This is a genomic window from Paraburkholderia sp. J63 (assembly GCF_905220245.1).
In the GTDB taxonomy this organism is placed as follows: domain Bacteria; phylum Pseudomonadota; class Gammaproteobacteria; order Burkholderiales; family Burkholderiaceae; genus Paraburkholderia.
Window position 1 is genome coordinate 1 of the sequence record NZ_CAJMZF010000057.1, and the last position, 43,870, is coordinate 43,870.

Here is a 43,870-nt window from a genome sequence, read left to right on the forward strand (position 1 = left end):
CGATTTGAAAAAGCGCGCCGAAGCGCTCCAGCAGTAAATACGCACCGCAATGGAATACGAATAGCCGCCACAAAGAGCGGCTCGAACACAATTTTGGAGACTTTGAACATGACGTCACGAATCAATGCTGCTGGAGGAAGCCATGGCGGCGGCGCGACGAGCGGCAAGGCCACGATAGGCCTGTGCCTTGCGATCGCGCTGCTCGAAGGGCTGGATCTGCAATCGGCGGGCGTGGCCGGGCCGCGCATGGCGAAGGAGTTCTCGCTCGCCGTCGCGCAGATGGGCTGGGCGTTCAGCGCGGGCGCGATCGGCCTCCTGCCCGGTGCCGCGCTGGGTGGACGCCTCGCCGACCGGTTCGGCCGCAAGCGCGTGCTGATGGGCTCGGTGGCGCTGTTCGGCCTGTTCTCGCTCGCGACCACGCTGGTCTGGAGCTTCGAAAGCCTGCTGATCGCGCGTCTGCTGACGGGCCTGGGGCTGGGCGCGGCGATGCCGAATCTGATCGCGCTGTGCTCGGAAGCGGCGGGCCCACGGCAACGCAGCACGGCGGTGGGCGCTATGTACTGCGGCATGCCGTTCGGCGCGGCGATCGCGGCGGTGATCGGCATGCTGGGCGCGAGCCCGACGAGCTGGCGCGACGTGTTCTATGTCGGCGGTCTCGGGCCCATCGTGATGGTGCCGCTGCTCGGTTTTTTCCTGCGCGAGTCGCAGCAGTTCGTGGCGGCCCAGGCCTCGAAGGTGCGTGAGGGCGTGCCCGGCGTGACGGAAGCGCTGTGGCGCCACGGCCGCGCGCGCACGACGCTCGCGCTTTGGGTGAGCTACCTGGGCACGCTGATCGTGCTGTATTTCCTGATGAACTGGCTGCCTTCGATGGTGCTCGCGCGCGGCCTCACGCGCGTGCAATCGAACATCGTGCTGATGATGTTCAACATCGGCGGCGGTATCGGGGCGGTGGCGATCGCGACGCTCATGGACCGTATCGGCCGCCGCCGCACGGTGGTCGGCATGTATGCGGGCATCGCGCTGGCGCTCGCCGCACTCGCGCTCGCGAGCGGCGCGACTTCGATGGCGTGCGGCGGCTTGCTGTGCGGCCTGTTCCTCGTGGGCGGCCAGTCGGTGCTCTATGCGCTCGCCGGCCACGCGTATCCCACGGAGGTGCGCGGCACGGGCGTGGGCGCGGCGGTGGCGGTAGGGCGGCTCGGTTCGATCCTCGGGCCGCTCGTGGCGGGGCAGTTGTTCGCGCTGGGGCAGAGCGCTTCGATGCTGGTGGCGTCGAGCATTCCGCTGTGCGTGATCGCGGCGCTCGCCGCCTTGACGGTGGTGGGCGGCTTCGCACGGTCGGGCGCGCCCGGCGCGCAAGGCGCCTGAAGGTAACTAAGGATATCGAACGATTTTTGAGCGGAGAAGGCCACGCCCTCTCTTTTACGGATTAGCGGGTCATACCGCAAGGACATCATCATGACTGCAACGGCACAAGCGATTACGGAAGCCTCGACGAGCCGGTTCGCTCGCGTGAAGGACGGCGATCTCGAACTGCAGATTCACTACAACGATACGGGCGCGAACGCCGATAGCGCGAACGGCGAAACGGTGGTGATGCTGCACGGCTCGGGTCCGGGCGCGAGCGGCTGGGCCAACTTCAACCGCAACGTCGAGCCGCTCGTGGCGGCGGGCTATCGCGTGATCCTGATGGACTGCCCGGGCTGGAGCAAGAGCGATCCCATCGTCTGCACCGCGTCGCGCTCGGAATTGAACGGCCGCGTGCTCAAGGGCCTGCTCGACGTGCTCGACATCGAGCGCGTGCATATCCTCGGCAATTCGATGGGCGGTCACAGCGCGGTGGCATTCGCACTCGCGAATCCGCAGCGCGTGGGCAAGCTCGTGCTCATGGGCGGCGGCACGGGCGGCCCGAGCAACTTCGCGCCGACGCCCACCGAAGGCATCAAGCTGCTGCAGGGGCTCTATCGCGAGCCGACCATCGAGAACCTCAAGCGCATGATGAACGTGTTCGTCTACGACCCGAGCGCGCTGACTGAGGATCTCATGAAGGCGCGCCTCGAAAACATGCTCGCGCGTCGCGACCACCTCGACAATTTCGTGAAGAGCCTCGCGGCCAATCCGAAGCAATTCACCGACTACGGCCCGCGTCTTGGCGAAATTGCGGCGCCCACGCTGGTGATCTGGGGTCGCGACGACCGCTTCGTGCCGATGGATACCGGCCTGCGCCTGATCGCCGGCATGCAGAACGCGCAGTTGCATGTGTTCAACCGTTGCGGCCACTGGGCGCAATGGGAGCATGCGGACGCGTTCAACCGCATGGTGCTCGATTTTCTCCAGCATTGATGCATCGGTGAACTGATGAACCGCCGGTGAAGCGGGCGCACTGCGCGAGTGCCGCAATGCTGAAGCCCGGGACAGGGCGATTCAATGCGATTCGATACGCTCTGCGCAGTGCGATGACGAGCGGGGTACACTGAGCGAACCCGACGGCGCGCCATGCAGCTTGCATGGCGCGCCAAGGCGAGGCTGCCTGGCCGGGATGTTCAACCGCATTCATCAGGGCCGTCATGAAAAAGCTCGTCAATCACCCGTCCGACGTCGTGCGCGAAATGCTCGAAGGCATCGCGCTGCAGGCGCCGAATGTCGTCATCCTCGGCGAAGAAAACGTGCTCATTCGCCGGGACATTCCCGAGTCTTCAGCACGCCCGGTCGCGCTCATCTCGGGCGGCGGCAGCGGCCACGAACCCGCGCACGGCGGCTATGTGGGCGCGGGCATGCTGAGCGCGGCCGTGTGCGGCGAGGTGTTCACCTCGCCCCCCACCGACGCCGTGCTCGCGGCCATCCGCGCAACGGCGGGCCCGAGGGGCGCGCTGCTCATCGTCAAGAACTACACCGGCGACCGGCTCAACTTCGGCCTTGCCGCCGAACTGGCGCGCGCCGAGGGCATCCCCGTGGAAGTCGTGACGGTCGCCGACGACGTCGCATTGCGCGGCCACGCCGAGCGCCATCAGCGGCGCGGCATTGCCGGCACGGTGCTGATCCACAAGATCGCGGGCGCGGCGGCCGCGCGCGGCGCAACGCTCGAAGTGGTGGCCGCAACCGCACGCGACGCGGCCGCCAATCTCGGCACCATGGGCGTCGCGCTCGACGGCTGCACGCTGCCGGGCGTGGAGACGTCCAGCTTCAGCCTCGCCGACGACGAAATCGAAATCGGGCTCGGCATTCATGGCGAGAAAGGCGTGGAGCGCAGCGTGCCGCTGCCGGCCAACGAAATCACCGAAGCACTGCTTATCAATATCCTCGACGAACTGGCCATCACGCGCGGCGAACGCGTGGCGCTGGTGGTCAACGGCCTTGGCGCCACGCCGCAGATGGAACTCGATATCGTGCTGCGCGCGGCCATGGCGAGCCTGCGCCGCCGCGAGGTGCGCGTGGAGCGCGCGTGGGCAGGCACTTTCCTCTCGGCGCTGAACATGCCGGGCTGCTCGATCTCGCTGATGCGTGTGGACGACGGCAGGCTGGCTCTCCTCGATGCGCATACCGATGCGCGCGCATGGCCCGGCAAGGGCTGTGTGAACCCGACCATCCGGCTCGATACTGCGGGCGTCAATCATGAGGATTCCGTACCACATCAAGCGCTCGATGTGGCCCGCGCGGCGTGGGCCGCCAGGCTCAAGGCGGCGCTCGATGCGGTCGCGCTCGCGTTGACCGAGAACGAAGCGCGCCTGACCGAGCTCGATGCGCTCGCGGGCGACGGCGATCTGGGCGCGAGCATGCGCCGCGCCGCCGATGCGGTGGCCGCCATGCCGGTCCATGCGCTTGGCACGGCGCCGCAGGCGCTGGCGTCGCTGGGCGCGAGCCTGCGCCGGGCCATCGCGGGCAGTTCGGGGCCGTTCTATGCCACGGCGCTTTTGCGCGCGTCGCGTCATCTCGCGGATACGCCGGAGCCCGCGCCGCACGAATGGGCGCAAGCGTTTCGCGGCGCGATCGAGGCGATCAGCGAACTGGGCGGCGCGAAGGCCGGCGACCGCACGATGCTGGACGCGCTGATTCCGGCGCACGATGCCTTCGAAGACGCGTTGAAGCAAGGCCAGACGGCGCAGCGTGCCTGGGCGGCCGCCGTGGCCGCCGCTGAGCACGGTGCGCAGGCCACCGCGCATATGCATCCGCGCGTGGGGCGCGCGAGCTATCTGGGCAAGCGGGCGATCGGCTCGCCCGATGCGGGCGCGGTAGCCGTGGTGTGCTGGCTCGCGGCGTTGCGTCCGCATGTGGGCGGGACGGGTTGAAGGCCGCTTGAGAACCTCCTGAAAGCCGCTTAAATTCCGGTCTTCGTTCGCAACGGATTTTCACCTTGCCTTTGCGCGCAACGTCTCTCAGGCATGGTCTGAAGTGCGCTCGCGCCTCGCCGGGCGGCCACTGCTATAAAATCACGGCTCAAGTCATCGAGGACGGGCGATCGGGTCGCCCGATCGAGCGGCACGCCTGTCCGGGCGTTGCGCCAGCTTTGTTGTGTCATAGGGTTTGCCATCTGCGACGATGTCGGTACCGGTTACCTGCAAGGCAGGCGGTGCCGCTCTTGCGCAATGGCGTTGGCCACCGGGCTCCCGGATGGCCTCAGGACATCAATAATCGATTACCCTGTAACACTAGCTAGAAAGAAGTCAGAATTTATATGGATTCGGATCCACATCGCGTTTCTGCGCCCCCTGCCGGCGCTCGTGACACCACCCCTTCCCTGCACCGCAGCCTGAAAGCCCGCCACCTGACCATGATTGCGATCGGCGGATCGATCGGCACCGGCTTATTCGTCGCTTCAGGGGCGTCCATTTCCCAGGCCGGACCCGGCGGCGCCATGGCGGCGTACCTCGTGATCGGCTTGATGGTCTATTTCCTGATGACGAGCCTCGGCGAAATGGCGGCGTTCATGCCCGTGTCCGGCTCGTTCGCGACCTACGGCGCGAAATTCGTCGACGAAGGGTTTGGCTTCGCGCTCGGCTGGAACTACTGGTACAACTGGGCCGTGACCATCGCAGTCGAACTGGTGGCGTCGCAACTGGTGATGGGCTACTGGTTTCCCCACGTTCCCGGAGTCTGGTGGAGCGCCGCTTTCCTCAGCGTGATGTTCCTGCTCAACGCACTCTCCGTGCGGGGTTTCGGCGAAGCCGAATACTGGTTCTCGCTCATCAAGGTGATTACCGTCGTCGCGTTCATCGGCATCGGATTGCTCATGATCATCGGCATTCTGAAGGGCGGCGCGGATCACGTCTGGGGCAACTTCACGCTGGATGGCGGACCGTTCACGGGCGGCCTGCCGGCTTTGCTGGGCGTCACCATGATCGCGGGCTTCTCGTTTCAGGGTACCGAGCTTATCGGCGTCGCCGCAGGCGAATCGGAGAACCCGGGGAAAAACATTCCCCGCGCGGTACGACAGGTGTTCTGGCGAATTCTGCTGTTTTACGTGCTGGCCATTTTCGTCATCGGCTTGCTGATTCCGCATACCGATCCGAATCTCCTGAAATCCGATGTGACCGATATTGGCGTCAGCCCGTTCACGCTCGTATTCCGGCGCGCCGGCCTGGCTGTTTCGGCGGGCGTCATGAATGCGGTCATCCTGACGGCGGTGCTGTCGGCGGGCAATTCGGGCATGTATGCCTCCACGCGGATGCTCTATAACCTCGCTATCGAGGGGCGTGCGCCGCGGCTCTTCGGGAAGCTTTCGGCGAGCGGCGTGCCGAGAAACGCGCTCTATGCAACGACTGCGGTGGGGGCGCTGTGCTTCTTTTCGTCGATGTATGGCGACAAGACCGTCTATATGTGGCTGCTCAATACGTCGGGAATGACGGGGTTTATCGCATGGCTCGGCATTGCCGCCAGTCATTATCGTTTTCGCAAGGGCTTCGTCGCGCAAGGGTTCTCGCTCGAGCAACTGCCGTATCGATCGAAGTGGTTTCCCATTGGGCCGATATTCGCTTTCGCGGTCTGCCTTGTCGTCATGCTGGGACAGGACTACCAGGCATTCGTGGCCAATAAAATCGATTGGGTGGGCGTACTGGCCACCTATATCGGCATTCCCTTGTTTGTGGCGATGTGGCTCGGCTATCGAATCGTGAAGAAGAGCCGCTTTATTGGCTACGGGGAGATGGATATCGAGCCGTATATGGCGCAGGTCCGTGCGTCTGCGCAGGCGAGCGGGGCGGTGGCGGCTCGCAGTGAAGGTGTTGTTAAAGCGCGCGACGAAGTTTGAAGAAAGGCGGAGGGGAAACCCTCCGCCTTTTTAGCCATTCCCCTCAAACAATCCCGGTCGCGTAAAAAACCGCAATCACGAAAAACACGGCCATCGTCTTGATGATCGTGACCGCGAAAATGTCGCGATACGATTCGCGGTGCGTGAGCCCCGTCACCGCGAGCAGCGTAATCACGGCGCCGTTGTGCGGGAGCGTGTCCATGCCGCCGCTCGCCATCGCCACTACGCGATGCAGCACCTCGAGCGGAATATGCGCGGCCTGCGCGCTCTTGATGAACAGATCGGACATGGCGGCGAGCGCAATGCTCATGCCGCCCGAAGCCGAGCCGGTGATGCCGGCGAGCGCGCTCACCGAAACCGCCGCGTTCACGAGCGGATTCGGAATGCTCTTGAGCGCGTCGCTCACCACGAGGAAGCCCGGCAGCGCCGCGATCACACCGCCAAATCCGTACTCCGAAGCCGTATTGAGCGAAGCGAGCAGCGCGCCCGCCACCGCGGCCTTCGTGCCCGTGGCGAAGCGCTCCTTCACGCGCGGGAACGCCGTGACGATCACGAACGCGATGCCGAGCAGCAGCGCGCCCTCGACCGACCAGATGCCGACCAGTTGCTTGACCGTCGTGGTCACGGGCGCGTGGATGCCGGGCAGCACATCGGCGGTGACCGTGTAGGTGTCGCCGTACCAGTTCGGAATCCAGCGCGTCAGGAAGAAGTTCGCCACGCCCACGAGCACGAGCGGCGTGATGGCAAGGATCGGATTGGGCAGATGGTCGGTCTTCACGTGCTCGGGCTCGTTCACGAGCGAGGTGCCATAGCCTTCGCCCTTCGCCATCGCGCTGCGGCGGCGCCACTCGAGATACGTGAGGCCCACGACGATGATGAAGAGCGAGCCGATCACGCCGAGCGCGGGCGCGGCCCACGCCGTGGTCTTGAAGAACGTGGTGGGGATGATGTTCTGGATCTGCGGCGTGCCGGGCAGCGAATCCATCGTGAACGAGAACGCGCCGAGCGCGATTGCGCCGGGCATGAGGCGCTTGGGAATGTTGCTCTGGCGATAGAGCTCGGCGGCGAACGGGTAGACCGCGAACACCACGACGAAGAGCGATACGCCGCCGTAGGTGAGCAGCGCGCACACGGCCACGATCACGGCGTTTGCGCGCGAGCGGCCGATATAGCGGATGGCGGCGTGGACGATCGCCTCGGAGTAGCCCGATAGTTCGATCACCTTGCCAAATACGGCGCCGAGCAGGAACACGGGAAAGTAGAGCTTCACGAAGCCCACCATCTTCTCCATGAAGATGCCCGAGAAGACGGGGGCGACGGCGGCGGGGTCGGTGAGCAGGACGGCGCCGAGGGCGGCCACCGGCGCGAAAAGGATCACGCTGTAGCCGCGATAGGCGGCGAGCATGAGAAAAGCGAGGGCGGCTAGAACGATAACAAACGACATGGGGTCTCCTGTGTCGACCGCAGTTAGCGCTTTAGCGCTTACTGCGGTCCCATGCTTCGCGGTCGACCGCAGTTAGCGCTTTGGCGCTTGTTGCGGTCCCATGCTTCGCGATGCACTTCGTACGGCGTTTTTATTGCATTGGCTGGGAATGGTGCGTCGCAGCGATTGTACCGAAACGCTTATATATTGCGACGCAAGCTGCGCAGTCCTATCTTGACGTGAGCGGGTGCGCCGCGCGACGAGCGGCACGCCGGAGCAGGAAGGAGACAGCGATGCGGGAAATCGAGGCAATGCGGGAAGGGCGGCCCCATCAGCGCGCGCGAGGGATCGCGCGGCTGGCAACGAGGATGGCGGCCAGGTGTGCTGAGGCGTTCATGATGGTTTCAGTGGCGATCGCCGCTGCCCAATCCGCGAACGGAGCGACAACCGACACGACCAACGCGACCAACACGGCAAACCCCGCGAGCGCTTCGTCCGAAAACCCCGCCGAAGTCAGGAACTGGTACAACGATCCGTTCTTCGCGCTCTCGACGGCGCCGGGCGTGTGTCCGCAGCCGCTCGGTCCGCTCATGACGAAGGCCGAAGCCGATGACGACGCCCACTACCGCGTGGAGCGCGGCACCACCTGCTGGCTCGCGCACCAATGCACGAAGCCGAACTCCTACCTCTACGACGCCGATATCGCCAAGGCGATCCGCGAGGAGTTCAAGGGCGACGCGTCGCTCGCCGGCACGAGTCTGTGGATCACGGTCCAGCGGCGCTTCGTCTACGCCGAAGGCTGCGCTCCGGCGGCCTTCGACCGCGCGGCGCTGGAGCGCCGTCTCGCGGCGATTCCCGACGTCGACAAGGTATTCGTGCGCCTGCGCGCCGATCCGCGCGCGCCGCCGCCTTACAAGACCTTGCCCCCGGCTCGATGAAACTTCGGCCGGCTCTGCGCACGATCCGCGCGCGATACGGTTCGCACGCCGCGCAGGCGCTGTCCGGCATGGCACAATCGCAACGTCGAAAAACTAGAAGGCCCTCGGGGTACCCCATGATTCGTTCCGGTTCGTTGTTGTCCCGCTTTCGCAGGTTGTCGTCCACGGCGGGCGTCTGTGCGTTGCTCGCGGCGCTGTCCGCCTGCAGCAGCGGTCCGCCGCTGTTCCTCCCGGACGGCCGCCCGACGGTCCCCGTGCAGTGCTCCGCCGCGGGCGACCACGACTCGTGCGCCCAGCAGGCCGTTGCACGCTGCGCAGGCGCCGGCTACGACACCGTCGATACGTCCACTAGCGGCGACACGTACACCCTCGTATTCGCTTGCCGCTCGAAGTAACGGGCAATCGTCCCGCCTGGCCGCTCTGGTTTAAGGCGGGGCGGTTTCGGGCCGCGCCTTAAACCGGCGGCTATCGAGCAGCGGCCCCAGCCGACCTCAAGCGCAGCCATCCGCGCCGCCGCCGCTACGGCTGCGCGCGGGCAGGTTCATCAGCAGGCGCAGCAGATCGGGCTGGCGGCGCGTCGCGGTCTTCTGGAAGATCGACTGTAGTTGCTTGCGCACCGTGTCATATTGCACGCTCACCTGCGCGGCGATTTCCTTGGGCGTGAGCCCGTCCACCAGCAGATGCACGATCCGGCATTCGGCGGGCGAGAGCTCGAACGCCGTGGCTAGCACCTGCTCGTCCACCGCCGGCGCCGAGCGCGGGTGATAGAACGTGAGTGCCGCGATGGCGCGCAGCCCCGCGACTTCGCCGGACGCCACCACGTTGTAGAACGCATAGAGCACTTCCGGGCCGCCAGGCAGCGGCGCGGTTCGGCCGCGCTCGCCGTCGGCCGCTTCGGCGACGCCCACGATGCGCAGCGCGCGAATGCGGCCCGCCGCCGCGCGTGCGCCGCTTGCGCGGTTTTTCAGGCGCGCCTCGCAGATCGCCACGTCTTCCAGAAAACGCGTCTGATAAGGCGCGCCAAACGCCAGCCGCTTGCCCCGCACGCGCACGAGCGAGGTGGCGCGCAGGAGCCGCTGGGCGGCTTCGTTGCTGTGCAGGACTTCGCCGCTCGCGCTCACGAGCATGGCGGGCGGCCGCACGCGGCTCGTGAGCGCGTCGGCGTCAGGCAGCAGGCGGCGCACGCTCAGGCGCAGCGCGCGCATCAGGTGGGGCGCCAGCCGCTCGAGCAGCGCGCGCGCGGCGCCCGGCAGCGGACCGCCTTGCGCATTGCCGCGGCAGGCGAGCATGGCCGTGAGCGTGCCGCTGTCGATCAGCTTGCAGAGGGAGACGAAGCCGCCGCCCGCCACCATCAGGTTCGGCCCGAAGACCGGGTGACCTTCGGCGCTTGCGCGGTCGGCGCCGCAATGCAGCCATTTGCCGGGCGGAAAGGCGCGCAGCCATTCTAGGCGCGCATCGTCGCGATAGAGCGGGCGGATGAATTCGAGCGGCTCGGTTTCCCGGACGCTAAAACCGTCGGCCCAGGAAAACAGTTCGCGTTGTCGATCGAATACGCAGAGATGAACCGAGGCCGCCTCGAGCGATTTCCTGAATTGCGTGCAAAAATCCTTCCAGCCTGAAGGACGTTCGATGGTTGAGTAAATCGCGTGCAGCAGACTGTCGTGCTGCGTGTCGTTCGAATTCACACCGTTCTCATTATCAAAATCTGATGCGACTGGCAGTTTCGCCAAAATGCAGCCTGCATATTCCCTGCACAATTGAGGAATATACAGGTGCGATTGCCGCCGTTAATCTTCGGTTCGTTCGATGACTGATATGCCTCAGGGTGAACGAGGCGTCCGTTGCGTTCCGTGCGGTAGGCAACCGATGGCGAGCCGTGCCGATCTTATTCTGCGACGGCAAGACCCACTGAAATCGTTGCACCTGAAACCGGTAAATCCGAAATAAAGTGGTGAAAAGAGGTAAATGAGTCGGAAAAATTAACCAGATGACCGGCCGAACCTGCGGTCGCATAGAGGTAATGCGGCAGATTAATCGCCTTGCGTTATGGAATATTGAATGCGCAGACGCCATTGCAGCGGCGTTTTCTAGAAGACGGGTTATTCCCGGGGGTAGCAATGAATCATCATCAACTGGAAAAGGACATTGAGCATCTCGAGCAGGTCATTGCACGGTTATCAGGCAACGACCGCATTCCGCTTTCTTATTGGCGCAGCCGAATCGATTCGGTGTCGAGCGCAAATCTGGTCCCCTCGCAGGTGCAGCGCGTGAAGCGCCTGTCGGAAGCCCTCGGCGAGCTGGAGGTGCGCGCGAAAGAACGCGCGTGACACGAGGCGGTTCGCGGGGCTGTCAGCCGCCGACGGCTGCATGTGCAAAGAATCGCAATAAATGGGCTCGCCACGGCGAAAAAAGCGTGTAAGTTGGCCCTCCTGGACGCCGGAACGGTCACAATACGACCAGTGACCGGACTGGAGATCATTGTTTATGGCGAGCTACAAGCAACTGACCGCCCAACTCGAAAGGCTGCACAAGGAAGTCGCGGCGGCACGCGAAAAGGAAATTGAGCAGGCGATTGCCGACATCAAGGAAAAGATCGCGGAGTACGATATCACGCCCGAGGAACTCGGCTTCTCCAGTCAGCGTACGGCTGGCACGCGCAAGCGGCCGCTGCCGGCGCGGTACATGAACCCGAAAACCGGCGAAACCTGGAGCGGCCGTGGCCGTGCGCCGGGCTGGCTCGCCGGCGTGAAGAACCGCGACCGGTTCCTCATCAAGGAGTAAATGGGGCTCGGCGCCGGACCCGAAACGGGGTTCGAGCAGACGCTAAGCGCCACCCCATCCCGTAAAACCTCACCTTTGCGCGCCGCGCGCCCCATCTGGCGTGCGGGCGCCGCGACCTGCTCCCGTAAAAGCTCACCTCAGGCCCCTCGCTGGCCGGCGTCCGGCGAGCCCTTCTCCTTCGCGCGCGCCGCGAACTCGTGGTTAACTTTTAGTCGTGCGCGGTAATGCCGTGTATCATTCGTCCCCGGCGCCTTCTGCCGTGCGCACCGGCTTGCCACATCCGCAACGCCCGCCGCACGGCCGGCTGCCCGATTTCATCAGCGATACCCCTCCATCCATGTCAGTTGCCGAACTCAGACGCCGCCGCACGTTCGCGGTCATTTCTCACCCGGACGCGGGCAAAACCACGCTCACCGAAAAGCTGCTGCTGTTTTCGGGCGCGATCCAGATCGCGGGCACCGTGAAGGGCAAGAAAAGCGGCCGCTTCGCGACCTCCGACTGGATGGAGATCGAAAAGCAGCGCGGCATTTCGGTTGCGAGCTCGGTCATGCAGTTCGAGTACGGCGACGCCGTCATCAACCTGCTCGATACACCGGGCCACGAGGACTTCTCCGAAGATACCTACCGCGTGCTCACGGCCGTGGACGCGGCCGTGATGGTGATCGACGGCGCGAACGGCGTGGAAGCGCAGACGCTGAAGCTGCTCGAGGTCTGCCGCAGCCGCAAGACGCCGATTCTCACGTTCATCAACAAGCTCGACCGCGAAGTGCGCGAGCCGCTCGATCTGCTCGACGAAATCGAGCAGCACCTCGGCGTGGCGGCGGTGCCGTTCACCTGGCCGATCGGCATGGGCAAGGAATTCCAGGGCGTCTACGACATCCAGCGCGACCAGGTGCGCGTGTTCCGCGCCGGCGAGCAGTCGCTGGGCGGCGCGGTGGAAACGCTGCAAAACATCAGCGACGCAGAAGGCGAAGCGCGCTTCGGCTATCACTGGAAGCGCACCAAGGAAGAAGTCGAGCTGATCACGGGCGCGACGCCCGCGTTCGACCGCGACGCGTTCCTCGCGGGCGAGCAGTCGCCGGTGCTGTTCGGCTCGGCGATCAACAACTTCGGCGTGAAGGAAATTCTCGACGCGCTCGTCGATCTCGCGCCGCCGCCCTCGCCGCGCATGGCCGTGCAGCGCGCGGTCTCGCCTGACGAGGCCAAGTTCACGGGCGTCGTGTTCAAGGTGCAGGCCAACATGGACCTCGCGCACCGCGACCGCGTGGCGTTCATCCGCGTGTGCTCGGGCCATTTCGAGCGCGGCATGCAGCTGAAGGTCACGCGTAACAACAAGACCTTCCGCGCCAACAACGTGGTGAGCTTCCTCTCGCAGCGCCGCGAAACCGTGGCCGAGGCCTACCCTGGCGACATCATCGGTATTCCTAATCATGGCACGCTGAGTCTCGGCGATACGCTCACCGAAGGCGAAGACCTCCAGTTCACGGGCCTCCCGTTCTTCGCGCCGGAAATCTTCCAGACCATCGAAGTGGTCGACCCGATGCGCGCGAAGCAACTGGGCGAAGCGCTCAAGCAGCTCGGCGAAGAAGGCGCGATCCAGGTGTTCCGCCCGCTGCACGGCGGCGCGACGATCCTGGGCGCCGTGGGCCAGCTGCAGTTCGAAGTGGTTTCGCATCGCCTTTCGGCCGAATACAAGGTGGACGTGCGCATCATGCCAGCGCGCTATCGCCTTTCGCGCTGGGTCACCTGCGACGACGCCAACGAGCTGCGCCGTTTCACCGATTCGTACGAGGCCCGCATGGCCTACGACGCGTCGAATGCGCCGACCTATCTCGCCTCGCACGTCTCCGAGATCGAAGTCGCGCAGAAGGCCTGGCCGAAGATCGTGTTCAACGAGTTGCGCGAGCATTCGGGCGCGCCGTTCCGCAAGAACCTGTAAATCTTGCCGGTGCCTGGGTCATCGCCTCTTCATCGCATTGACCGCTGACGTACCCCGATCGGGCCGCCTCGCGCGGCCCGAACTTCATGCGTTCTCGGAACGCCTGGCGCGCTGCGCCAGCTCCAGCCGGTTGCCGCCGCGCGATTTCGCGCCGTAGAGCGCCGCGTCGGCGGCCTGGAGCAGGTCGGCGAGCGCGGCCGATGCGTTTTGCGATGGCGTTCGCGGTTGCGGTGCGGGCTGTGTTTCCGGCTGTGTTTCCGATTTCGCGCCCGCCTGTGGATCGATCTGCGCGAGCCCGATGCTGACCGTCGCGCGCACGCTCACACCGTCGACATGATGCGCGACCGTCTGCGCGAAACGCTCAGCGATCCTCTCGCCGATCACCCGGGCCCGGCCGCTGTCATGGCCCGCGAGCAGGGCCGCGAACTCCTCGCCGCCGATGCGCGCGAGCACCGCATCGGGACTCATCTCGCTGCGCGCGATGTCGGCGAAGGTCTGCAGCACGGCGTCGCCGGCCTGGTGGCCGTAGCGGTCGTTGATCGCCTTGAAGCGGTCGAGGTCGAACGCCAGCAGCGCCACGCGCTCGCGCGTCCCCGCGCGGCCCAGCACCCGCGCGCCTTCTTCGAAGAACCAGCGGCGGTTGCCGAGCCGCGTCAGATAATCCGTTTGGGATTCCTGCAAGAGCTGGCCATGCGTTTCGTCGCGTACGAGGCGCAGCAGCGTCATCGGTAGCACGACCGAATACAGCACGCCTTCGTACATCGTGATTTCGCTCACGAGCGGCAGCAGCGCTTGCCCGTAATGCGCCGCGAGCCAGGGCAGCACGCACGCGCGAAACGCGTAGAGCAGCGCGTGGACGCCCGTCACGATCACGGCGATGCGCCGCGCCTGCGCCCATTTGAGGACGTCGTTGCGCAGCAGCTCGCGCGTCGCCATGGCCGAGGCCACCGAAATGGGAATCGCGCTGAGATAGAGCCACATGACGTCCTGGCCGCGCGCGCCCGCGATGGCCCACGCGAGCGCGAGCAGGACGAGGATGGCCGCCGAGGCCACGCGATACTGCCGCCCGTTCATGACGGCGAGCCCGTGCGCGACCAGCAGATAACCGGTAACGATGACCCCATTGCTGACGGCGCCGCCCCACGCGCCGGGCAAGAGGTGCCGCCAGATGGCGAGCGCGACGCCGACGCCGAGCGTGCCATAGCCGCCGGCAAGGATCTTCAGCTCCTTGCTGCGCTTGGGATGCGTGCGGTGCTCCCAGAGCGTCATGCCAGCGCTGGCGAAAAGCGTTCCGATCGCGAGGAAATAAAGGGTGAGAAGATCGACGTGCATCGCGGACGTTAGGGCCTGTTGTCAGCGTGAACAGGCCCAGGTGCTACGCCGGTAAATCACGGCGACGTCGGGCATTCTACGCTGAAAACCGGCCATCACGATGGCGGGCTTTTTCCGGCCATGCACGCGGCAAGCCGCTGCGCCGAGGACGCATGCAGCGACGCCGTGCCGCCACGGCGCGCGCGCAAGCGCGTGCGGCGAAATGCGCGCAGCGCAGCAGCAGTTCGCCTATCCTGAGCGGATTCCCGACGTTTATCCGGCCATCTCCCACGATAGCCGGCGATCTCGGGCAGGCGGCCCGCGCACATGGCGCGGCGCCATTCGAACAGCGAGGAGGGGCAGTGACCGTACGCAATCTCGATGCGATATTCCAGCCGAAATCCGTAGCGGTGATCGGCGCCTCGCAGCGGCCCGGCAGCATCGGCCAGATGGTGTGGCAGCGCCTCATCGAAGGCGGCTTCGCGGGCCCGCTCTGGGCCGTCAATCCGCGTCATGCGGGCGAGTTCGCGAGCTTCGACGGCAAGCCCGTGCTCGCCGACGCCGGCGACCTGCCCGAAGCGCCCACCGTTGCGCTCATCTGCACGCGGCCCGCCACGTGGCCCGCGCTCGTGCATCGGCTTGGCGGCATGGGCACGCGCGCGGCGATCATCGTGGGCGAGGTGCGCAACGAGGAAGACCGCGCCGACTTGCGCCACGCGCTCGCGGCGGCGCGCCCGCATCTGCTGCGCGTGCTCGGTCCGGGCACGCTCGGCGCGCTCACGCCGGCGCTCAGCGCGCAACTGGGCGCGGCCGCCACGGTCGCGCGCACCGGCGGCGTGGCGTGGGTCTCGCAGTCCAACGCGCTCACCAACGCCGTGCTGCGCTGGGCCGGCCCGCGCGGGCTCGGCTTCTCGCACGTGGTGGCGCTCGGCGACGAAGCCGATGTCGATGCCGGCGACGTGCTCGACTACCTCGCGAGCGATCCCACCACGCGCGCGATCCTGCTTGAAGTGGACAGCATCCGCGCGGCGCGCAAGTTCATGTCGGCGGCGCGGGCGGCGGCGCGCAACAAGCCCGTGCTCGCGCTGCGCAGCGGCCGCGACGATCCGGGCGATGCGCTCTACACGGCGGCGTTCCGGCGCGCGGGCATGGTGCGCGTCGATACGCTCGACGACCTGCTCGACGAAATCGAAACCCTGGGCGTGGGCCGCGTGGCCGCGAGCGACACGGCCACGCTCATCACGAGCGACCGCGGCGTGGCCACGCTCGCGCGCGACGCCTTCATGAAGGCCGGCGACACGCTCGCGCGCTGGAGCGACGAAGCGCGCGTGGCGCTCGAAGCGGCGTTGCCGCATGCGCAGGCCGGCAATCCGCTCGTGCTCGGCGATACGGCGAAGCCCGAGCACTTTGGCCTCGCGCTGCAAACGCTCGCCTCGCAGCGCTCGACCGGCACCGCGTTCGTGGTGCACGCGCCCACCCATAGCGCGCCTGTGGCCGAGGTCGCGCGCACGCTCATCGAAAACCAGCGCTTCGCCTATCGCGGCATGCTCGCGTGCTTCTTCGGCGGCGTGGACGACACCACGCGCGACGCGCTGCACGCGCACGGCATTCCGGTGCACACGACGCCGCGGCGGCTCGCGCGCGCGTTCGCGCGTCTCGTCGATTACCGGCTCGGGCGCGAGCTCCTGATGCAGACGCCCGAGAGCATGCCCGCGCAAGGCGCGGCGGCGATCGAGGCCGCGCAGGGCATGGCGCGCGCGGCGCTGGCGGCGGGGCGCGACACGCTCGAAGGCGCGCAGGCGGCGCAACTGCTGGGCTCGTTCGGATTGAAGACGCTGGAAGGCGCGCAGGAGGCGACGGAGCACGCGATCGTCGATGTGATCGTGGAGTTTCGCGACGACGAGAACTTCGGCCCCGTGTTCCATTTCACGGCGCCGTCACTGGACGGCTTCTCGCCGCCGCTGCGCGTCTATAGCCTGCCGCCGCTGAACCCGGTGTTGTCGCGCGACATCATCGCGCACTCGCCGTACGCGCGCCGCGCCGCGCCCGAGCCCACGCTCGCGGCGCTCACCGAGCTTTCGCAGGTGGTGTGCGAAGTGCGCGAGATCGTCGGGATGCAGGTGACGCTGCGCGTGCTGCCGCACGCGGCGGTGCTGGTCGCGCCGCGGCTCACGCTCGCGGAGAAGCGCAGCCGTTTCGCGATCATGCCGTATCCGCGCAGGCTCGAAGAGACGCTCGACTGGCACGGCGAGCGCCTCACGATCCGGCCGATCCGCCCTGAGGACGAGGAGATGCATCGCGCGTTCATCGACACGATGACGCCCGACGACCTGCGCCTGCGCTTTTTCTCGGCGGTGCGCAGCTTCGACCACACGCAGCTCGCGCGCATGACGCAGATCGACTACGACCGCGAGATGGCGCTCGTCGCGACCGTCGAGGGCGAGGACGGCAAGCCGCGCACGCTGGGCGTGGGGCGGGCGGTGGCCGACCCGGACAACGAGACCGCCGAGTTCGCGGTCGCGATCCAGTCCAATCTGAAGGGGCGCGGCCTCGGCCGCCTGCTGATGGAGCGCATGATCGCCTACGTGCGCTCGCGCGGCACGCACTGGCTGCTCGGCGAGGCGCTGCGCGAGAATGCGCCGATGATCGGGCTCGCGCGCGCCTGCGGCTTCGAGGTGACGCCTACGGAGGATCCGGGCGTGGTGGGGTTCAGGATGCCGCTCGACTGACGCGGCGTTTCCCCGGTGGCGGCGCTGTCGGCAGCCGCCCGACCGTCAAACCGACCCTCAGGTTCAGGCGGCGATTTTCGCGAGCGCGTCGTCCACCTGGGCGCGCGTGACGGAAAGCTCTTCGAGCCAGGCCGGCGCGTATTGCGCGCCGGTTTCCTTTTCCAGCCGGGCGATGGTCGCGGCGCAGCGCGCGGCGTCCTTCGGCGTGGCGATGAACGCCTTGACCGACTGGCCCCCCTGGAACGCCTCGAACAGCGGCATGCGGATGTCGTCGGGCAGCGTGCGCGTCGTCCACTGGTGCGTCTTGCCGTTGAAGGTGAGCGACGGCGGCAGCACGCGCTCCTTGCGCGTGGCCGGGATCAGGCCGAAGTTGCGGGCGGCTTCGGCGATCTGCTCGGCCGAGAACAGCTCGTCGGGCGTGATCTCGAACTGCTCGATCGCGGTTTCGACGGTCTTCATCGCGCTCGCGCGGTCGTCGCGCTTTTGCTGCGCGCGCGCGACGATGTCGCGCAGCTCGTCGGCTTCGTCGCTCGAAATCGTGAAGCTGGCCTGTTTCTGCTGAAGCTCGGAAAAACGCTGGAATTCTTGATCGGTCAGAAGTTTCGCCATGAGGTATGCGTGCGCGCCCGGCGCGCCTTGCGCACACCGGACGGTATTTTGAGAGGGTCGCCATTCTAACCGTTTTGCGCACCCGGCTTCCAGTTGCGATGCCGGAGCCCAGGGTGCGCGCAAGGGAGCGGCGCGCACCGCTGCAAACCAGGAACGTTCTGATGTTCGCCCCCCATCGCGCTTCCTACGATGGCGTGATGAAAATTTCCACACCGACACCGTCTTCCCGTTCCGACGAGCTGCTCAAGCGCGGCATCGACCGTCTGAACGCCGAACAGCACACGCTCGCCGAAGCCCTTTTTCGCGAGATCCTGGCGCAGGATCCGCAGCATGCGGGCGCGTGGCATCAGCTCGGCGTGGCGCTCGCGCGCCAGAAGCGCTACGCGGAGGGCGAGCAGGCGATCCGCAAGGCGCTTTCGATGGGCGAGAGCGGCGCGCTGACTGGCGCACTGCAGCGCGACCTCGCATGGACGCTGCTCTGGCAGGGCCGCGACAACGAGGCGATCGCGGCTTACTTTGCGGCCATCAATCTGGGCGTGCGCGAGGCGCGCATGTTCAACAACGTGGGCAACCTCCTCAAGAAGCGCAACGATCTCGCGCACGCCGAAAACGCGTATCTCGCGGCCGTCGAAATCGATCCCGGCTATGCCGTCGCGCTCGGCAACCTCGCCGTGCTGCAGCAGGAGGCGGGCCAGTACGAGGCCGCCGAGGCGAACCTCAGGCGCGCGCTCGAACTCGAGCCGAAGTCGGCGCACTTCTGGCAGTGCTACGGCGGCTTGCTGGAGCGCCTGAATCGCCTCGACGAGGCCGACGAAGCGTATTGCCGGGGCGGCCGCTGGGAATCGGCGCAGTACGTGCGGCGGCGCGTGGCGCACTGGCGCGATCTTGACAAGATCGATGCGGCGGCGCTCGACATGGTCGCGGCGGGCACGGCCGAAAATCTCACGCCGTGGGGGCTGCTCGGCATCCCGACGCTCACGCCGGCGCTGCATCGCGATGCCGGGCGGCGCTTCGCGCAGTCGCGCTGGCGCGGCGAACTGGCCGCGCCGCCGCTCGTCGCGCGCGGCGCAGGGCTTGCCGAGGCGCTGGCGGCGTTCGAGGCGGGCGGGCGCCTGCGCATCGGTTATCTCTCCGCCGACTTCCACGATCACGCCACGCTGCGCCTGCTGGCGGGCGTGCTCGACATGCACGACGCCGCGCGCTTCGACATCCATCTGTACTCGTACGGCGAAGCCGCGCCCGATGTCGCGTGGCGCGAGCGGCTCGCGGCGCTGCCCGCCACGCTGCACGAGATCGGCGTGCTCACCGACGCGCAGGCGGCCGCGAAGATCGCGCGCGACGGCATCCACGTGCTCGTCGACCTGAAGGGCTATACGACCGGCACGCGGCTCGGCATCACGGCGCTGCGGCCCGCGCCCGCGATCGTGAGCTGGCTCGGCTATCCGGGCTCGCTCGGCGAGCCGCGCCTCGCCGACTATGTGATTGGCGACGCGGTGGTGACGCCGCCCGCCGCCGCGCCGTTCTACAGCGAGACGCTCGCGCTGATGCCGCATTGCTATCAGCCGAACGACCATCGGCGCGAGGGTGGGCCGCGGCCGTCGCGCGCCGAAGCGGGCTTGCCCGAGCGCGGCTTCGTGTTCTGCAGCTTCAATCAGACGTTCAAGCTCAATGCGCAGATGGCGTCGGTCTGGTGCCGCCTGCTCGCCGCGACGCCGGGCGGCGTGCTGTGGCTGCTAGACCCTGGCAGCGAACGGGCTCAGGCGAATCTGCGCAGCTTCTTCGAGGCGAAGGGCGTGGCGCGCGAGCGCTTGATCTTCGCGAAGCGCCTGCCGCAGGAGGCGCATCTCGCGCGTCTGCAGCTCGCGGATCTCGCGCTCGATACGCTGCCGACCGGCTCGCACACGACGGGCAGCGACGCGTTGTGGGCGGGCGTGCCGATGGTATCGGCGCTGGGCTCGCTGTTCGCGGGGCGCGTGGGCGCGAGCCTGCTGCACGCGGTGGGGCTCGACGCGCTGGTCGCGCGCGACCTCGACGCTTACTTCCAGACCGCGCTCGCGCTCGCGAGTGATCCGGCGTGGCACGCGCAGATCCGCGAACGGCTCGCACGGGCAAAGGCCGATGCGCCGCTGTTCGATACGGTGCGGTTTACGCGCGATCTCGAGCGGCTTTTTGTGGCGATGGTGGCGCGGGAGGTGGAGGGTGGGGACGGGGCGGTGGTTTTGGGGGCGTGAGGGGGCACGGCCCCACCTCAACCCCCTTCCCCCTCCCGCAACATCGACAACTCCCGCACGGTCTCGCGCAGCATCTGCGTGGCCTCGTCGAGCGATGGCGCGACGTATTCGTCGATGCGCTTGAGGAACGGGCAGGTGAGCGCCGCGATCGCCTGCCCCGAGGGTCCGAGCACCGGGAACGTCACGTCCGTCACCCCGAAGATCTGCTGGCTGTCCTTGCGCGAGAACCCGGCGTCGCGGATCTGCTCGCAGGCCGCTTCCAGCGCGGCGTGGTCGATGGCGACTTCGCCCTTCACCTTCGTATGCTCCACGAGCATGTGCGCGCGCTGCTCCGCGCTTTGATAAGCGAGGATCGTGCGCCCCGAACTCGTATCGACGAGACCCACGCGCGAGCCCAGCCGCACCGCAATCCCCCACGTGCCAGGGCCGTCCACCTGCGCGATCACGAGCAGGTTGCCGCGGTCGTACACGGCGAGGTGGCACGACTGCTCGGCGTCGTTGGCGAAGCGCTGCATGAGCGGCAGCGCCTCGGCGATCAGGCGCTCCATGGGCGGATGCCGATGCGCGAGCGCAAATAGCTTGAGGCTCAGCGCATAGCGGTCGCCGGCCTCCGAGCGCATTACGTACTGGCGCGCCACCAGCCGCTCCAGCATCCGGTAGATCTCGCTCGCGTTGCGGCCGAGCGCCTTCGTGATCTCGGCGCGCGTGAGGCCGCCGCGCTGTTCGGCGAGCAGTTCGAGGATGTCGAGCCCCTTGTCCAGCGCGGGTGCGCGATAGCGGTCGCCATCGTCTTTCTCGTCGGGCTCCGGCTCGCCCGTCGGCGCATCGGTCCGATGTTTGCGTGCGTTCGTGTTCATTCTTTCCTTGCTTGTTGTCCGGCGCCTGTCGTTGGTTTTCCCATAGTTTGCCCTGCCTGGACGGCCAGATCCCGGCAGACCCCGACTGGGCCCAGGGAAATTCCGGACCGTTGCTGCGCTGCACATTCCTTGACCTTGAGTCATGCGTATATGAATAATAGGTTCACTGGTGAACATATGCCAGCGTCGTCAGCAAAGGGAAGAGGCAGTTGCAGGGGCAGTCGCAGCGCCGCCGCCGCGCTTCGCGTTTGCACGCGGGCGCGGCGCGCACATGGATGGGTCAACAACGACAGAAACAGAATCAGGAGACAGACATGGCGTTCGCATCCGGGCTGATCGAAGCCCGCCGCTTCACCGAAACCCGCAAGGCGCGCACGTTCATGCGTGCGGCTGCGAAGACGCTATGCGCCGCGGCGGCCTGTGCCGCCGCGCTCGGCGCGCCGGCTGCGGCCCAGGCCGCCGACCTCGGCAAGGTGGGCCTCGGCCTGCCGCTGCTGACTTCGCCGTTCTGGCAGTCGTACAACAATTACTTGACCGTGTACGCGAAGCAGATGGGCATCGATATCCTCGCGCCCGTCAATTCGAACAACGACCCCGCGCAGCAGATCACTGACATGAACAACATGATCAATCTGGGCGCGAAGGGCATCGTGGTGGGGCCGATCGATTCGGCGGCCATCAGCCGCGCGCTCGAGAACGCCGCGCAGAAGAACGTGAAGGTGGTGGCCGTGGACGTCGCGCCTACGCAGGGCGCCGTGGCCATGGTCGTGCGCGCCGACAACCGCGCTTATGGCGAAAAGGCCTGCAAGTACATCGGCGAGCACGTGAAGTCGGGTAAGGTCGTGCAGATCATGGGCGACCTCGCTTCCGTGAACGGGCGCGACCGCTCGGAGGCGTTCCGCGCGTGCCTGAAGAACTATCCGAATCTTTCGCTGCTGGAGATTCCCGCGGGCTGGAAGGGCGACGTGGCGGCCAGTTCGCTCGACAGCCTGCTCACCGCGAACCCCGACGTGAAGGCGATCTACATGCAGGCGGGCGGCGTGTATCTCTCGCCCACGCTGCAAACGCTGCGCCGCAAGCAGATGCTTTTCCCGGCGGGCAATCCGAAGCATATCGTGATCGTCTCCAATGACGGGATTCCGCAGGAATACGAAGCAATCCGCAAGGGCGAGATCGACGCCACCGTTTCGCAGCCCGCCGATCTCTATGCGAAGTACGGCCTCTACTACATCAAGGCCGCGCTGGAGGGCAAGACGTTCAAGCCGGGCAAGACCGATCACGACAGCACGATCGTCCAGTTGCAGCCCGGGATTCTCGAAGACGAGTTGCCGGCGCCGCTCGTGACGAAGCAAAACGTCGACGACAAGAACCTGTGGGGCAACACGATCAAATGAGCGATCGAATGAGCGATCGAATGAGCGATCGGACGAACGGCGCTTCGGGCGCGCCGCACGCGGTGGCCCTTGCCATGCAGCCTGGCGCCGCGGCCGGACTGCCGCCGGTGGTGGAGGCGAGCGGCGTGACGCGGCGCTTCGGCTCCACGGCGGCGCTCGCGAACGTGAGCCTGCGCGTGATGGCGGGCGAGTCGCATGCGCTCGTGGGCCGCAACGGCGCGGGCAAGTCGACGCTCGTTTCGATCCTCACGGGCCTGCGCAAGCCCGACGAAGGCACGGTGCGCTTCAACGGCGAACTCGCGCCGCCCATCGCCGAGCGCGATGCGTGGCGCGAGCGCGTCGCCTGTGTGTACCAGCACTCGACGATCATTCGCGACCTCAGTGTGGCCGAGAACCTGTTCATCAACCGTCAGCCGATGAAGCGCGGCGTGATCGACTGGACGACCATGCGCCGCGATGCGCGCGCGCTGCTCGACCACTGGCGCATCGACGTGCGCGAGGACGCGCGCGCGGGCGATCTCACGGTGGAGGCGCGCCAGCTTGTCGAGATCGCGCGGGCGCTCTCGTACGGCGCGCGCTTCATCATCCTCGACGAACCCACGGCGCAGCTCGACGGCGAGGAGATCAAGCGGCTCTTTCGCCGGATCGACGAATTGCAGCGCGACGGCGTGACGTTTCTCTTCATCTCGCACCATCTTCAGGAGGTCTACGAAATTTGCCAGGCGGTGACGGTGCTGCGCGACGCGCGCCACATCGTCAGCGCGCCGGTGGCCGACCTGCCGCGCGAGCGCCTGATCGAGGCGATGACGGGCGAGCACGGCGGCCTGAACGTCGCCGATGCCGCCGCGCGCGCGGCCTTGCCCGCCGACGCGCGGATCGCGCTCGAGGTGCGCGGCATTTCGGGCGCCGATTACCGCGACGTGTCGTTCGAGGTAAAGCGCGGCGAAGTCGTGGGCATCACGGGCGCGACCAGCAGCGGGCGCACGAGCGTGGGCGAAGCCGTCGCGGGACTCGCGGGCCAGCAGGCCGGCGAAATTCGCGTGAACGGTGCGCTTCTTGAGCCCGGCGACGTGCCCGCCGCGCTTGCTCTCGGTGTGGGCTGCGTGCCGAAGGACCGGCATCACGAGGGGCTCGTGCTCACGCAGTCGGTGGCCGAGAACGCGTCGATGACGATTGCGGGGCTGCTCGGGCGCCTCGGCTTCGCGTCGCCCGCCAGGAAGAACCAGGTGGGCAAGCGCATGATCGAGACGCTCGGCATCGTGGCGCTTGGGCCCGAGCATGTGGTCTCGGGGCTTTCGGGAGGCAATCAGCAGAAAGTGGTGATGGCGCGCGCGCTCGCGAGCGACCCCCAGGTGCTGGTGCTGATCGACCCCACGGCGGGTGTCGACGTGAAATCGAAGGAGGCGCTGCTCTCGGTCGTGGACCGCGTGCGCGACGAAGGCAAGGCCGTGCTCGTGGTGTCGAGCGAGCTCGACGATCTGCGCACCTGCGACCGCGTGCTCGTGATGTTTCGCGGCAGCGTGGTGACCGAATTCGCGGCAGGTTGGCAGGACCACGAACTGATTGCATCGATTGAAGGAGTCGATCTTCATGAAGCATAGTGTTGATGGTGTGTCCGCGGGTGTGTCCGCGCGACCGCCCGCATTCGCGGCGGTGCAACCCGACGTATCCCAAGGCGCCGCCCCGGGACGCGGCGCGCGCAGGCGCATCGAATTCGCGCGTCTGCGCGAACTCGCGTTGCTGCCCGCGCTCTTGCTGCTCATCGTGATCGGCGGCTTCGTGAGCCCGAGCTTTCTCACGAAGGCGAACCTCATCAGCGTGCTGGGCGCCTCGGCGGCGCTCGCGCTCGTGGTGCTCGCCGAATCGCTGATCGTGCTTACCGGCAAGTTCGATCTCTCGCTCGAATCGACGGTGGGCATCGCGCCTGCCGTGGGCGCGATGCTCGTGATGCCGGCGGCCTCCGCGGGCTTCGGCACGCAATGGCCCGCTTTGGCAGGACTCCTTGCGATTGTGGTCGTGGGCGCGCTGATCGGCTTCGTCAACGGTTTTCTGGTCGTGCGCCTGCGCCTGAATGCGTTCATCGTCACGCTGGCCATGCTCATCGTGCTGCGCGGCATGCTGGTGGGCGCGACCAAGGGCGGCACGCTGTTCGACATGCCGTCGTCGTTCTTCGCGCTCGCCACGACCATCGTGCTCGGCCTGCCGCTTTCGGTATGGCTCGCGGCTGCCGCTTTCGCATTCGCCGCGTTCATGTTGCGCTATCACCGCGCGGGCCGCGCGCTCTACGCGATCGGCGGCAATCCCGACGCCGCGCGCGCCGCGGGCATCCGCGTGGAGCGCATCACGTGGGGCGTGTTCGTGCTCGGCAGCATTCTGGCCGCGCTGGGCGGATTGATCGTGACCGGCTACGTGGGCGCGATCAATGCGAACCAGGGCAACGGCATGATCTTCACGGTGTTCGCGGCGGCCGTGATCGGCGGCATTTCGCTCGACGGCGGCAAGGGCACCATGTTCGGCGCGCTCTCGGGCGTGCTGTTGCTCGGCGTGGTGCAGAACCTGCTCACGCTCGCGCAGGTGCCGTCGTTCTGGATTCAGGCGATTTACGGCGCGATCATCCTCGGCTCGCTGATGGTGGCGCGGCTGGCGGGCGGCGAGGCCCAGAACTGAACGGCGGAGGCGAGATTTGAGCACTAACTTGAGCCCTGGCGCGAACCGCGGCGCACCGCATACCGACGCGCGTCTCATCCTGCTCGCACCCGAGGACAACTGCCTGATCGCGGCGGCGCGCTTGCCCGCGGGCGAGACGCTTGCGATCGAGGGCGAGCGCGTGACGCTCGCGAAGACGGTCGATCTGGGGCACAAAGTGGCACGCCGCGCGCTGGCGAAGGACGAGAAAGTGGTGCGCTATGGCGCGCCCATCGGCCACGTGACGGCGAACGTGGCGCGCGGCGAGCATCTGCATACGCACAACCTCGAAAGTGACTATCTGCCGACTTATACGCACGACGCGGGCCACGAGTTCGTATCGCATTGATCGCTTTGATATCGACTTAGCCGGCCCGCGCCGCATGCACGACGAACGCAGGACGAATGCCATGACCGAAACTCCACTCAACGCCAATGCAGCAAGCCCGGCCGAACCCGTGCTCGAAGGGTGGCTGCGCAGCGACGGACGCAAGGGTATCCGCAACGTGGTTGCGGTGGCGTATCTCGTCGAATGCGCCCATCACGTGGCGCGCGAGATCGTCGCACAGTTTCGCGAGCCGCTTTACGACGCTGACCACGCGTTCGACGACCCTCAGGCGCCGCATGAACCGCCCGTCCATCTGATCGGTTTTCCGGGCTGCTTCCCGAACCGCTACGCCGAAAAGATGATGACGCAGCTCACCACGCATCCGAACGTGGGCGCGGTGCTGTTCGTCTCGCTCGGCTGCGAGAGCATGAACAAGCACTATCTCGTGGACCAGGTGCGCGCGAGCGGGCGACCCGTAGAAGTGCTGACGATCCAGGAAAAGGGCGGCACGCGCAGCACGATCCAATACGGCGTGGACTGGGTGCGCGACGCGCGCGCCCAGCTCGCGCAGCAGCGGAAAGTGCCGATGCGGCTGGACGAGCTCGTGGTGGGCACGATTTGCGGCGGCTCGGACAGCACGAGCGGCATCACCGCGAATCCGGCCGTGGGCCGTGCGTTCGACCATCTGGTCGCGGCGGGCGCGGCGTGCCTGTTCGAGGAGACCGGCGAGCTGGTGGGCTGCGAATATCACATGAAGAACCGCGCGGCGCGCCCCGAACTCGGCGATGAGATCGTCGCGAGCGTGGCCAAGGCCGCGCGCTATTACTCGATCCTCGGGCACGGCTCGTTCGCGGTGGGCAATGCGGACGGCGGCCTCACCACGCTGGAAGAAAAATCGCTGGGTGCGTATGCGAAGAGCGGTGCATCGCCTATCGTCGGCATCGTAAAGCCGGGCGACGTGCCGCCCACGGGCGGGCTCTATCTGCTCGACGTCGTGCCCGACGGCGAGCCACGCTTCGGATTCCCGAACATCAGCGACAACGCCGAGATTGCGGAGCTGATCGCGTGCGGCGCGCACGTCATTCTGTTCACGACGGGGCGCGGCTCCGTGGTCGGGTCAGCGCTCGCGCCCGTCGTCAAGGTCTGCGCGAATCCGCAGACGTATCGCAATCTCGCGGGCGACATGGACGTCGACGCTGGCCGCATCCTCGAAGGCCGCGGCACGCTCGACGAAGTGGGGCGCGAGGTGTTCGATGTCACGCTCGCCGTCTCGCGCGGCGCGCGTTCGAAGTCGGAGACGCTCGGCCATCAGGAGTTTATTCTCACGTACAAGACCTTCGAGCCGGTCGGCCCCGCGTGCCTGCCCGCGAGCGCGCGCGTGCCGGTGCCGGTGGTCGCTTCGCACTGACGCAGTGAAACACTGAAGCATCGTGGATTCGATCGAGGAGACACATCGCATGGCGCAGGAGCCTCATCCGCCGGTCGCGCAGCGCCGCCGCATCGGGCGCACCGCGCTCGAAGTGAGCGCGCTGAGTCTGGGCACGGCGCCGCTCGGCGGCCTGTATCGCGATCTCACCGACCAGGAGGCGCAGGCCACCGTCGATGCCGCCTGGGCGGCCGGCGTGCGCTTCTTCGACACGGCGCCGCACTATGGCCATACGAAAGCGGAGCATCGTCTCGGCGATGCGCTGCGCCGCTACCCGCGCAGCGAATACGTGCTGTCGACCAAGGTGGGCCGCCGCTTCGTGCCGCGCACGCATCGCTACGACGGCAGCGAAGGCTGGCAAGACCCGTTGCCGTTCGAGGCCATTTACGACTACACGCGCGAAGGCATTCTGCGTTCGTTCGAGGATAGCCAGCAGCGGCTCGGCATCGTCGAGATCGACATGCTGCTCGTGCACGATATCGGCCGCCTGACGCACGGCGAGCGCAACGCGCACTACTGGCGGCAGCTCAGCGAAGGCGGCGGCTTTCGCGCGCTCGACGAATTGCGCGCGTCGGGCGTGGTAAAGGCCGTTGGCTTCGGCGTGAACGAGCGCGAAGTGATACTCGAGGCGATGCGCGAATTCACGATCGATTGCGCGCTGCTCGCGGGCCGCTACACGCTGCTCGAACAGGCGCCGCTCGACGATCTGCTGCCCGCCTGCAGCCAGCGCGGCGTGAGCATCCTGCTGGGCGGCGCGTTCAATTCGGGCATTCTCGCGCGCGGGCTTGCCGGCGACCGCAAGTTCAATTACGGCGAGGCGCCGCCCGAGGTGGTCGAGCGCGTGGCGCGCCTCGAAGCGGTCTGCCGCGCGCATGGCGCGCCGCTCGCGGCGGCGGCGCTGCAGTTTCCCTATGCGCATCCCGCCGTGGCGACCGTGCTCACGGGCGCGCGCAGCGCGGCGGAATTGCGCGAGAACGTGGCGTCGTTCGAGACGAAGCTGCCGCCCGAGCTCTGGCGGGCGTTGCGCGACGAAGGGCTCGTCGATGCGCGCGCGCCGCTGCCCTGAAGGCGCCCATCCGATGACCAAGCACACCGCGAACACGCAGATCGACGCGCATCAGCACTACTGGGACCCCGCGCGCGGCGATTACGGCTGGCTCACGCCTGCGTCGAGCACGCTCTACCGTTCCTTCGGTCCTGCCGATCTCGCGCCGCTGCGCGCGCGTTGCGGCGTCGCGCGCACCGTGCTCGTGCAGGCCGCGCCCAGCGTCGACGAAACCTGGTATCTGCTCGATCTCGCGCGCCACGACGATTCGATCGCGGGCGTGGTGGGCTGGGTGCCGCTCGACGATCCACTCGCGCCCGAGCTGATCGCCGAGCTCGCGCGCGAGCCCAAGCTGCGCGCCGTGCGCCCGATGCTGCAGGACCTGCCCGACGACGACTGGATCGCGAAAGCCGATACGGCGCCCGCCATCGAGGCGCTGATCGCGCACGACCTCGCTTTCGACGCGCTCATTTTCACGCGTCACGCGAGTGCGCTCGAAACGTTCCTCGCGCGCCATCGCGCGCTGCGCGTGGTGATCGATCATGGCGCGAAGCCGCCTATTAAAGAGGGCGGTGAAAGTACGCTGGGCTTCGCCACGTGGTCGCAGGCGATCGCGCGCCTCGCGCGCTTTGGGCAGGTCCATTGCAAGGTCTCGGGTCTCGTAACCGAAGCCGCGCCGGACTGGAGCGACGAGACCTTGCGGCCATGGGTCGGGCATCTGCTCGCGAACTTTGGCGCGCATCGGCTCATGTGGGGCAGCGACTGGCCCGTGCTCAACCTCAATGGCGACTACGAACGCTGGCACGCAAGCGCGCAGCGGCTGTTCGCGCATCTGGGCGAGCGCGAGCGCGCCGCCGTGTTCGGCGGCAACGCGGCCGCGTTCTATCAGTTGCCGTTGCGCGCCGATTTAGCCGGTTAGAAAAGATCCGCGAAACCAGAGTCCGATTCAACAGGAGTGGCAGATGGCACAAAGACTGGCCGGCAAGACGGCCTTGATCACGGCGGCGGGCCAGGGCATCGGCTACGCGGCCGCCGAGCGATTCGCGCGCGAGGGCGCGCGCGTGATCGCCACCGATATCCGCATCGACGCGCTCGCGTCCCTGCCGGTCGAGGCGCGCAAGCTCGACGTGCGCGACGGCGCGGCCATCGCGGCGCTCGCGCAGGAACTGGGCGCGATCGACGTGCTGTTCAACTGCGCGGGCTTCGTGCACGCGGGATCGATTCTCGAAGCGAGCGAGGAGGACTGGGACTTCGCCTTCGACCTCAACGCGAAGGCGATGTACCGGACCATCCGCGCCTTCCTGCCCGCGATGCTGGAAGCGGGCGGCGGCTCGATCATCAATATGTCGTCGGCGGCGTCGAGCGTGAAGGGCGTGCCCAACCGCTTCGTCTACGGCGCGTCCAAGGCGGCTGTGATAGGGTTGACCAAGGCCGTGGCCGCCGACTTCGTGACGCGCGGGATCCGCTGCAACGCGATCTGCCCCGGCACCGTGGCTTCACCCTCGCTCGAGGAGCGCATCGCTGCGCAGGCGGCGGCGCAGGGCACGAGCGTGGACGCGGCGCGCGCGGCCTTCGTCGCGCGTCAGCCAATGGGGCGCGTGGGCACGGCCGGGGAGATCGCGGCGCTCGCGCTCTATCTCGCCTCGGACGAGTCGGCGTTTACGACCGGCCAGACGCATGTGATCGATGGCGGGTGGTCTAACTAGTTAGCCCGTGGCGAGCGATAATCGACGCGAAGCCGACCGGACGCCCAACCCATTCCGCAGACAGACAAGGAACTTGAGACGATGAAACTGCTTCGCTATGGCCCCAAGGGGCACGAAAAGCCGGGCCTCGTGGATGCCGAAGGCCGCATTCGCGCGCTCTCGGGCGCCGTTGCCGACATCGCCGGCGACGTGCTTTCCGACGCGGGCCTCACGCAACTGCGCTCGATCGATCCGGAAACGCTGCCGCTCGTGGAGGGCAACCCGCGCCTCGGGCCCTGCGTGGGCCATATCGGCAAGATGGTGTGCATCGGCCTGAATTACGCCGATCACGCTGCCGAATCGGGCATGCCGGTGCCCAGCGAGCCCGTGGTGTTCAACAAGTGGACGAGCGCCATCATCGGCCCGAACGACGACATCGAGATTCCCCGCGGCTCGAAGAAGACCGACTGGGAAGTCGAGCTGGGCGTGGTGATCGGCAAGCCTGCGAAGAACGTGAGCGAGGCCGATGCACTGAGCTACGTGGCGGGCTACTGCGTGGTCAACGACGTCTCCGAGCGCGAGTGGCAGATCGAGCGCGGCGGCCAGTGGGACAAGGGCAAGGGCTTCGATACCTTTGGCCCGACCGGCCCGTGGCTCGTCACGCGCGACGAGGTGGCCGATCCGCAGAATCTCTCGATGTGGCTCGAAGTGGACGGCCACCGCTACCAGAACGGCAGCACGCGCACGATGATCTTCACGGTCGCGAAGCTGGTGTCGTATCTCTCGCAGTGCATGAGCCTGCAGCCGGGCGACGTGATCTCCACGGGCACGCCGCCGGGCGTGGGCATGGGCGTGAAGCCCGAGCCGGTGTACCTGAAACCGGGCCAGACCGTGCGCCTCGGCATCGAAGGGCTCGGCGAGCAGACGCAGAAGACGCGCGCGGCGGAGTGAGCGACGCGCCCGCCCCGATCTTGCTAAATGGGCATCGATAAAACGAAACGGCCGCGGAGATCCGCGGCCGTCGTGCTTTCTGCCCGACCTGGATGCGTGCCGATCAGGCGTCGTCACCCATGCGGCGCAGTCTCTCCGGGCGCACCGCCCGCATCGCCCATCCGGCTGACCGTGCCTTGCGCGAGCGCGATCAGCCGCTCGTCGCCGTTCTCCATCACGAACACGCTGCACTGGCAGGTGGCCTGCTGGCGCCCCGCATGGACCACGCGCGCCCGCGCGACCAGCGTGCCGGACAGGGCGGGCCGCAGGTAATTGATTTTGTACTCGCCCGTGACCACGCGCGGACCGAGCGCCAGCGCGCCCGCGAACGTGAGGGCGTTGTCGGCGAGATAGCTGATCACCCCGCCGTGCACGAACCCGTGCTGCTGCTTGAGGTCGTCGCGTACGGGCAGCCGCAGCGTCAGCTCGTCGGCCCCGACGTGCATGAGTTCGGTGCCGAGCAGCATGCTGAACGGTTGGGCGTGAAGCGCGCCGCGCGCGCGATCCAGCATATCGGTCATCGTCGGATTCCCCAGGGCCACGCCCTCGTAGTTTCCTAACCACTCTAGGAAGTGCCGTGCGGCGGCGCAAGGTGAATCGAAAATCGGTCGCTCCTCAATTGTTGCGGAAAACGACGTGAATCTCGCAGTGATCGTTTCTGCAACAGCTTATTGCGCATTTGATGCCGAAATTTCGCGCAATTGGCCTCAATCCAACGTTTGCGAGGCCGTAAACCCGTGCGGGTGCGCGCGTTATCCCGCGCGCGCCGAACCTACTCACTGCCATCCCAGGTGTTCAAGATGTTCAGCAAGATCAAGGTCGCATCCGGCCTTCTGTGTGTTCTCGCCGCGTTCTGCGTGCTTCAGCTCGTGACCGAGGGGCTCGGTTTCTGGGCCCTCACCCGCACGCACGACGACGTGAAGGATCTCTCGCGCGTGGCGCTGCGCCAGGCGAGCGCCGCCAACGAAGCCACCCAGCATTTGATGGACGCGCGCATCAACCTCTCGCGCGCCGGCACCCGCCTGATTCGCGGCGGCGGCGCGGCGCCGACCGACATCATCAACCATGCGCAGGAGCAACTGGGCGCGGCCGACCAGTCGTTCGCCGAGCTCACGGCGGTCGAGACCGTCAACGACGAAGACCGCGCACGCGTGGCGGCGCTCGGCCAGCGCTATCAGGTCTATCACAAGGCGCTCGCGGAGCTGATCGACGACCTCAACGCGAACAACATCCAGGCCTTCCTCGACCAGCCGACGCAGTCGTACCAGGACGCCTATCTCGCCGAACTGCACGAATTCGCGCGCTTCAGCGCGGCGGCCAGCCACGCCTCGCTCGCGTCGATCGATACGCGTCTCGCGCTGTTCCAGAGCGTGGGCATCGCGATCCTGATCGTGCTGATCGCGCTCGCCACGGGCGTGCACTTCGCGCTGCGCCGGGGCGTCGTGGCGCCGCTCGAAGAAGCGGGCCGCCACTTCGATCGCATCGCGCGCGGGCGCCTGAACGAAACCGTGGCCGCGCGCGGCGACAACGAGATTGGCCTGCTCTTTCGCGATCTCGCGATGATGCAGGCGAGCCTCGCGCGCACGGTCCACACGGTGCGCGAGGTGGCGGGCTCGATCCACGTGGGCGCCGACGAGATCGCGACCGGCAACGCCGATCTCTCGGCGCGCACGGAGTCGCAGGCGGCCTCGCTCGAAGAGACGGCGGCCAGCATGGAAGAGCTCACAGGCACGGTGCGCAACACCGCCGAGAACGCGCGCGAGGCCAACATGCTGGCCGAGGCGGCGCTCAACGCGACCGCGCGCGGCGGCGCCGTGGTGGGCGAGGTGGTCGAGCGCATGCATGGCATCGCGCAGAGCTCGGACAAGATCGCGGAAATCATCGGCGTGATCGACGGGATTGCGTTTCAGACCAACATCCTTGCGCTCAACGCGGCCGTGGAAGCGGCGCGCGCGGGCGAGCAGGGGCGCGGCTTCGCCGTCGTGGCGGGCGAGGTGCGCGGGCTCGCGCAGCGCAGCGCGCAGTCGGCCAAGGAGATCAAGACGCTGATCAGCGAGTCGGTGGCGCAGATCCGCGGCGGCTCGGAGCTGGTCGAGCGCGCGGGCTCGGCCATGCGCGAGGTGTCGACGTCGATCTCGCGCGTCACGCAGATGATGGCCGGCATCAGCGCCTCGTCGCTCGAGCAGAGCGCGGGCATCGATCAGGTAAATACCGCCGTTTCGCAGATGGATCAGATGACGCAGCAAAACGCGGCGCTCGTTGAGGAGGCCGCGGCGGCGGCGGCTTCGCTGCATCAGCAGACGCGGCAACTGGCCGAGGCCGTGGCGGCATTCGAGATTTCCCCGGCCGTGCTGGCCGAAGGGCGTGGCCTCGCGCAAGCGGCGGCGATGCGCGCGGAACCGGCGGGGCTGCTGGCGGCGGGTTGATTCGCTGGATTTGCCCGATTGCGCCGATCGATCCCGACGGGTTTGATCGGCGCAATCGATGCAATCGACGTGGGGCCGTCCGCCGCAACGGCGGGCGGCAGCGCGCTACGGCAGCGCGCGATACGCCGTCAACAGGTGATAGGGCGTGGTCGAAGGCATGTCCGCGCGGACGAGCTCTCCGCCCGCGTTTCTACATTCCACCCAGCCTTGCGGCGTGAGAAAGCGCTGCGCAAATTTCCCGATCTGCACTTCTAACGTTGCGCGCACAACGGTATCGCCGTGGGTTGCGATCGCGCGCAGATACTCCGTTTGCGCCCAGATGCGCTGCGTGTCGTCGATCACGCGGCCCTGCTCGTCGAAGGACGCCGCGACGGCGCCGCTGACCGGGTCCACGCCGTGCTTCACTGCAAATACGAACGCGCGCGCGAGCGCCTCCTGAAGCCCGGACGCCCCCAGCCGGTGCGCGCCCGCCTGCGCCGCGAGCCAGAACCATTCGAACTGATGTCCCGGTTCGAGGCGGTTGTCCGCCGTCCCGAGCGGCAGTTCGGCGATACAGCCCGTGCCCGCGTGCAGGAAATTGCGTGCAAGCGCTTCGACGAGGCTTGTGATCGCCGTGTCGAAGGCGGCGTCGCCACTTGCCTCGCGGGCCACGAGCCACGCCTCGGTCAGATGCATCAGCGGATTCTGCAGCGGCCCGCTCGCGACGCTCGCGAAGGACGTATCGAGCGCCGCGTTGAGCAAGCCGTCGTGCGCCTTGAAGCGATCCAGGATCAGCGCGGACGTTTCGCGTGCCGTGTCGAGCGCCTCGGCCACGCCGAAGCGCTGGCCATAGGCCGAGCACGCGAACACCACGAACGCATGGGTGTAGAGGTCCTTCGTGGTGTCGAGCGGAGCGCCCTGGGCGTCGAGGCTGTAGAACCATCCGCCGTGCGCGTGGTCCGCAAAGAAGTGGCGCAGCGATTCGAAGAGCGTGTGCGCATGCGCGGCCTCAGGCCCGCCTGCCTGCGAGAACACGAAGAGCTGGCGGGCGCAGGCCATCGCGCGATAGCGCGTGTCGGGCAGCGGCGCCGTACCCGATGCATCGAGCGCTTCATGCGGTAGACGCAGCGTCGCGTTGAAGCCGGGGCCGCGCCACAATGGCAGGATCGTGCGGTCGAAATGGTCGCGCAGGCTCGCTGCGGCGGTGAGAGCGTTCATGGAAGACCTGGGCGCGAGAGGCGTCGGCGCAAGGAAAACAGGGTGTCCGCGATTGTACGCCGGGGCCAGTCTGTCTCGATTATGGGGCGTACGATGCACCGCATGCGGCGGCTTGCCGCCCCAGCGCCAGGACTGCCGGGACGGACCTGGGGGGCGCCCGCCGCGATCATTTCAACAACAGGATGGGCTGCGCAAGCGGTACACATCCACGAGAACAAGGAGAGCGACAACCATGCTCGGCAATTGGGAACTCATTTCGCGGCTCGTGCTGGCCGCGTTGCTCGGCAGCGTGATCGGCATCGAGCGCGAACGTCTGTCGTGGGCCGCGGGGTTGCGCACGCACATGCTCGTGTGCGTGGGTTCGGCACTGATCATGATCGTTTCCGCGTTCGGTTTTGCCGATGCGCTGGGCGGCGAGCACGTCGTGCTCGACCCCTCGCGGATGGCCGCCCAGGTGGTCTCCGGCATCGGCTTTCTCGGCGCCGGCTCGATCCTGCTGCGCGGCGAGATCGTGCGCGGCCTGACGACGGCGGCGAGCCTGTGGTCGGTGGCGGCCATCGGCCTCGCGGTGGGCGGCGGCCTCTATACCGCGGCGATCGCGGCGACCATCATCATTCTCATCATCCTCGCGGGCATCAAGCCGCTCGAGCGGCGCTTCATCACGTTCCGGCAGCGCCGGCGCATTTCGCTGCTCGTCGATCGCGGCGCGCTCACGTTCCACTCGCTGCACGGCGCGCTGGGCACGTCCAGCTCGCGCGTGAAGCAGTTCGTGGTGCAGCAGAACGACGATTCGCCCGAACTCGACGAAGTGATGATCGTGCTGAGCCGCGTTTCGTCGATGGAGTACGAGGCCATCTGCACGGCGCTGCGGCGCTTGCCAGTCGTAAAGGAGTTTCGCGAGGAAGACGGGCAGGGCTGATGCGGCACGCATGGTTCATATTTGAGGGGCTCACAGGTTTATCGTTTGCGGCTAAGATGCCTGACCAGCGGCGCGCGGCTTTGGGATACGCGCGTCCGGGGAGCGACACGCGGCTGTCACGCTGCGGCCAGGCGTGACTGACGCGCGACGCGAGTTCACCTGAAGCGAGTCTCATCGTCGATCCATGGCCGAACACGCAGATAACGGACCTTCCAATATCGGACGCACTGCGCGTAGTGCGTCGTCCCGGCGTCGAAACCCGACGCCTTCTCCCGACACCGAAGTCACCCTGTCAGCGGACGCCCCGGCGGCGGAGCCGGGTAGTGCGCTCACGCTCGATCTTTTTGACGCGGGCGCCGAGCCGGGGGGCGAGCACGAAGCGGCTGAGGTGGCCGATGCCGCGCAGGCCGCGGGCGCTAAGGGCGGTCGTGCGACGACCGCACGGCGTGCGGCACGCACGCCGGTGACAGCCGAACCGATGGAAGATGCCGCGAGCACTGACGGCGAGCCGGACGGCCAGGCGGCGGGGGGCGTGCATGGCGACGCGCCGCAAGCCCTTGCCGTAACGGAGGGCGAGGGCGCAGAGCGGGCCGCATCGTCCTCCGAATCCGTGACCGCGCCCGGTGGCTTGCACGGCGCAGCCAAAGAACCGGTGCTCTCGGGCTTGCCGCCGGCAAACGGCTTCTCCTACGCGGCCACGGGCGCCACGGGCAACGCCGCGCGCATGGTCTCGACGGTGCATGCCGCCGACGTTGACGCGGCGGTCCACGGCCAAGTGCCCGAGCGCGCGGCGAGCCACGACGCCGGGCGCGCGGTGGCGATGCTGCCCACGGAGATCGTCGCGGCGATGGCCGCCCAGACGCGCAGGACGAAGTGGATGCTGACGGCGGCCGTTGCCGCGCTCGTGGTGACGGCGGGCGTGGCGATCGCGCAGACGCTCTTGCTTGCGAGCCTCTCGGCCGATACCGCAACGCAGCAACAGCGTTTCGACGTGCTGATGCAGAACCAGCAGGTGGCGCTAGACAACATGGGGGCGCGCCTGGCTGCACCGGCCGCTACCTTGGCCGCAGCGGCACCGCCGCCGCCGCCGGCAACGCCGCCCCGCCATGCCGCAAGAGCGGCCACGATGCCCAAAACGTCCGAGAAGGCCACATCGCGCGCCGCGGCGCATTTGCGGCACGCCAGGTCCTCCCGCCAGGCTGCGGCGAAAAACTGATCTGCGCTTCCATCCAGTTTCGACCCTTAAATTGAAGGTCATCCAGCCGTTGTTTTGATGCAACGTATGGATGGCCAACGGCCAAGCCGCGACGCGGTGCCGCAGATTTCTTGTTGCATCGCACTGGTGTTGGACTAGGGAAAACCCTATAATGCATTTGTTCCTAGGGAAAACCCTAAAATCTTGTCTAACCGGGAGTCGCCATGAGCTTTATCCTTGCACTTTTCCAAAAGGTGAGCGATCTCTTCGCGTCGCCGTATCTGCCGATGGATGTCGAATATTCGTATGCAGCGCGTCACCGCGAAGCAGAACGCATCCGCCGCTCGCACTACACGCCTTACAGCCTGCCGCGCGACTAATCTCGCCGTATTGGGAGCGGCAAGAGCGAAGCGCAGCAATTCGCGCGGCTCTGAGTTGATACATCGGCGTTGCTCCAACAGTCGGTACATCGAATGAGGCCGGTTCTTGCAAGAGAACCGGCCTTGTCGCGTCTGGACGGGAGCGAGTGGAGTGAAAAGGTATTCAGCGAATGACGCGCGAAAAAAATAGTTAGTAACTCGAATTTAAATGGCGTCGTTGACCGAATGACGTCGTCATGCCGAGTAAGGCGCAACGAATCCTGCGGCGACCGCGAACGCGCACTCCCCTGTTGCCGAGCGGGCCGATCCTGAACCGGAGCGGATGCCGTGCCACACCCACGTATTTTCCCCCGCGACTACAGCCGCGAAGATTCCGCCCAGACCTTCCTGGAACCCGTGCCGGATGTTTGTCCTGCCGCATAGGTCGGTGCTGTTATGCCATGTGGGTATTGCCGTGCATCCTTGACGCTGCGCCAGGCGCGACGCCGCGCATGCGGGTAGCGTGGGGAGATTTGTCAATTTGCGTGACATTCACACGCTCCAGATTTAGGACTACATACAAAGAGGATGTCTATGGCGGAATCTGACGGTGGTGCGAGGCTGGTAACGGGCAGGCAGTCGGCCCATATGGAAATCATCCGGCGCTACAAGGATGGCAGGATTCCCGAAGAAGATCGGCGCAAGCCACGCGTGAAGCCCGAGCTGTCGGTGGTCGAATGGGAGGCACATGAGGAAGTCTGCAAGCCGTACCGGATCAAGGCGCTGGTTTCAACTTCAGGGCCGGTGTCGCGCAAGGATATCCTCGGACAGTGGGCGAAGCTCCGGTTTCAGACCGAGGAAGGCGCACCGCTGCGCGAGTTCTGGTGCTTCGTTTCGCGTTTTGATTCGGTGTCCCGCTCGCGCGATGGCTGTACATACCATGTCGTAGCCCACCAGATTCTGGCGTTGCTCGACGGTCCGAGCAACTGCGCAACGTACCAGAACAAGACCTCCGCCGACATTATCCAGGAAGTCATCAAGCGTACCGATCTGAAACCCTGGATACGGGTGGTGACGCGGTTGCGGCGGCAGCACCCGAAACACGCGTTCCGCATGCAGTACAACATGGGCGATTAGGACTACTGCCGTCTGGAAATGGAGCAGGCGGGGCTGTTCTGCTTTACGGAAACTGACCGGCACGGCGAAGTGCTGGTCATAGCCGACGATATCGACGGCTATACCCGTCCGGCCATCGAACTGAAGGAGCGTCCTGGCAGTGGCCTGCATACTTTTGAGGAATCGATTTACTCGCTGAAGTTCAGGACGCGGACGGTCCCGGATTCCTTTGTCGTGGCCGACTACAACCCCGACCAGGCGTACACCCTGTACCGCGGGGAAGGCCGTGCACGTGACGAGTTCAGCAGCGATGACGATAACACGATGCTGGGCACGCCCTACGTGTGGGGTACGCAGCACGAGGACGCGGCCAGCGCGAAACGCGCAGCCGTGCTGCGGCACGAAGCGGCGCGTGCGCAGCAAGTCACTTGCAAGGCCCGGTCCACGATGCCCGCGGTCCGTCCCGGCTGCATCGTGAAACCCGACACGCTGGACGACTATGCAGCGGAAGAAGGGGCCGGGATCGACATGAAGGAAGGCGTGTTCATATTCAAGGTTGTGCATCACGGCGCGCGCAACCAGAACTACCGCAATACCTTCCAGGCGATTCCGGCAGGCCGTCCCTATCGCATGGGCATAGACGAGTCGAAGTGGCCCCGTGTGCACACGCTGGGTTTCACGGTCAAGTCACCGAATGACTACACCTACCCCTACCTGGATGACGAAGGCCGGATCATCGTGCGCTTTCACTGCGACTTCGGCAACTGGCCGAAGGGCGGCGAGAGCGTGCCGCTGCGCATGGCCAAGCCCTTCGCGAGCAAGGACCGTTCGGGCCTGAACCTGCCGCCCGTGGATGGCGACCAGGGGATAGCGGGATTCTACGAGGGCAATCCAAACAAGCCCTTCGCACTGGCGTTTTTGCCAAATTCCGTCAACCCGGATCACATCAACAGCTCGCGCCGCCGCATGTCGCGCGGCGAGATCGCCACGCGTTCGGGCAACAAGCTGCGGTTCGAGGATTGGGAGGGGCAGCGCGGCGTCGAACTGCGGACAGAGGAAGAAGGCCGTTCGCAGTTGAGCATGGGCTACATACCGGATCGCGAACTCAAGGAGCGCGGGCGCGGCGTGGAGTTGCGCACGGCGGCGTACCTGGTGAACCGGGGCGGCAAGGGCGTGATGGTCGCGGCCTACGACCAGGGCGGCGGCCAGGGCAAGGTGCTCGCCATGGACGAGACGGATGCCCAGCTCAAGGATCACCAGGCACTCAGCAAGTCACTTGCAGATTCGGCTGACGCGTCGAAAGCCACGCCCGCGGACACGGACGCGCAGAAGGCGATTGACGATGGCCTGCACGGGCTGAAGAAGCCTGGCGTGCTGGTCACGGGACCGGGGCCGGTGGGGATTGTCTCGGGCGATGGCATGCACGTGGCCGCCGATGGGTCGCTCGTGGCGACCACGAAGAAGGGCATGCACTTCAGCACGCTCAGGCGCTTCACGGTGGCGGCGCGTGATTGGGTGTCGCTGTTCTCGCAGAAGGGCATGAACCTCATCACGGCGGCGGGCGACTTCGTGGCACAGGCCCAGCGCGGGCGTATGCAGCTCGCCTCGCAGGGTGACATGACGGTGGAGACGGTGGACGGCGTGGTGCACGTGAAGTCTCCAAAGGAGATCGTGCTGAACGCGGGCGGCACGTACATGAAGCTCTCGCCAGGCGGCATCGAGTTCGGCTCGCGCGGTGGCGCGCTGTTCAGGACGACCGGCCTGAAGAAGATCGGACCTGCACAGATGGACCTGGGCGGCGCGGCGTTCGCGCCGCAGTTCGTGCCGTTCACGACAGGCTGCGAGGTGTGGCGCAGGAATGCGAATTTCATCCAGGACGTCGCGGGCAAGCCCGCGCCCGCACCGGACCCGGCGCAGTGGGAAGGACTGGCGAATACGGGAGCGGTGGCACCGGCACCCATGCTCGATGCAGGGTCGATGGCATCGGCGGGTGGTGGCGGATTGCAGGATATGCAGCCGCTGGGGCAGGTACTCCCTGGCTCGACGGGTTCTGCGGGTGGTCCGGTGCAGAGCGCCGGGGCCATGGGGCAGTTCTCGCCGTTTGATGGGAAGCCGTCGAACGTTGATCCGAATATTCCCAAGGTCAAGGTCGCATTGTCTGGATCTGATGACCAGAAACTCAGCTACGTTACCCCTGACCCCATCAAGCTGGAAAAAGCCATTCCCTGTGACTGGAAGAGCGCGGACCTGAAGGCAGACGTCAATCAGCATATCGAATCTAAAACGTATTGGGGCAGGCTGAAAGATAGATCCCCATGGAAAAGTAAAGATGGATCGATCTGGTTTAAAGCTGGCGGTTCAAGGGATTCGAATTTTGAATTTTCATACAGCGAGCAGGACAAGACCGTTACTTGCACGGTGCGGGTGATGTTGATTCCGATGGACTTGTTTCCAGTTGATGCAAATGGGAATCGGGATAGTAGCGCCCAGATACAAACGATCCCATATGAATCACCAATCCATTGGAGAATGACGCCTGGCTCTGCAGCCAACGGCGTAAAAATGGACTATCGCGAAGCACCCGGAGCCCAATACGATATCAATGCACTCACAAGCCGCATCGAGGCTGTGTTGAATCAGGGTAACTACAAGTTAATTCTGGACGGATGCTCCAAGGGCGCAGCGTGTGGATGTCGGGTGAAAGTCAAATTCAGGGCCGACCTTCGTATGTCGATCAAGGGCGTGCCCATCAATGGATTCCGCGAGCACGTTTCGCTTCACCTCTATCCCTTCGTCCTTCGTGCTGATACTTCGGCTTGGGGTGAAGGACAAAAAAGCAGAGATGACAATAAAGTAATTCACGACCTCCCGGCCGCCAATGTTGAGGCGCATGAGTGCGGGCACTATTTCAACTTCCCCGACGAATATTACGATCAGGGCGGTTGGATTCATGAATCGTATATCAAGGACGAGCAGATCGATTTCTCACTGGTTGACGCGAAAACTGGAACTATGGTTTGGCAAGGGAGTTCGCCAAAAAACCTGATGGGCTACGGTGCCGTTGAGCCTCTTCAAGGCGGCCAGGTTACGGCCAAGATTAAACCCTACTACCTGGAATACGTGCGACGTCAATACTCACTTGCGACCAATAAGCTGTGGAGGGTTGGTTATGAATCATAGTCGATGGACTCAATGTTTAGGCTGTGCCGCGCTTGTCTTGTTCGCATTTATAAACGATGCAAATTCTGAGGCTGAAAAGTCGGGGGATAAATCAATGCAATATAGCTACACAACCAATGGTGCTGCGGATGGCAGTTTCAATGCCTATGGAAACAATGAGATCACGGTCTCGGGTGACGTTCTGAGCGTTCTGATTGGCGATTCCGATGGAGACAAGAACATCAACGGAGTTGGAATATATGAGTTGAAATTACTCAATAAAAATCTAAAAGATGCCCAGAAGCTAGCGGAGTTGCTGTGCTCTCCAGACGACCCAAATAGCGACGTGCCAATCTCGGATCTATATGGCACCACATGCGATGGCAAGATGAGAAGTGGCATGATGAGGAATTTCAGTCGTCCTGTTGCGATCAAGATCGCTGATCTGGTGGATTCACTAAAAAGCGCGGGAGTTCGGGAAGGAAGAAAGATCGTGAAACTCGATCTTTCACTCGCTTCGATCAATCGTGCTGTCGATGGATTTCTGGTATCGCTAAGGTTCGTCAACAGTGGCGACTACCCGATCACATTCAAGACACCCGACAAGTGGGAGACCAAAGTTGGAAAGTACATGGACATTTTGGCCGTCACGGACTCAAGTGACGGCATGTCGTCAAGGATCGGTTTTGCATTGGCTGGACAGCCTCTTGCCAATCCAGCGCAGTTTCCCGATGATGAAATCACCGTCGCGCCCCATAGTATCGTGGTTGTAACAATAAAAACTACCCATATCCAGAAATTCACTGCCGGCACCTACGATCTCAATGCTGGCGCATTCATGGAAATAAAGGTCGTCGGATTGGAGTCCAGTCTGATTCGTGTCGATTTCCATTCGGACTACAAGAACCCGACGCGCGTGGCCTTTGACCGCGACTACCCCTCAACGCCGCAGGAGCGTGAGCAGTGGGAAGCGTACCAGCGAACCCGCATGTCCCAATGGTCGGTCAAGCCAGGGCAGACGTTTGCCGAAGACGGGCTGTATCGTGCTGTGCGCACCAGCGGCAGCGCTCGCGGCCTGCTGCTGAAACCATTCAAGGCCGGGGACGTAGCAACGACCGAACCCGTGACGATGCCGATGGACTCGGAGTACACGATGGGCACGAATATCGACGGCCCGGTGCAGTGGGTGTGGGAGGCGAGTGCGCCCACGCCTGTCAAGCAGTGGTCATTCGACCTCATCGACGGCACGCAGCAGTTCTGTGAACCCGGCGTGGCCTGTCCGCGCAGCGGGCGCTGGGTGCCGCGCGTGTCGGTTGGTTACTCGATGCTTTCACAGGAATACCAGTACCAGCTCGCGAACATGGTGACGCTGCGCCGGGGGGACACGATGCCCTCCATCAAGGGCGACTTCCCGAAATGGGAATGGGTGGGGGTGCCCCGTGGTTGAACGCGCCTGCATTCTGCGGCTCGACCGCACCACGGCACAGGGCACCGTGCTTGACGCCATCGATGACACGGGCATCGATGAGCGCGGCATGAGCTATCTCGGTGCGCGTGTGCAGTGTCCCGCGTGCGGGACCGTGGGGCGCATCGAGGCCAACGGGCCGCGTAGCCCCGAGGATGCCATCGATGACAAGCTGCCTGCGCTGGAGAATGACTTCTGCCGCTGCGGCTGCAATCCGCCGCCCCGGCTCATCGCCTCGCAGCGCGACTGGACTTACGAGAGCTGATACGGAGGAACGATGACCTTTCGATGGGACGAGCCGATGCTGGAGGAACGGGAGGCCGGCGAGCCGCCGCCTCTCTGGATATACGTCGTAGTGTTTGTTGTCGTGGAGTGTGTTGCTTTCGGGCTGACTATTGTTAACTGGCCCAAGGGCAAGTCCGTCAACTCATGGGAATTCGTGCGCGGCATTCTGCTGCTTGGGCCGGTCTTTTCGGGGGCGATCTGTGCGTTCATCTACCACAGCGCGCACGGACAGTACGCTTTTGAGACCGCCGTGACGAATCAGGAAGGCTGGGAGCGGAGGCGGTCGTGGCTACGCTCCAGCCGCTCAGGCGTAGCCGTACTCGACAGCGTGGTGCTCGCGCCCGAACCGGACTTGGCCGAACGCATGCTGGCACTCGACGGCACGCCACCCGAGAACCCCGGCAAGGTGATGGCGCTGGAAGAACTGGACGGTGGGCAATCGCGGCTGCACGTCCTGCTGGAAAAGCTGCTTGGTCCGCTCGCCCCGAAACTGGCCGGGGCCAGGCGCAGTGAGTCGTTCCAGCTCATGATGCAGGCCGACCGCGACAACTCATCCGATGTGATTAACGAGGTCTGGAAAAAACTGGAGCTGCCAGGATATCCGCACATCATCCGCATGCAGCCCGACACCGGGCCAAAGTTTGCGGAGCAGTGGTTTCCCGCTGACGCCAATCCGCAATACCGCCTGGTGCTCGCGTGGCATCTGAACGACGGCGGTCCGGACGCACCCCAGGAATTCTCCGAGTTCGGGGTCGCCCTGCTGCTTGGCTCGCACCCGCTCATGTGGGAAAAGCGCGGCAAGCTACGCGGGCAGGCGTGGCTGCTGCGCGGGATCGAGGCAGAAGCCGACCAGGTGGAGGATGCACTGACGCAGCTACTCGAGGCTGAACAGGTGGAGTCGAAGCGCATCCGCAACTTCTGGCACTGCCGCCTCAAGGGCCTCGCGCAGCATGCAACCTTGGGTGCGGTCAGGGACAGTGAACTGAAGGTTTCCACACACGCACTGGAAACGGCTATCGGCCCACAGGCCCCGGCGTCACGGTGGATGGTGTATGCGCTGGCGGCGAGGATGGCGCACTTCGGGCAGGGCGCGCAGCTCGTGGCCCTGCCGGGTGAGAAAGGGGTAGTGCTCAATCT

The 43,870-nt window shown here is 65.8% G+C and carries 35 protein-coding genes and 1 pseudogene; 29 read left to right on the forward strand and 7 right to left on the reverse strand.

The genetic code is table 11. The features are described 5' to 3' along the window. Positions 1 to 108 precede the first annotated feature (108 nt). The 4 genes from mhpT (at position 109) to U5775_RS35040 (ending at position 6,241) form a co-directional block, all read left to right on the forward strand. Positions 109 to 1,365 carry a 3-(3-hydroxy-phenyl)propionate transporter MhpT gene (mhpT, locus tag U5775_RS35025; protein ID WP_322062712.1) on the forward strand — a complete coding sequence of 419 codons (1,257 nt, stop codon included), beginning with the start codon at positions 109 to 111 and terminating at the stop codon, positions 1,363 to 1,365. Positions 1,366 to 1,455: 90 nt separating this feature from the next. Next, entirely contained in the window at positions 1,456 to 2,340 is an 885-nt protein-coding gene (locus U5775_RS35030; protein ID WP_322062713.1) for an alpha/beta fold hydrolase, read from the forward strand. A gap of 224 nt (positions 2,341 to 2,564) precedes the next feature. Then, on the forward strand, positions 2,565 to 4,283 hold the full coding sequence (locus U5775_RS35035; protein WP_322062714.1) for a dihydroxyacetone kinase family protein: 1,719 nt from the start codon (positions 2,565 to 2,567) through the stop codon (positions 4,281 to 4,283). 386 nt (positions 4,284 to 4,669) lie between these two features. Beyond that, a complete protein-coding gene (locus U5775_RS35040) occupies positions 4,670 to 6,241 on the forward strand; it encodes an amino acid permease (protein ID WP_322062715.1) in 1,572 nt (523 codons plus the stop codon). 43 nt (positions 6,242 to 6,284) lie between these two features. On the opposite strand, the gene U5775_RS35045 is transcribed toward U5775_RS35040, so the two are convergent. Continuing rightward, positions 6,285 to 7,685, reverse strand: coding sequence for a GntP family permease (locus U5775_RS35045; protein ID WP_322062716.1), 1,401 nt, complete (start codon positions 7,683 to 7,685; stop codon positions 6,285 to 6,287). A 374-nt stretch (positions 7,686 to 8,059) separates the two neighbouring features. Here U5775_RS35045 and U5775_RS35050 point away from each other — a divergent pair, with 374 nt between their 5' ends. Next, entirely contained in the window at positions 8,060 to 8,602 is a 543-nt protein-coding gene (locus tag U5775_RS35050; RefSeq protein WP_322062717.1) for a BON domain-containing protein, read from the forward strand. Between the two features lie 116 nt (positions 8,603 to 8,718). Then, positions 8,719 to 8,997, forward strand: a complete 279-nt coding sequence (locus tag U5775_RS35055) for a hypothetical protein (protein WP_322062718.1) — start codon at positions 8,719 to 8,721, stop codon at positions 8,995 to 8,997. A gap of 96 nt (positions 8,998 to 9,093) precedes the next feature. Here the strand turns inward: U5775_RS35055 and U5775_RS35060 are convergent, their stop codons facing one another. Beyond that, complete coding sequence (locus U5775_RS35060) at positions 9,094 to 10,287, reverse strand: helix-turn-helix transcriptional regulator (RefSeq protein WP_322062719.1); 1,194 nt, start codon at positions 10,285 to 10,287, stop codon at positions 9,094 to 9,096. 432 nt (positions 10,288 to 10,719) lie between these two features. Here U5775_RS35060 and U5775_RS35065 point away from each other — a divergent pair, with 432 nt between their 5' ends. The 3 genes from U5775_RS35065 to U5775_RS35075 all read left to right on the forward strand — a co-directional run bounded on the left by U5775_RS35065 (position 10,720) and on the right by U5775_RS35075 (position 13,322). Further along, a complete protein-coding gene (locus tag U5775_RS35065; RefSeq protein WP_322062720.1) occupies positions 10,720 to 10,929 on the forward strand; it encodes a hypothetical protein in 210 nt (69 codons plus the stop codon). A gap of 157 nt (positions 10,930 to 11,086) precedes the next feature. Next, positions 11,087 to 11,383: an H-NS histone family protein gene (locus U5775_RS35070; RefSeq protein WP_322062721.1), complete on the forward strand. Its 297-nt coding sequence runs from the start codon at positions 11,087 to 11,089 to the stop codon at positions 11,381 to 11,383. Positions 11,384 to 11,720: 337 nt separating this feature from the next. Further along, entirely contained in the window at positions 11,721 to 13,322 is a 1,602-nt protein-coding gene (locus tag U5775_RS35075) for a peptide chain release factor 3 (protein WP_322062722.1), read from the forward strand. A gap of 84 nt (positions 13,323 to 13,406) precedes the next feature. Here the strand turns inward: U5775_RS35075 and U5775_RS35080 are convergent, their stop codons facing one another. Next, positions 13,407 to 14,654 carry a GGDEF domain-containing protein gene (locus U5775_RS35080; RefSeq protein ID WP_322062723.1) on the reverse strand — a complete coding sequence of 416 codons (1,248 nt, stop codon included), beginning with the start codon at positions 14,652 to 14,654 and terminating at the stop codon, positions 13,407 to 13,409. A 341-nt stretch (positions 14,655 to 14,995) separates the two neighbouring features. Between U5775_RS35080 and U5775_RS35085 the strand changes: the two genes are divergently transcribed. Beyond that, positions 14,996 to 17,362: a GNAT family N-acetyltransferase gene (locus U5775_RS35085; RefSeq protein ID WP_322062724.1), complete on the forward strand. Its 2,367-nt coding sequence runs from the start codon at positions 14,996 to 14,998 to the stop codon at positions 17,360 to 17,362. 63 nt (positions 17,363 to 17,425) lie between these two features. On the opposite strand, the gene U5775_RS35090 is transcribed toward U5775_RS35085, so the two are convergent. Further along, on the reverse strand, positions 17,426 to 17,971 hold the full coding sequence (locus U5775_RS35090) for a hypothetical protein (RefSeq protein WP_322062725.1): 546 nt from the start codon (positions 17,969 to 17,971) through the stop codon (positions 17,426 to 17,428). Positions 17,972 to 18,132: 161 nt separating this feature from the next. Here U5775_RS35090 and U5775_RS35095 point away from each other — a divergent pair, with 161 nt between their 5' ends. Beyond that, on the forward strand, positions 18,133 to 20,202 hold the full coding sequence (locus U5775_RS35095) for a tetratricopeptide repeat protein (RefSeq protein WP_322062726.1): 2,070 nt from the start codon (positions 18,133 to 18,135) through the stop codon (positions 20,200 to 20,202). 17 nt (positions 20,203 to 20,219) lie between these two features. On the opposite strand, the gene U5775_RS35100 is transcribed toward U5775_RS35095, so the two are convergent. Then, positions 20,220 to 21,059, reverse strand: a complete 840-nt coding sequence (locus tag U5775_RS35100; RefSeq protein ID WP_322062727.1) for an IclR family transcriptional regulator — start codon at positions 21,057 to 21,059, stop codon at positions 20,220 to 20,222. 380 nt (positions 21,060 to 21,439) lie between these two features. On the opposite strand from U5775_RS35100, the gene U5775_RS35105 reads away from it, so the two are divergent. The 9 genes from U5775_RS35105 to U5775_RS35145 all read left to right on the forward strand — a co-directional run bounded on the left by U5775_RS35105 (position 21,440) and on the right by U5775_RS35145 (position 30,573). Continuing rightward, positions 21,440 to 22,453: a sugar ABC transporter substrate-binding protein gene (locus tag U5775_RS35105; protein WP_322062744.1), complete on the forward strand. Its 1,014-nt coding sequence runs from the start codon at positions 21,440 to 21,442 to the stop codon at positions 22,451 to 22,453. A gap of 74 nt (positions 22,454 to 22,527) precedes the next feature. Beyond that, on the forward strand, positions 22,528 to 24,054 hold the full coding sequence (locus tag U5775_RS35110; RefSeq protein WP_322062745.1) for a sugar ABC transporter ATP-binding protein: 1,527 nt from the start codon (positions 22,528 to 22,530) through the stop codon (positions 24,052 to 24,054). Then, the gene (locus U5775_RS35115; protein ID WP_415913726.1) at positions 24,017 to 25,120 is read left to right on the forward strand and encodes an ABC transporter permease; all 1,104 of its coding nucleotides are present in this window, start codon (positions 24,017 to 24,019) and stop codon (positions 25,118 to 25,120) included. Before U5775_RS35110 ends, U5775_RS35115 begins: the two co-directional genes overlap by 38 nt. A gap of 16 nt (positions 25,121 to 25,136) precedes the next feature. Continuing rightward, entirely contained in the window at positions 25,137 to 25,487 is a 351-nt protein-coding gene (locus U5775_RS35120; RefSeq protein ID WP_322062729.1) for a UxaA family hydrolase, read from the forward strand. 61 nt (positions 25,488 to 25,548) lie between these two features. Next, a complete protein-coding gene (locus U5775_RS35125; protein WP_322062730.1) occupies positions 25,549 to 26,874 on the forward strand; it encodes a UxaA family hydrolase in 1,326 nt (441 codons plus the stop codon). 49 nt (positions 26,875 to 26,923) lie between these two features. After that, complete coding sequence (locus U5775_RS35130; protein WP_322062731.1) at positions 26,924 to 27,958, forward strand: aldo/keto reductase; 1,035 nt, start codon at positions 26,924 to 26,926, stop codon at positions 27,956 to 27,958. Between the two features lie 13 nt (positions 27,959 to 27,971). Then, positions 27,972 to 28,856, forward strand: a complete 885-nt coding sequence (locus tag U5775_RS35135) for an amidohydrolase family protein (RefSeq protein WP_322062732.1) — start codon at positions 27,972 to 27,974, stop codon at positions 28,854 to 28,856. A 43-nt stretch (positions 28,857 to 28,899) separates the two neighbouring features. Next, entirely contained in the window at positions 28,900 to 29,643 is a 744-nt protein-coding gene (locus U5775_RS35140; RefSeq protein WP_322062733.1) for an SDR family oxidoreductase, read from the forward strand. 81 nt (positions 29,644 to 29,724) lie between these two features. Next, complete coding sequence (locus tag U5775_RS35145) at positions 29,725 to 30,573, forward strand: ureidoglycolate lyase (RefSeq protein WP_322062734.1); 849 nt, start codon at positions 29,725 to 29,727, stop codon at positions 30,571 to 30,573. A 113-nt stretch (positions 30,574 to 30,686) separates the two neighbouring features. Here U5775_RS35145 and U5775_RS35150 read toward each other — a convergent pair whose 3' ends face one another. Then, the gene (locus U5775_RS35150; RefSeq protein ID WP_322062735.1) at positions 30,687 to 31,133 is read right to left on the reverse strand and encodes a PaaI family thioesterase; all 447 of its coding nucleotides are present in this window, start codon (positions 31,131 to 31,133) and stop codon (positions 30,687 to 30,689) included. Between the two features lie 279 nt (positions 31,134 to 31,412). Between U5775_RS35150 and U5775_RS35155 the strand changes: the two genes are divergently transcribed. Next, positions 31,413 to 33,038, forward strand: coding sequence for a methyl-accepting chemotaxis protein (locus U5775_RS35155; protein ID WP_322062736.1), 1,626 nt, complete (start codon positions 31,413 to 31,415; stop codon positions 33,036 to 33,038). Positions 33,039 to 33,143: 105 nt separating this feature from the next. Here the strand turns inward: U5775_RS35155 and U5775_RS35160 are convergent, their stop codons facing one another. Continuing rightward, positions 33,144 to 34,235 carry an AGE family epimerase/isomerase gene (locus U5775_RS35160; protein ID WP_322062737.1) on the reverse strand — a complete coding sequence of 364 codons (1,092 nt, stop codon included), beginning with the start codon at positions 34,233 to 34,235 and terminating at the stop codon, positions 33,144 to 33,146. 232 nt (positions 34,236 to 34,467) lie between these two features. Between U5775_RS35160 and U5775_RS35165 the strand changes: the two genes are divergently transcribed. The 8 genes and pseudogenes from U5775_RS35165 to U5775_RS35200 all read left to right on the forward strand — a co-directional run. Then, complete coding sequence (locus U5775_RS35165; protein WP_322062738.1) at positions 34,468 to 35,154, forward strand: MgtC/SapB family protein; 687 nt, start codon at positions 34,468 to 34,470, stop codon at positions 35,152 to 35,154. 184 nt (positions 35,155 to 35,338) lie between these two features. After that, positions 35,339 to 36,370: a hypothetical protein gene (locus U5775_RS35170; RefSeq protein WP_322062739.1), complete on the forward strand. Its 1,032-nt coding sequence runs from the start codon at positions 35,339 to 35,341 to the stop codon at positions 36,368 to 36,370. Between the two features lie 203 nt (positions 36,371 to 36,573). Next, entirely contained in the window at positions 36,574 to 36,729 is a 156-nt protein-coding gene (locus tag U5775_RS35175) for a hypothetical protein (protein WP_322062740.1), read from the forward strand. A 627-nt stretch (positions 36,730 to 37,356) separates the two neighbouring features. Further along, positions 37,357 to 38,391: pseudogene (locus U5775_RS35180) on the forward strand (contractile injection system protein, VgrG/Pvc8 family); the annotation flags it as partial. A 399-nt stretch (positions 38,392 to 38,790) separates the two neighbouring features. Beyond that, positions 38,791 to 41,004 (forward strand): type VI secretion system Vgr family protein, encoded by a 2,214-nt coding sequence (locus U5775_RS35185; protein ID WP_322062746.1) that lies wholly within the window; start codon positions 38,791 to 38,793, stop codon positions 41,002 to 41,004. A gap of 94 nt (positions 41,005 to 41,098) precedes the next feature. After that, positions 41,099 to 42,430 (forward strand): hypothetical protein, encoded by a 1,332-nt coding sequence (locus U5775_RS35190; protein ID WP_322062741.1) that lies wholly within the window; start codon positions 41,099 to 41,101, stop codon positions 42,428 to 42,430. Next, a complete protein-coding gene (locus U5775_RS35195; protein ID WP_322062742.1) occupies positions 42,423 to 42,713 on the forward strand; it encodes a PAAR domain-containing protein in 291 nt (96 codons plus the stop codon). The genes U5775_RS35190 and U5775_RS35195 overlap by 8 nt, the downstream gene beginning before the upstream one ends. A gap of 12 nt (positions 42,714 to 42,725) precedes the next feature. Beyond that, a partial coding sequence (locus U5775_RS35200) for a hypothetical protein (RefSeq protein ID WP_322062743.1) occupies positions 42,726 to 43,870 on the forward strand: 1,145 nt, incomplete at its 3' end.

Excerpts from the sequence above, each read along its gene's own strand:
- mhpT (WP_322062712.1), top strand. The coding sequence starts at position 109 with ATGACGTCACGAATCAATGCTGCTGGAGGAAGCCATGGCGGCGGCGCG.
- U5775_RS35030 (WP_322062713.1), top strand. The coding sequence starts at position 1,456 with ATGACTGCAACGGCACAAGCGATTACGGAAGCCTCGACGAGCCGGTTC.
- U5775_RS35035 (WP_322062714.1), top strand. The coding sequence starts at position 2,565 with ATGAAAAAGCTCGTCAATCACCCGTCCGACGTCGTGCGCGAAATGCTC.
- U5775_RS35040 (WP_322062715.1), top strand. The coding sequence starts at position 4,670 with ATGGATTCGGATCCACATCGCGTTTCTGCGCCCCCTGCCGGCGCTCGT.
- U5775_RS35045 (WP_322062716.1), bottom strand. The coding sequence starts at position 7,685 with ATGTCGTTTGTTATCGTTCTAGCCGCCCTCGCTTTTCTCATGCTCGCC.
- U5775_RS35050 (WP_322062717.1), top strand. The coding sequence starts at position 8,060 with ATGATGGTTTCAGTGGCGATCGCCGCTGCCCAATCCGCGAACGGAGCG.
- U5775_RS35055 (WP_322062718.1), top strand. The coding sequence starts at position 8,719 with ATGATTCGTTCCGGTTCGTTGTTGTCCCGCTTTCGCAGGTTGTCGTCC.
- U5775_RS35065 (WP_322062720.1), top strand. The coding sequence starts at position 10,720 with ATGAATCATCATCAACTGGAAAAGGACATTGAGCATCTCGAGCAGGTC.
- U5775_RS35070 (WP_322062721.1), top strand. The coding sequence starts at position 11,087 with ATGGCGAGCTACAAGCAACTGACCGCCCAACTCGAAAGGCTGCACAAG.
- U5775_RS35075 (WP_322062722.1), top strand. The coding sequence starts at position 11,721 with ATGTCAGTTGCCGAACTCAGACGCCGCCGCACGTTCGCGGTCATTTCT.
- U5775_RS35080 (WP_322062723.1), bottom strand. The coding sequence starts at position 14,654 with ATGCACGTCGATCTTCTCACCCTTTATTTCCTCGCGATCGGAACGCTT.
- U5775_RS35090 (WP_322062725.1), bottom strand. The coding sequence starts at position 17,971 with ATGGCGAAACTTCTGACCGATCAAGAATTCCAGCGTTTTTCCGAGCTT.
- U5775_RS35095 (WP_322062726.1), top strand. The coding sequence starts at position 18,133 with ATGTTCGCCCCCCATCGCGCTTCCTACGATGGCGTGATGAAAATTTCC.
- U5775_RS35100 (WP_322062727.1), bottom strand. The coding sequence starts at position 21,059 with ATGAACACGAACGCACGCAAACATCGGACCGATGCGCCGACGGGCGAG.
- U5775_RS35105 (WP_322062744.1), top strand. The coding sequence starts at position 21,440 with ATGCGTGCGGCTGCGAAGACGCTATGCGCCGCGGCGGCCTGTGCCGCC.
- U5775_RS35110 (WP_322062745.1), top strand. The coding sequence starts at position 22,528 with ATGCAGCCTGGCGCCGCGGCCGGACTGCCGCCGGTGGTGGAGGCGAGC.
- U5775_RS35125 (WP_322062730.1), top strand. The coding sequence starts at position 25,549 with ATGACCGAAACTCCACTCAACGCCAATGCAGCAAGCCCGGCCGAACCC.
- U5775_RS35130 (WP_322062731.1), top strand. The coding sequence starts at position 26,924 with ATGGCGCAGGAGCCTCATCCGCCGGTCGCGCAGCGCCGCCGCATCGGG.
- U5775_RS35135 (WP_322062732.1), top strand. The coding sequence starts at position 27,972 with ATGACCAAGCACACCGCGAACACGCAGATCGACGCGCATCAGCACTAC.
- U5775_RS35140 (WP_322062733.1), top strand. The coding sequence starts at position 28,900 with ATGGCACAAAGACTGGCCGGCAAGACGGCCTTGATCACGGCGGCGGGC.
- U5775_RS35145 (WP_322062734.1), top strand. The coding sequence starts at position 29,725 with ATGAAACTGCTTCGCTATGGCCCCAAGGGGCACGAAAAGCCGGGCCTC.
- U5775_RS35150 (WP_322062735.1), bottom strand. The coding sequence starts at position 31,133 with ATGACCGATATGCTGGATCGCGCGCGCGGCGCGCTTCACGCCCAACCG.
- U5775_RS35155 (WP_322062736.1), top strand. The coding sequence starts at position 31,413 with ATGTTCAGCAAGATCAAGGTCGCATCCGGCCTTCTGTGTGTTCTCGCC.
- U5775_RS35160 (WP_322062737.1), bottom strand. The coding sequence starts at position 34,235 with ATGAACGCTCTCACCGCCGCAGCGAGCCTGCGCGACCATTTCGACCGC.
- U5775_RS35165 (WP_322062738.1), top strand. The coding sequence starts at position 34,468 with ATGCTCGGCAATTGGGAACTCATTTCGCGGCTCGTGCTGGCCGCGTTG.
- U5775_RS35170 (WP_322062739.1), top strand. The coding sequence starts at position 35,339 with ATGGCCGAACACGCAGATAACGGACCTTCCAATATCGGACGCACTGCG.
- U5775_RS35175 (WP_322062740.1), top strand. The coding sequence starts at position 36,574 with ATGAGCTTTATCCTTGCACTTTTCCAAAAGGTGAGCGATCTCTTCGCG.
- U5775_RS35185 (WP_322062746.1), top strand. The coding sequence starts at position 38,791 with ATGTCGCGCGGCGAGATCGCCACGCGTTCGGGCAACAAGCTGCGGTTC.
- U5775_RS35190 (WP_322062741.1), top strand. The coding sequence starts at position 41,099 with ATGCAATATAGCTACACAACCAATGGTGCTGCGGATGGCAGTTTCAAT.